Genomic DNA, 53,417 nt, shown 5'->3' on the forward strand with positions numbered 1-53,417 from the left:
CCGGCACCTTCCTCGCGCTCGGCCTGGCGGTCGGCATCCTGTCCATGACGGGACTGGTCTTCGCCTCCGCCCAACCTCAAGTTCCCGCCCGGTACGCAGGGGCCGCCGTCCTGGTCAAGACACCCTCCACCGGCGGAGAGGCCAACGGCTTGTTCTACCCGGACAAGCCCTGGCCACCGGAGCAGGCCCGGTCCCTGGCCGAGCGACTAGGCCGGATCCCGAGGGTGGCGGCGGCCGTACCCGACCGGACCTTCTACGCTCAGGCGGTCATCGGCGGCAAACCCGTCGCGGGTGACACCCAGGGATACCTGTGGCCCAGCGCCGCGCTGGCGCCGTACCGGCTGGCCGCCGGCAAGCCCCCGGCCGGCCCCGATGAGGTCGTCGTGAGCCGCGCGCTCGGGCTGGCACCCGGCCGGCAGGTGACGGTGCTCACCGCCGCCGGACCGGCGTCCTACTCGGTGTCCGGCACGGTCGCGGGCCCCGGCTACTACTTCGCCCAGGCGCGGACCGGCGGGGTGCGGGTCATCGGGCTGGTGGCCGAAGCCGGTGCAGACGTCGCGGCGATCGAGCGTGCGGCCCGAGCCGTCGTCGGCGCCAAGGGGCTGGTCCTGAGCGGTGAGGCCAGATCGGCGACCGAACCTGTGGCAGACGTTCAGACACGGTGGTTCGGCTACCAGATCCTCAGCGGCATGGCGATCCTGGTGGCGTTCACGGCTGTGTTCATCGTGGCCTCCACCTTCGCGTTCGGCGTCGCGCAGCGGCGCAGGGAGTTGGGGCTGCTGCGGACGGTGGGTGCGACGCCGCGCCAGATGCGCGCCCTGATGCACGGCGAGGCGCTGGTGATCGGCGTGGCAGCCGCCGCGGTCGGAGTCGCTGTCGGTACGGTGTGCGCTCCCGGCTTGGGCCAGACCCTCGTCAATCTGGGATTCCAACCGCCGAGCTTCGCCGTGGAGATCCAGCTGTGGCCGATGCTGGCATGCTTCGCCGCCGGGCTGGTGGTGGCCCAGCTCGGGGTATGGGCGGCTTCGCGCCGGGCTGCGAAGGTGGCGCCGCTGGAGGCGTTGCGCGAGGCCGTGGTGGACGAACGCCCGATGACGGCCGGCCGGTGGGTGTTCGGAGCGCTGTTCACCCTCGTGGGGGTGGTGGTCGGTGTCTTCATCGCCGGTGAGTCCGACAGCGTGATCCAGTACTCCTTCTACGCGGCGGGGACGCTGATCGTCGGGCTCTCGCTGCTCGCGCCCGCGGTCATCCCGCCGCTCGTGCACGCCGTGTCGTGGCCGGTTCGCAGCGGAGCGATCGGCATGCTGGTGCGCCAGGGCGCACTGACCGCTGTGCGGCGCACCGCATCCACCGCGGCGCCGGTGCTGGTCACGGTCGGTTTCGCGGTGCTGGTCACCGGGATGGTGGAAACCAACGTCGGGGCCAACGGGCTGCGCCGTGCCGCCGCCGTCCAGGCGCAGTGGGTGCTCGCGCCGCAGGACACACCGGGCCTCACCGACGCCGCGGTCTCGGCCGCGGGAGGCTCCTCCACGCTGCCGACCACCGTCTACACAGGCGACAGACCCTTCAGTGCCGCAGGCGTGGCGGGCAGGACCAAGGCGGACGTGATCGCCGGAGACCTGCAGGACCTACGAGGCGGCCAGACGATGGCCGTGGCCGAGTGGGCCGCCCGCGAGCGCGGCTGGCGCGTCGGCACCGCCGCGCCGGTGGCGTTCGAGGACGGACAGAGCCTGCGGCTCACTGTGGTCGCGGTCCTCAAGAAGGCCCCGGCCGACATCCTGCTGACCCGCCAGACTGTACGCGACCACGATCCATCAGCACTGACCGAGCCCGTCTACCTCCCGACCCCCACTGCTGTCCCGGCGGACACCGGAGCCGTCATCGAGAAGGTCACCGACCGGATGGCCAGCATCGAGGACCATGAAGACGAATTGGTCTGGGTCTTCGTGCTCATCCTGGTCGGGCTGTCGGTGGGCTACAGCGCCATCTCCATCGCCAACACGCTGCTGATGGCCACCACCAACCGGACAACCGATCTGCGCGTGCTGCGACTGTCGGGCGCGACCACCGGCCAGGTGCTGCGGACCGTCGCCCTGGAGTCGACCCTGGTGGTCGCGATCGGCGCGCTGCTCGGCATCGCGGTGGCCGTGACGGCGCTGGTCGGAATCACCACAGGACTGACCAATATGATCGGCATGACCGTCGGCATGATCCTTCCCTGGCCGATCATCGGCGCGGTCATCGGCATCTGCCTCCTGCTCGCCGTCGCCGCCTCGGTCATCCCAGCCAGAACCGCGCTACAGCCGCCCCGCCCTTAGCGACGGTAACGCGCGTCATGTACCACAAAGTTCACTGCTGCTCGGGTCGGCCCCACCAGTAGGCCGACCCGAGTAAGTGAGCAGGCCGTCAAAGACCACAGCGCTTGAGCACGAGGCGACACCACCTCAATGATCTTGTGCTTGGGCGACGGCGTACTCTCTGGACACGACTCCTGGCCTCCGTCGATACCGCCGGCTTCACCGCTTGCGCGCGGCGGGGTCGCGCTCGACCTGCCAGCGCGCGAGTGCTTCGCCCGAGACCCGGGCATAGCGAGCCAGCAAGGCGACCGAGGTATGGCCGGAGTAGGCGAGCAGGGTGGAGGTGTTCGCGCCGTCCTCGGCCGCGTGGGTCAGGGCCGAGTGCCGCAGCTGATGCAGCGTCCAGCCGCCGGTGGCGGCCTCGAACAGCTCGGCCGCCCGTCGATACGACAGCCGCGCCTTCCCGCTGCTATCGCAGATAGTGAGACCTTGTCTGCGATAACGGCGGTGCTGTCCTGCGGGAACGCCTCGCCATGACGCTGGCGGCTCCCCTGCTTATCTGCGATGGCTCCTTGGGCTCGGCCCGGTGATTGCGGCCGGACCCAGACAACCGCCGAGTACAGCAGGTTCGGGGGAACCTCAGGTCATGATCGGTCGGTTATCCCAGTAATGCGGAACGTGTCTGTGGCGATAGCCGGACACGTGCAAAGGGGCGGGTCGGAGGACCGGGGATGTTGAGTGAGGCGTTAGCGCGCTGGCGGCGGCGGGCGGCACGGCGCTGGTGGAGGCGATGACCATCGATGCGTGGGCGTCGGCCAAGCAGGGCTTCGCCGGGTTGCTGGGCCAGGGCAAGCCCGAGCGACACGAGATCGCTGTGCAGCGGCTGGAGCGCTCGCGACAGGAACTGGCCGGCAGGACCGGCGCCGAGCTGGAGCGGGCCAGGGTGGAACAGGAGGCGGCCTGGCGGCTGCGGCTGAGCGATCTGTTGGAGGACGATCCCACCGCCGAAGCCGAGTGAATCCGTCGGTGAGGAGGCCACGCTGAAGGCCTGCGGCGTAGGCGTGGCGAAGCTGCCGGGGTAGAGCTGGCCGCCGACCTGATCGATCGATGTCGTGTGAACGTGGGAACCACCCGCGGTGGCCCTCCCGCTGTCCAGCCGGGACAGCGAAGGGGCAGGCCCGTTGCCGGCTGAGCGCCGGCGGGTGGGACGGAGGCCTCGTAGTAGTCCGAGCGCGCGAGAGGCGCGCACATGGCGAAGGGGGCCAGCAAGTCAGCAGGAAGGATGCTGGAATGCCGGGAGGGCGTTGGTGAATACCGACGAACTGGAGTACGCCCTACTGAAGGCGGAACGCCGGGTACTGGAGATCCAGACCAAACTGCACCGTTGGGCCTGTGATGATCCTCATCGCAGGTTCTGTGATCTGTTCAATCTCGTCGCCGATCCCGCATTTCTTCTGGTCGCGTGGGATCGAGTGCGGGGCAACAAGGGTGCTCGCACGCCTGGGGTGGACGGCAGAACAGCGCCGTCCATCGAGCACGGGCGAGGAGTCGAAGACTTCCTCGGTGAGCTGCGCACTTCGCTGAAGGAGCACAGCTTTGCCCCGTTGCCGGTCCGGGAGCGGATGATCCCCAAGGCGAACGGCAAGCTGCGTCGCCTGGGGATCGCCACAATCCGTGATCGGGTCGTGCAGGCATCCGTGAAGCTGGTGCTAAAGCCGATCTTCGAGGCGAATTTTCACCCGTGCAGCTACGGGTTCCGCCCCGGACGCCGGGCTCATGACGCGATCGCTGAGACGGTCATGTTCGCCACCAACCGGTATGAGTGGGTGGTCGAAGGAGACATCACAGCGTGCTTCGATGAGATTTCACACTCCGCTCTTTTGGAGCGGGTGCGTCAGCGTATCGGAGACAAACGCGTTCTGGCCCTGGTGAAGGCATTTCTTAAAGCGGGTATCCTCAGCGAGGAAGGCACGCTGCGAGATAGCCGCACCGGAGCACCGCAAGGGGGAATCTTGTCCCCGTTGCTGTCGAATGTGGCCCTGTCGGTGCTGGACGAGCATTTCGCCCGGCTTCCCGGCGGGCCGTTATCCAACACGGTCGAGAGAGCCAAACGCAAACGCCACGGGCTGCCCAATCATCGTCTCATCAGGTACGCAGATGATTGGCTGTTGCTGCTGGCAGGCACTCGGGAGCATGCCCTGGGCATGCGCGACCAGGCGGCAGCGGTACTCGCCCCGATGGGGTTACGCCTGTCGGAGGAGAAGACCAGGATCACCCATATCGACGAGGGTGTCGACTTCTTAGGATGGCGCATCCAGCGGCATCGGAAGAAAGGCGCCAACCGGCGCTACATCTATTGGTATCCGTCCCGCAAGGCCGTCAAGGCCATCACGGGAAAGATTAAGATGTTGTGCCGACGAATGGACACCAACCAGCCACTCGATGCCCTGCTACGTCAGCTCAATTCGGCGTTGCGGGGCTGGTGCGCCTACTTCCGGCCCGGCATATCCGCACGCACCTTCTGCTATCTCAGTGCCTATCTTTGGGGCAGGGTGATGGCATGGCTGCGGCGTAAACACCGCCGGATCACCTGGAAGGAACTCCGCCGCCGCTATTGCGATGGGCGGTGGTGGCCGTCAGGGCAAGAACTTGGGATGTTCAACCCCGCCAAGGTGCGAACTACGCGCTACTACTACCGGGGTGTGGTTGGTATCCCCTCGCCTTGGCCCATCACGGGATGAGGAGATCATCACCACGCCCGTGAACGGGACTTGTGGAGAGCCCGCTGCGTCGACGAGGCGCACGGCGGGTTCGGGAGGCGGCTCGGGGAAACGGGCAGGTCGTAAGGCCAGCACCGCGCCCCGAGTCGACCTCACCGGCCCGGCCGGGGCTGCCATGACGCGACTGGGGCGATCTTCCAGACGCTGTGTCTCAGGACTACGAGACGGCTCTGGATCCTCGACGCGGACCTGGCTGCAGCGTTCGACCGGATCGACCACGACTACCTGTTGTCCATGATTGGGTCGTTCCCCGCTCGGGGGATGATCCGTGAGTGGCTGAAGGCGGGAGTGTTCGAGAAGGGCAAGGGGGTTCGCTCCGACACCAGAGGGCACACCCCAGGGCGGCGTAATCTCGCCGCTCTTGCTGAACGTCGCACTTCACGGGCTAGAGGAAGCCGCAGGAGTCCGCTACTCGAAAGAGACGACGCGACTCGGACAGGCCAGCCCGGCAGTGATCAGATATGCCGACGACCTGGTCGCCTGCTGCTTCTCGAAGCAGCAGGCCGAACAGGTCAAGGCACGGCTCGCCGCATGGCTGAAACCCCGGGGACTGACCTTCAATGAGGACAAGACGCGCATCGTCCATGCCTCGGAAGGGTTCGATTTTCTGGGGATGAACGTCCGCCGCTACGCGGGCGGCAAGCTACTGATCAAACCGAGCAAGGCTGCCATCAAGAGGATCCGGGAACGGCTCGCCAAGGAACTGCGCTCTCTGCGCGGGGCCAACTCGACGAGGGTGATCGCTCGGCTCAACCCCATCATCAGGGGCTGGGCCGCCTACTACCGGACGGTGGTCTCGGCCAAGGTGTTCAAATCCTTGGACCACTACCTGTGGACGCTCACCTACCGGTGGGCGCTTCGAACCCACCGCAACAGGCCACCCCGCTGGATCGTTGATCGGCACTACGGAAGATTCAACAAGTTCCGCAACGACCGCTGGGTGTTCGGCAACCCGGAAACGGGTGCCTACCTGCTGAAATTCTCTTGGACAAAGATCGAACGACACACCATGGTCAGAGGGCGGGCGTCCCCAGACGACCCCACCCTGGACGACTACTGGACTGCGCGGCGCCGACGGGTGAAACCCCCGCTCGACGCCTACACCATCAGGGTGCTCGACCGGCAAGATGCGCGCTGCGTGCTCTGCGCAGAACACCTCTTGTCTCCCGAACAACCCCCGCAAGGACCGGATGAATGGGAGAGATGGTGGCTTCAGGTAGCACGAAAGGCGATCTCACAAGACCACCTCGTCTACCACGGAAGCCGCGGCCCAAAGGGTGACGTCCGATCACACCTTGTGCACACCTCATGCCACCGGAGCCTCATGTCCCGGGAACGCATGAGGGCGGCCAAGCCCTCCCGAGCGTCCGCGGGGCTTGCTTGAGCCGTGTGCTGCGACGAGCAGCAAGCACGGTTCTGAGGGGGCCGGGGCGCAGCAATGCGCCCCGGCTACCCGACCCCCTGACAGACCTTCAAGCGGCTGACCAGCTACTTCGCTCAAGAACACTAGATAACGATCGCAGCCACGCCAGCGACTCGCTCTCGCCGAGCGCGCCGGCGTCGTTCGCCCCGGACGCCGAAGTCGGTAGTAACCGCCTCCAAAGAAATGTCAATGACCACAACGTTTCGTTGACTAATGCAACATTCTGTGAGAGTGTACAACTCCTTGTTGTGACGCACATCATGTAACCCCTCTCGGCGAAGTGAGGCATCGATGAGAACGCAAGCGAACCCCACCCGGCCCGATGCGAAGAGCGGCACGCCCTTTCAGCGTCGGCTGAAGGGGCGCCACATCCAGATGATCGCTCTGGGGGCGGCGATCGGGACGGGCCTGTTTTACGGTTCAGCGGAGGCCATCACCACCGCGGGGCCCTCGGTGCTGCTGGTCTTCGCGATCGGAGGCGTCGCCATCTTTTGGATCGTGCGTGCGCTCGGCGAGATGTCGGTCGAGGACCCAGCTAGTGGCGCGTTCAGCCATCACGCTCACCGCAACTGGAGCTCTCGTGCCGGATTCGTCTCCGGCTGGAACTACTGGTTCACCTGCGTGGCTGTGGCGATGGTCGAGCTGTCCGTCGTCGGAAAGTTCGTGAACTACTGGTTCCCCGACATTCCCGGATATCTGTCGGCGGCGTTCTTCCTGGTCACCATCACCGCCGTGAACATGGTCGGCGTGCGCGTGTACGGCGAGTTCGAGTTCTGGTTCGCCATCATCAAGGTGGCCGCCGTCGCCGCAATGATAGTGCTCGGCACGATGATCGTCGTGCTCGGCATCAACAACAATTCGAACCTCATCGACCCCAGTTTCGCCCACTTGGTCGACGATGGCGGCTTCTTCCCGCACGGCATCTCCGGAGGGCTCCAGGCACTGGTCATCGTGATGTTCGCGTTCAGTGGCACCGAGCTGGTCGCGGTCACGGCGGGTGAGGCGGAGGACCCGAGGCGGACGCTTCCCCGTGCCATCAACCAGGTGGTGGTGCGGATACTGCTGTTCTACATCCTCGCCCTCGCCATCATCATGGCGGTCGTACCGTGGAGTCGGATCGACGGCCGGACGAGCCCGTTCGTGCAGATCTTTGAAATGGTGGGTGTGCGAGGCGCCGCCCACATCCTGAACTTCGTCGTGCTCACGGCGGTGTTGTCCGTCTACAACTCCACTCTGTACGGCAGCGGCCGCATGTTGCACTCGCTCACTCGCCAGGGCAATGCACCCGCACTCTTCGGCAAGGTCACCTCGCGAGGCGTTCCGCTGGCCGGAGTGCTGGCCTCCTCGGCGGTGACCGCCGTCGCGGTTGCGGTGGTCTTCCTCTGGCCGGACTTCGCGTTCACCTATCTATTGGCGATCGCGACCATCGCCGCGGTCATCAACTGGACGATGATCATCGTCACCCACCAGAAGTTCCGCCGCCGCATCGGCCCCGAGGCAGTGGCGAACCTGACGTTCCGAATGCCGGGCGCCCCGGTCACGGGTTGGATCGCACTCGCGTTTCTCGCGCTCATCGTTGCCCTGATGGCCGCCTCGTCCGGCTTCCACGTAGCGGTCATCGCCGGGCCGCTCTGGATCGCCGGTCTGCTGATCGCCTACGAGATCAAGGTGCGCTTCTGCAATCCTTCGGTTGAGAGCCGTGCTCCGGTCTAGGGCGTCCTCGGGTCGTAGGTGAGTGCGGTGTTTTTGCGGAGGTTCCAGTGACTCGCCCGGGTCGCCAAACTCGAAGCCGGAGGGCTGATCGTCGGAGCATGGGAACCGGTGGTCTCTTCCGATCATGGCGCACAGAACGACTTCGTGGAAGCGCGGTTTACCGGCGGCCGGTGGAGTGGAATTTTGAGCCAGCGCCTGACCTGGCTATTGTCGAGGGTTCGGTGCAGGTATGTCTGCCCTATTTGGGGAGCGGCCAGGCGCGGTGGAGATTGTGGAGACGCGCGGGGCACAGCGGTGATCCGCCGTGCCGTCGCCCCGGTATCGGTCGAGTTCGCGCTGGTAACCGCCACGGACGACCGAGGATGGTCGAGTGTTGGCCGAGCCGGGCCCGCATCCACAAATTAGGCACCCCCCGGCATACTGGTGACTCGCTGAGCAGGTTTACGACCAGGCCCTGGGCCAGCACAGCTAGCGATCTGCAGCTGTAGTACGAGGAGACGACGTGCAACAGAAAGAGAGCCTTGCAGCCATGGAGCGGGCGACGATCTTGCGTACCCTGACGGCGCTCGTCGAGCCGCTGGCGACGGTCATCCCCGGAGACAGTGAGGTCGTGCTGCACGATCTCCGCCTGCTGCCCAATTCGATCGTCGCCGTCGCCGGTACATTGACCGGGCGCGAAGTCGGCGGCCCCGCGACAAACCTATTGTTGCAGGCCGCCGCGTCCGGCAACTTCGTCAGCAGGCACGGCTATCTCAGCAAGCACTCCGACGGACGCGATCTTCGAAGCTCCACCACAATATTCCGCGACTCGCTCGACGTTCCGGTCGCCGCCTTGTGCATCAACGGAGACATCACCAGCTGGCGGATGATCGCAAATCTCGCCCTCTCGATGATCCCCGCACCGACCGCGACCGTCGCCTCCACCAAGTCGCCTGCCGACGACGGCGAGCAATTCGTACGCAACGTCGACGAACTCGCGCAGCACCTGCTCACTCGCGCGATCCGCGCCCAGGGAATCCCCACGGACCTCATGCACAAACGGCACAAACTCGCGGTCGTGCACGATCTCAAGAAACGGGGGTTCTTCACCCTCCGAGAGGCCGCGGAGCTGGCCGCCGAAGCGCTCGGCGTCTCACGATTCACGATCTACAACTACCTTAACGAGATCGGGACCGAGCCCGACAACGCGGCGTCAAACACCGAGATCGAAGCACGCTGATGTCGATCGAACAGTTCATGCGGAATTACCGCGAAGCGTGGGAGAACCAGGACGACGCGCACTTCGCGGCACTCTTCACAGCGGAGGGCGAGTACCACAACACGCCGTTCGCGGTGCAGCGCGGACACGGCGAGCTCGTCGAGTACTGGCAGCGGGTGAAGCTCCAGCAGGACATCCACGTCACCTACGAGATCATCGCCCCAGAGTACGGGATCGCACGATGGCACGTCGAGTACCAAGTGGCGTCCGAGGAACTCTTCCGGGTGTGGGCACGGTCCACCGGCACGAACCTCGTCGAGCGCACACCGGGTGGACCCCTGCCGCGCATCGCACTCGACGGTGTGCTCCAGGCCGAGTTCGAGGGTGAGCTATGCCGAGTATGTCGAATCTGGTGGCACAGCATTCCTCAGGACACGACGACTCCGAAAGACTAAGGGAAATGAACGAGAAAACCGACGTCATCGGGCTTCTAGGCGGGATGAGCTGGGAATCGACAGCCACCTACTACCGCGCCCTGAACACCCTCGCCGCGCAGCGCCTCGGCGGCCACCACAACGCGCGCAGCCTGCTCTACAGCTTCGACTACGACGAGCTGCTGACGTGGGGAAGCGCAGGAGAATGGGACAAGGTGACCTCGGCCCTGGTCGCGGCGGCCCGAATGCTCGAGGACTCGGGAGTCGCGTTTGTCCTTCTCACCGCGAACACCGCTCATGTCGCAGCCGACGCCGTGGAAGCGGCACTGCGCGTGCCGCTACTCCACATCGCCGATCCCACCGGCCAGGCGATCACGGAACTCGGGCTCACACGCGTGGGACTGATCGGAACACGGTTCGCCATGGAGCTCGAGTTCCTGACCGGACGGCTGAAGTATCGGCACGGTCTGGACGTGCGCGTACCTGCCGCCAACGACCGCGACCGACTGCACACGATCATCGTCGACGAGCTGACACTTGGCGAGATCAGCGCCGATTCGCGCACGGCCGTGCTCGACATCGCGCAGCGCCTCGTCGACGACGGCGCCGAAGGCATCATCATCGGATGCACCGAGCTTCCGCTGCTCCTCGAGGACAAGGACTACCCGGTCCCCGCATTCGACACGACGAAGCTGCACGTCGCGGCAGCTATAGACCTGTCTTTGGGCAGTCCCCCGGCCGCACACCAGCCTCGCACCGCACGCCGCCGCGTCATCAGCACCCCGGGTACCGATCCGGGCCAAGACTAAGAGGTCCTAACAGAAAGATCAGCGGACGAGGCGTCGCCAGCAGATAATCGCAGCGGCAAGGGTCATGAAGGCTTCATGGATGTCGTCGCAGATCTCCCAGCGGACGCGCAGGCGACGGAACCAGTGCAGGAGCGCGATCGCCCGCTCGACGACTCAGCGGTGAACGCCCAGACCAGAGCCGTGTGGAGTACCACGCCGGGCGATGATGGGCTTGCTGCCGGTGCGCCAGACCAGGCGACGGTACTTGTCGTGGTCGTAATCGCGGTCGGCGGACAGGATAACGATGGCGCTTGCGGGGCCGTCCGATGCGGCCCCGTACCGGTGGGATGGCCTTGATCAGCGGCAGGAGCTTGGTGACGTCGTTGCGGTGGCCTCCCGGTCAGGGACAGGGCCAAGGGGATGCCCGCCTCCGTCGGTGATGACGTGGTGTTTCGAGCCCGGCTTGGCGCGGTCGACCGGGCTCGCCGGTTTTGGGCCGCCCTTGAGCGCCCGGACGTGCGAGCTGTCGATCACCGCCTTGGACCAGTCGAGCTGGCCGGCGGCGTGCAACTCGGCGAGCAGCACCTCATGCAGCTTGTTCCAGACGCCGGCGGCGTGCCAGTCGCGCAGCCGGCGCCAGCAGGTCATACCCGAGCCGAAGCCCAGCTCCTGGGGCAGGAACTCCCAAGGGATCGCGGTGTAGAGCACGAACAAGATGCCCTGCAGAGCAAGCCGGTCATCCAGCCGCTTACAGCCTGGATGGCGCCTTCGTCGCTCCACCTTCGGCAGCAACGGCTCTATCCGCTCCCACAGGCTGTCCGGCACGATCCACGGCAGTTGCTCACCCTTCTTCACACAGAGATCAACGATCATCGAGACCGCCAGACACGGCCTTTGATCATTTGGTTAGGAGCCCAAGTTGTCCCTGTGTGGACGCCCGTTCCGGGCTGAAAATCGGGGGTGGTTGCTCGCCGACGCCGGTTTGATGGTGATCTTCGAGATCGTTTAGGAGCCGGGTGCTGGGAACCGCGCTGTGGGCCCTTCAGTGTTCCTTCCAGGACGTGGATCAGCTTGCGCCTAGCGCGTCGCCCTGTGGTTCCCGCGAGCAGCCGCTTCATCCACACGATGGGTCAGGAGGACGGCGCGATGCTCGAACAGGCCCACGACCACGAAGAGATCATCCAACGCGTCGCCGCGCTGGACATCGGCAAAGCCAGCCTGACCTGCTGCATCCGGGTGCCCGACGGGAGCGTGCCGGGCAAGCGGCTGCAGGAGGTGGACGCCTACTCCACCATGACGCGCTCGTTGCTGGCGCTGGCCGATTGGCTGCGCTGCCAAAGCGTCACCCTGGTCGCGATGGAGGCTACCTCGGACTACGTGCGGCGTAAGGGGTGCATGAATTCAGAGCTGGGGCACCAGCATGAAGCGGGGCGTGTGGTACTTGGGAGCGACCTTGCCTCCTCGGGTCCGGCAGGCGCTCCCCGCGGGCGCCTCACACATGGGACAGTCGAACTGTTCGGCAGCGGCAGCGGCAGCAACGAACTCGGCCATGTCGCAAAACCTATCGCAAGGACCATTCTGAGAGACGAGTTTTGCGAGAGGTTTTGAGAACGATGATCGGGGACAAACCGGACATCGAACGGGCGGCACTATGCTCTCGCAGAACTGAGTATTTCTGCGAATCACACACCGCCGCAACGACTACCGAACGTTACAGCGCCATCCGTCGTACGGGCTCCCGATGATGTCCCATCGGGTGAAGAGAGCCAGCACCGGCGCGAGCAACAGGTAGAAGAAACGATCACAGTTGGCCGTCAGGAAAGCTGACGACTGAGTGGAGCTCCTGCGGGCCCTCGCCAGGATCACGCTGCGGTGGGGGTCGATGAGGGTGCGGTCGGCGAACGTCCCCAGAGGGGTGTCGTCCAGGGCCCGTATCGGAGGTTGCCCTCCTTGTCGCGTACGACGCCGGGGACGAGCGGGTACACGCCGTTGCTGGAGTAGTGCGAGCCGTTCGCCTTGGCCCTGGTCAGATGGTGCAGGCCGGCGGCCACCGCCGACGATGTCGTGGACGCCCTCGTCCGGACCACCTTCGAGGTGGCAGGCGTGGCACCGTCTCGGGGCCGACGGCCGCGCGCTGATGGTCGAACAGGGCCACGGACCGGCGCCGGCCCTCATCGAGGTGTGCTCAGGTCACCAGGCCCCTGCGGTAGGCGTAGACCACCGCCTGCACCCGGTCACGCAGGTCGAGCTTGGTCAGGATGCGCGACACGTACGTCTTGACGGTCTCCTGGCTGATCACCAGCGTGGCGGCGATCTCGCTGTTGGACCGGCCGTCGGCGATCAGGCGCAGCACCTCCAGCTCGCGCGGGGTCAGTGCGGTCTCGCCGGGCGTGGCCTGGGCGGGGCGGATCCGGGAGGCGTACCTTCCGACGAGCTGCCGCGTCACCTCGGGGGCCAGCAGCGCGGCGCCGGCCGCGACGGTGCGGATGCCGTGCAGGAGCTGCGCCGGTGGGGCGTCCTTGAGGAGGAACCCGCTGGCGCCGGCCCGCAGCGCCTGGTAGACGTACTCGTCCAGGTTGAAGGTGGTGACGACGAGCACTTTGACAGGGTCCGCCACTCCGGCGCCGGCCAGCAGGCGGGTCGCCTCGATGCCGTCGAGGACCGGCATGCGCACGTCCATGACGACCATGTCGGGGTCGAGCCGGCGGGCGAGGTCGACCGCGGCGCGGCCGTCGCCGCACTCGCCCACCACCTCCAGGTCGGGCTGGGCGTCGATGATGGTGGCGAAGCCGGTGCGAATCAGCGCCTGGTCGTCGGAGATCAGGACCCGGATCGGTGTCGTCACGACGGGTTCTCGGCGGGGATGCGGGCTCGGACGAGGAAGCCGCCGCCCGCCTGCCGGTCGGCGCTGAACTCGCCACCGAGGGCTTCGACCCGATCGCGGAGCCCGGCCAGGCCGCGTCCGCTCCCGCCGGGAGAGGCGGCCCGGGAGCCGGGGCCGTCGGTGCTGACCTCCACGCTGATCTCCTTCTCGCCGTAGCGCACGTGGACCACGGTGGGGCTGCCGTGGGCGTATTTGAGGGCGTTCGTCAGGGATTCCTGCACGACCCTATAGGTCACGAACTCGGCGCTGCCCGCCGATTCCGCCGGGCTGCCCTCCTCGGTGAGCTTCACCGGCTGCCCGGCCCGGCGGGTCTGCTCCACGAGCGTGTGGAGCTCACCGGCGGAGGGCATGCTGACGTCGGTGTCGTGATCGGCTTTGAGCAGGTCGAGCATGTGCCGCAGGTCGGCGATGGCCCGTCGGCCGGTATCGGTGATGGCGCTCAGCGTGGCGTCGAGGCGGTCGGGGGCGGCGATCAGATAGCGTGCCGCCTCGGCCTGCACGACCATCGCCGTCACATGGTGGGTCACGACATCGTGGAGCTCGCGGGCGATGCGGGTGCGTTCGGCGGCGCGAGTGGCCTCGGCGACGTGGTGGCGGCGTTCGGCCTCGGCGGCGCGGGTGGAGCGCAGCCAGGCGCCGATGCCCCACGCGAGAGCCAGTGCCAGGTAGAACACCACGTACCCTTCCGGCCTCTCGGTCGCGCCGAGCCGGCCGAGCGCGAGCGTCAGCGGCACGTACGCCAGGGAAAGGAGGACCACGGTGACGCGCCGGCCGCGCTCCAGGTGGGCACCCGCGCTGATGAGCGCAATGGGCATCGCGTTGCTCGCGAACACGTGGTAGGCGCGGATCTGGTCGAGGGCGAAGCCGAGCGACACCAGGACGAGGCAGACGGCCGGCCACCGCCGCCGCACGGCGAGCGGAAGGCATTCCAGGGAGATCACCACGATGGCCAGCGCGTCGAAGGGGCGGGCCGGCAGGTCGCCGACCTGCGTCCCCTTGCCGTGGAGCGCCGGCAGGAGCGATACGACGGCCATCAGCAGCCCGAACGGTAGATCCCGGACCACGACATCGCACCGCCGCCACAGGCCCGTGACCCGCCGTAGATCGATCACTGGGCGAGCGTAGCGGTCGCGCCGCTTCGGAGCGGGACCACGTTGCCGCGCCGGCGGGCCAGCCACATGAACCCGACCGTCAGCAGTAGGCCGAACACCACCGCGTACGGACTCGCCTCCGGTCCGAACTCGCCGCCGGTGAGCAGGGCGGGGCCCGACGTCACACCGTGCAGCAGACCCTGCGACGCGCCGTTGCCCGAGACCTCGGTGCCGAAGATGCCGGCCGCGGCGAAGTTCCAGCCGAAGTGCACACCGATCGGCACCCACAGGGTGCGGGTGGCGGCGTAGGAGGCGGCGAGCATGCCGCCCGCCTCGATCGCAATGGCGATCGCACCCCACAGGTCGGCGTGCGGGTTGAACAGGTGCGACAGGCCGAACAGCAGGCCGGTCAGCGCCAGCGCGATCCACGTCCCGGTGCGTTCCTCGACGATCCTGAACAGGATGCCGCGAAACAGCAGTTCCTCCGTCACCGCGGCTGCGGCCATGAACCCGACCATCGCCACCGCGCCCGGCACCGAGCCCATACCGTCGATCCGGTAGCCGCCCAGGAAGGCGATGTTCATGATGACGGCCGCGAACATCCCGACACCGATCAGCATCCCGCGGACGGTGGCGGCGACGGCGCCCTTCGCGACCACCTCGACCGGTGCGCGGCGCTCGGACCAGCGCACCATCCGGGCGTACACGAGTACGGCGAGTACGGCCGTCGCGACGCCGAGGAGCAGGGTGAGGAACGGGCTTCCCTGCACCGCGCCCACGATCATGCCGCCGGCGAAGGCGACTACCGCGACGGGGACGAGCTGTTTCAACAACCGCATGACGACTCTCTTACGTGGGGGACTCCGCGGCGGGTCGCCGCTACGCCGGGAAACATTAGGGATTCGGCGGCCTGGAATCGTCCCCGTGCGGTGGACATTCGCGGGTAGCTCGCACGGGGGACAGACGTGCATGCGATTCGCCGTACGACGCCCGGACGTTCACCGAGCAGGACCTCGACGAGGCCCGCAGCAGACCCACCCGGCTCGCGCGGATCTGGACCGCCGGGCTGGAGGCGCTGACTCCGGACCAGGCCGACCACTCGCCTGGCAAGGGCCGGACACTCCGCCAGGTCGCCTTCCACCTCGGCGGGTCGGTCTGCTGCGCCGACGCGGCGGACGACCTGTCCGGCCGATAGCCGTTACCGCGCCAAGTGCCGTTGCTCTCCTGACCTAGCCAAGCGCACATGATGCGGGTTATGCATCGGCTTGGCTACGGCGGCCACCATCCTGCCGTTCATCTCAGCCATGCCCGCCGCCGAGGAGGTCCCCGAGCCGGAGAGCGGTGTTCAACAGATCGGCCCGGGCCAGTATTTCCCGGACACCAGCACCTTCGAGGTAGGCGAGACGGACGTGTCGGTCGGCGCCATCGGCCGCCGGCACCGCGTGGTGGCTGCCACGGACGGCGGCCTGGCCCGTCCGCAAGCCGTCAGTCGCCCTGACCTGGCGGTGTACGGCCTCGGCTGGGAGGCCGAGTTCCTCGGTGGGGCCACCGGCCGCTCGCTGACCGCCCAGGGCGACACGATCACGACCGGCGAGATCGGTCAGCCGGGCTCCATCCGGTACGACCTCAAGAGCAGCGTCACGTTCCCGGGCGGTGGCGGCGTCCGCAAGCTCGAGGCGGCCGATGGTTCCAAGCTCAGCGAGACCACCCGCTGGGACTCGGCGGCCGGTGTGATGCGTACGACGATCACTGAAACGCCCGCCGTGAACTTCGGTCCGGCCGATGACGGCATCGTCTACAACATGGACGAGTTCCTCCTCACCTACACCTGGGTCCGGGTGGACCCCGCCGACCCGGCATCCTGGCGGGTGACGCCGACGAGATCCTCGACGAGGTCGTCGAGCCGTTCCTGGCCGGTGGAGGAAGGCTCGCGCTATCTGCACAATGGTCGCCATGGACGAGAACATCGCGAACGAAGCGTGGTGGAGGCGGCAAGCCGCCGCACAAGGAGAATGGTGGCGGAAACGGGCGGCAGCACAGCAGGAGGAGTCCCTCCGGCAGAACAACCTGATGTACGGCGGCTTGATCGGTATCGGAGTCGTCTTTGTGCAGCCGTTCCTGACCGCGGGAGTCGCTTCCCTTGATCTGTCCGCCCAGATCTGCGTGATCGCCTTCTCCTTGGCCATCCCGCTCTTGTCGGCCCTCATCGTGTTGAACCGGCAGGAAGCCTATCGTCGGCGCATGACGAGTTCCGTTGTCGTGCTGGTGGCGCAGCAGGTTTCGCTCGGGCTCGGGTTCGTCGGGGTGGTCGCCGGTTTCTGGCACATCCTGACGATCGCCGGGATCGCGATCCTGGTTGGCGCGATCTTGGGTGTGGCCGTTCTTTCCGCGGGTTATGTGCGGCTGGAGGAAGAAGACGCCCAAGCCACACCAGGTGCTGAGCAACCACCCCAATGGTAATCCGCTGACGTCCATGGCCCGACTGAGATCGACCGCCGACGATGGCCGTGCAGGATGTTCGACGGTATCGAGGAGGCTTGGCGTCAGGGGGAAGGCTCGTTGCAGCGCAACAGAAGCATGGCGGCATCGTCGTGCAACGGCCCATCGACATACGCCATCAGATCGAGGCGTAGCTTCTCCAGCGCCGCCTCCGGATCGTCGCCCTCCAACAGGAACGAGCGCTCCAGGAGCGGATAGAAGGCGTTATCACGGTCGCGTGCCTCGATCACTCCGTCGGTGTAGAGCAGGATCTGGTCGCCGGGCCGGAAGGGCACCTGGTAAGGCTGTGGCCCCTCCACCTCCAGCCCGGGCAGGCCGAGCGGTGGGGCGTTGTCCTCCGGCTCGGCGAAAATCGCGTCCCCGTCGAAGGGCACGAGCAGCGGTGGCGGATGGCCGTAGTTGAGCAGCGTCAGCCTGCCGTCGGCAGCGGTTTCAGCCAAGATCGCGGTGACGAACTCCTCGCCCGACAGGCGGCGATTCAGCGAACGTTCCAGCCGTTCGCTGACGCCGAGCAGGTCCGCTTCGTCCTGGGCTGCCTCGCGGAAGGCGCCGAGCACCGTGGCCGCCGTCTCTACGGCTTCAAGTCCCTTGCCCTGCACGTCACCAACGATCACACGCACCCCGCCTGGGCCGATGACCACCTCGTACAGGTCGCCGCCGATCCGGGCCTCGGCGTTGGCCGAGGTGTAGGAAACGGCAGCACGCATGTTGCCTGCGCGGCGCGGCACCGGCCGCAGCAGCACCCGCTGAGCCACCTCGGCGACCGAACGTACGCTGGCCAGTTCCCGCTCCCGCCGCTGCCTTCCGAGTGTGACCAACACTCCCGCCACCGTCACACCGGCGATGGAGATGAGATTGAGGTCGCTTTGCCGTGACCCGAGCAGCTCGTCATACAGTCCCAGGAGCAGCGAGAGAACCAGCGCCATGCCTCCGATGAGCACGGTCCGGAGAGCGCCGCCGACCAGGCACGCGAACGCGGGCCCGAGCGCCAAGAGGGAGAGGTAGCCGTATTGCGGCCCGGCCAGAAGATCCACGGCCGTTACGGTGGCCATCATGACGAACGGCCAGGCGGTCGTCAGGGAGTGCACCAGCCGGATTCCTCTCGCGTACTCCCGGCTCCGCACAGGCGCCTCCAGACAGGTCGGCAAAAAGATCTGCCGACCAGACTTCCCGGCGCACCGCGGTCACTGTAACAACCCCGTGCCTCCCGCGGCAGCCCGTTGCCAAGCCACAGGACGGCTACGAGGTCCTCCTTCCTTGATAGGGTGCCTATCCTCGGGTGCCGGGCGGCACTCGCCTTGGTGTGCCGGGAAGTCTGGTCGGCGTGACAGCAGCAGCCCGACTGGAGACGGCACTCATGACTTCCACCCGCTCTCACTCTCATCGGCGTGTTGCCGCATGAATCAACCGGTTCTCACCACGCTGCTGCTATGCGCTGGACTCGCGCTCGCCGCCGCCGCACACCGCTACCGCTGGCGTCCCTCGCTGAGGACGACTCTCCTGGTGGCCATCGGATTCCGGGCAGCGGTGCTGGTCATCGCAGCGCAGGGCACCTGGCAGCCTGTCGACTTCGTGCAGAGCTTCCAGCCCGCGGGAGAAGCGATCCTGCGGCATGAGGACCCGGTGCTGTCCACCGATGGCTCATGGCGCTTCCTGCCGATGATCCCCTACGCCTACGCCGCCACACTGGCGGCCGGGATTCCGTGGGAAATAGGCGGCCGGCTGGTCACCGTGCTGTCCGACCTCGTCCTCGTGCTCCTCGTCGGCAAACTTGCCAGCCCCGAGCAGGAGGCCACGCGGCGCTTTCAATACGCCTGCTCCCCGCTGGCGGTGATGGTCGCAGCCATACATGGCCAGGTCGAACCCGTGTCCCTGATGTTCCTGGTCGGGGCCTACCTTATGGCTCGTGCCGATCGTGGTCTGGCCGCCGGGATCCTGTTCGGATTGGCTCTGTCGGCCAAGAGCTGGCCGATCATCCTGTTGCCGGTGATCCTGCTGATGCTCTCAACCTGGCGTCAGCGTGTAGTCGCAGTACTGGCCGGTGGCGCGGTGCCCCTGCTCTTCTTCGTGACACTGCCCTTGGGCGCCGGAACTCCCCTCTCGCGCCTCCCCGAGGTGGTGGCCATGCTGCGCTGGGTACGCCCCATCGTCGGCGAGTGGGGCTGGACCGCGTGGCTGACCGGCGGCAACTGGTCCTTGGAGCCTGCCTACTCGACGCTCGGCCAGGTCCTCATCTACATCGTCCTGGCCGTGGTGTTCTGGTTTTGGCGCCGCGCCGACCCGATCGATCTCACCACCGCGATGCTGCTGGGCTTCATGGTGGTCACACCCCGGCTGGGGGCGCAGTACCTGCTGTGGTTCGTGCCCCTCCTCATCGCCCGCCCTACCCGCTGGGGGCAGTACGCACTCGCCGCCTGCGCCGCCTGGGCCGGGCTCGGCTACGTCTACCTCACCCAGTTCGATTACACCGGTTGGGCACGTCACCACTCGTGGTGGGCGATGAGCTCGATCTTGGTCATTCCACTGCTCGTCTTGGCGATGCCCTGGAAGCGCAGGATCTCCTTGCCGAGCCGGGCGCAGAACCCGGTACCACTAGAACGAGACCTCGCCAAGTCTGGAACCTGAGCCACGTGTGGGACAGTCGCCCCGCAAGCCGGCTCAGCGACTTAGCCGCTGCCGACAGGGAGTTCACATTTGGTACGACAGCCGACGCTTTGGGACGTTCGGCTAAAGAGCGGCGATACGGGTAGGGCGGTGATCGGTGTGCCGGGAAGCCTGGTCGGCTGGACTTGCCCCGACCCTTCCTGGAGTTGCTGTGACGCACGCACCATCTCGTGGCTTTCGCCTGTTCAGCCCCAGCTCGTGGGCCGAGGCGCGGCGCATCGTCGACGTCCTGCGCGCCGAGACGGTCGGCGGCATGCTGCTCCTCGCCGGAGCGCTGTTCGGCATGCTGTGGGCGAACTCACCCTGGTCATCAACCTACGGGTCTCTGCGTGGCCTGGAGATCGGGCCCGCCGCCCTGCACCTGGATCTGAACCTGGCCACTTGGGCGGCGGACGGGTTGCTGGCCATCTTCTTCTTCGTGGCCGGTCTCGAGCTCAAGCGCGAGTTCGTCGCCGGAGATCTGCGCGATCCCCGCCGTGCGGCCATCCCGATCGCGGCCGCAGTCGCCGGAGTGCTCGTGCCCGCCGCGCTCTACCTGCTTATCACCAGCGCCGCCGAGACGGATGCAGCCCGCGGATGGGCGGTGCCCACCGCCACCGATATCGCGTTCGCCCTGGCCATGCTCGCGGTCATCGGCCGCCACCTGCCCGCGGCGCTGCGCACGTTCCTGCTCACTCTGGCCGTCGTCGACGACCTGCGCAATAACGCCCATCGCCGCATGGAACAGGCCGAGCCCGCCTTCGTGGAAGACGAGCGGAATGCCTAGTGGACGATCACGAAAGTCTGGCCCGATCATGCGGCCTTGTGGCGGAGACGGCTCCAGCGGTATCGGCGTTACGCCAGCGTAGGAAGGCCCGCACCTCACGGGCGCACGACGTGGTTAGCATGGGTCAAGCCTGCCGTCACGAGGGTGCGCAGCCGAACGAACTGCGGCTCGATGGGGTTGCCCCCCGAGACGTCGGTCGGCGTGGCGCACATCTACACCTTCGATGTGATCTATTGAGGAGTACGCCGACACGTGGCAGCCTCGGCCCCATGGATGAATCCGTGGAACAGGGGCGGGGCGAGTTCTTCGACGAGCCGCCGCACAGATATGAGTTCGACGTGGTGCTTCGCGGCTATCATCGCCGACAGGTCCGCGATGCACTACTCGACTGCATCCGGCGGTTGCAGTCGCCAGCCTGAGGTTGCAATGCGTTCAGGTTACGGCGGCATAGTCGGCTCGAAGGCACCCGTCGCGGTCATTCAACCCCGGACGTGATGCCGCGTCCCGTTCTTGAAGAGGCGACGCACTGAACAGCCCGGATGCTCCGCGGAGTCAACCTCGGTCTGCGTCGCGGTCGACTGGTGGGCCGCCCTCCGGGCAATCCCGCAGAACGCTGCAGCCGAGCCCTACTGCGACTCACCTCTGCTGGATGTGCGCACAGGAAGGGCAGTCAACGCCCGTTTGATGCCGGGCTGCCAGCCGACCTCGGCGGCAGGTATGGCCAGCGCAAGGTTCGGGAACCTGTTGAGGAGGCTGGTGAGGGCGACCTGGGTCTCGGCTCGGGCCAGCGCGGCGCCCAGGCAGTAGTGGATGCCGTGGCCGAAGCCGAGGTGGGCGTTGTCAGGGCGGTGGAGATCGAGCAGGTCGCCTTGGTGGAAGCGGCGCGGGTCACGGTTGGCCGCCGCGTACACCACCTGCACCGCCTCGCCTGCCGGGATCGTCAGGCCGCCGATCTCTACGGGTTCCAGGGTGTAGCGCATGACGGCGATCTCGGCGGGTCCGCTGTAGCGCAGGAACTCCTCCACCGCGTCGCCGACGTCGCCGAGGTCGACAGAGCCAGTGAGCAGCAGCCAGACGCTCTGGCTAATGAGGCTGACAGTGGTCTCATGTCCCGCGAGCAGGATGCTGATGGACATCGAGATCAGCTCCTCGTCGCTGAGCCGGTCACCGTCGGCCTCCTGCACTCCGATCAGACCCGATAGCAGGTCGTCACTCGATGCGGTGCGCTTGGCGGCGATCAGCTCCGCCATGTAGCCGACCAATCCCCTCGCTCCGGACGCGACCCGATCCAGGTCGCCGGCACCCAGATCGGCGGCCCAGATGCGCCAGGTGTCCCGGTCCTCGGTGGGCACTCCGAGCAACTCGCAGATGACCTGGATCGGCAGCGGATAGGCGAACCGCTCGATCAGATCGAACTCTTCCGGCAGGCCGACCAGCAGCTCGTCGGCGATCTGCTGGATGCGCGGGCGCAACCGCTCCACCCTGCGGGCGGTGAACTCGCGCGACACCAGCCTGCGCAGCCGCGTGTGGTCCGGCGGGTCGTACGCGCCCAGCGTGCGCATCAGGTACGGCGCCACGTCCTCGGGGAGCCCGGCGACCGCCGCCAGGTCGATCTTGGCCTGTTTGGTGACGTCGCTGCTGAAACGAGGATCCGTCAGGACCGTGACACTTTCGGGATAGCCGGTGATCAGCCAGATGGGCGTGCCATCCATGTAGGTGGCACGGCTGACCGGCCCGTCCTTGGCCAGGCCGGTCAGGAACGCGTCCCGGTCGGAAGCGGTAAGCAAGCCGATGATGTTGCTCATAGTCACTCCAAGATGGGGAGCACGACGGCTGAGGGCCGTACAGGGTCGTGGTGGAGCAGACGCGTGCCGGCGGCGGGGTTGCGGTCCCAACGCGGGAACGCGCCTGCGGTGATCTGCACGCGAATGCGGTGCCCGCGTCTGATCCGGTACGCGGTCGGCCAGAGCTCGACCTCGGCGCATGCGGGTACGGGGGCGAACCGCTGGAGCCCGTCGGTCACGTACGTGGCCTTGCCGGACGGTGCCACATCGCAGATTCGCACGTAGAAGTCGGCGCTCGCGGCGTCGGACGAGACGTGCAGTATCGCCCGAGGGACGCCGATGGCATCGAGATCGGCGGCCAGCGGCTCGCTGGTGTAGGTGAGCACGTCGGTGCGGTCGCGTAAAACCCGGTCGCCGTGTGCCCGTTTGATGCCCATGAGCCGCGGGGGCAGTTCGGGATCGGGGGTAGGGTTCGCCGGGTCGTAGGCGAGGCGATCAGGCTGGGACTCTGGCGGGCCGGCGGTGGCGAGCCCGCCGCCGGGCTGCAGATGCCATGGCCGCGGCTGGACTTCGGGCGGTGGATAGCTGTCGAGGTCGAGCCACTCGCCGGCGCCGTCGAGGTGGATGCGGACAGGTTTGTCGCGCAGCCCGGTCCGGTCGCCGAGCAGCTGCGCACGAAGCCACAGGAGTCCTTCGCGGACGCTCGTGAGTGATGCCTGAGTGTCCCAGTGATGCCACGGACCGATCGTCAGGTACGGCTTCCGCCCCGCGCGATGCAGTTCCTGGTAGTCGCGGATGAGGGCGGGCAGCATGAAGTCGCGCCAGCCGCCGACCAGGTGGTTCGGCGCGGTCACGGCCGCTACTCTGCCGCTGTGGTCGCTGCGCGTCCACCAGGGGTCGTCGGCCTGCCCATGGTCGAGCCATTCTCGCCAGTGCGGCGCCACCGCGCCCAGCGCGATCTCGTCGGCCTCGGCGAGCGGGAGGTGCCGTGCCGCCGCCGTGCGCCGGCGGGTGCCGCTCACCAGTGCGTACAGGTATGACAGCAGCGGGCGTTCCTGGTGGTGAACCACATATGCCCAGCCCAGGAAGATCTCCAGCGAGAGTGCGTCGCCTGGATAGATCATGCTCCGGAAGTCAGAGCTGGTCAGCTGGGTGGACATGGCCTGGAGCGTCGGCCCGGCCGCGTCGGCGATGGCCCACTGGGTGAAGCCGAGGTAGCTGGCGCCGGTGGTGCCGAGTACGCCGTTGAACCACGGCTGCTGCTTCAGCCATGCCAGCACGGCCAGCCCGTCGTCGCGTTCGCTGGCGAACGGGTCGAGGGTGCCGCCCGATCCACAGGTTCCCCGGCCGCTGACGATCAGCACGTGGAAGCCCCGCTCGGCGATCAGCTTGGCAACGAAGGAGCCTTTCGTGCGGTCGGTGTAGACCGAGCGGATCATGACCGTGGGCCGCTCGCCGAGCCCCTGCGGAGCGTAGTGATCGGCCAACAGGATCACGCCGTCGGGCATGGTGATCGGCAGGTCTCTGTCGACCGTGACGGTGCGGGTCTCGGCGGGCGGGAGTTTGGCCTGGCGGGCCAGGATGCGGCCGGCGATGCTCATAGCACGGACTCCAGGATCTTGATGGCGCGGCCGACACCGTTCTCGGCGCGGATGCGGTGGCCCAGGTCTTCGGCGGCACGCGCCATGGCCGGGCCGTTGGCCTGGCGGATGGCGGCGGCGAGCCCGTCCGGGGTGAGGCGGCGCTGCGGCTGCGGCGGCGGGGCGACGCCGGTCGCGTGCATGCGCGCCGCCCAGAAGGGCTGATCGGCGACGAACGGGCAAACCACCTGTGGCCGTCCGGCGGCCAGCGCGGCGCCCGTGGTACCGCTGCCGCCGTGGTGGATGATCGCGGCCATGCGCGGGAACAGCCAGTCGTGTGGCGCCTGGTCGAGCTGAAAGACGGTGTCAGGCAGGTCGCTCACCTGCAGGCCGCCCCATCCGGAGGCGAGCACCGCCCGCACGCCGGCCCGCCGTACGGCCTCGGCCACGATGCGGCCGACCCGCGCGGGGTCGGTGCCCGCCATGCTGCCGAACCCGATGTACACCGGTGCGTCCCCGGCCTCCAGGAAGGCGGCCAAGTCAGCGGAGGGACGCCAGTCGGACGGGGCGGGCAGGTACCAGAAGCCGGTGGTGTGCACCCAGTCCGGGTAGTCCAGGTGGTTCGGGAGCACGTGCCGGCTGAAGCCCTGCAGCACGGTGGCCGGACCGCCGTCCGGGCGACGGAGGATGTCGTGGCGCCCGCGCCGCCGTGGCAGGCCCAGCCGCCGCTTGCGCAGATCGTCGGCGATGCCGCCGAAGGAGCGCAGCATCAGCTTGATCGGCAGGTAGGAGGCGCGGTTGAGCGCCTTGGGCAGCGGCAGCGGCAGCATCGGGTTGCGGAAGGCGGCGGTCGGCACCCACACCGGCTGCAGCGCGGCGGGGACCGCGGGCACGCCCAGCCGCTCGGCGAAGTGCTGGGCCGGGATGCCTGGCGCGTGCACCACCAGGTCGGCCCCCGCCTCGGCCACGGTCGCCATGTCCTCGAATACTTTCGCCATGAGCGGTTTGCTGCGGCGCATCACCTGCAGGGCGACTCGCTTGCCGCGCAGGCCGCGGTAGTTGGTCTCGATGGCCTGGCGGATGTCGGGGTCGTCGATGAGCGTGTTCGGCCCGTCGTGCAGCGGCGCGAAGTCGATCCCGTACGGGTGCGCGAGAGAGGCCATCGCCGCCGGTGCGCCCAGCACCACCTGATGCCCGGCCCGCCGCAGCGCCAGGGCCAGCCCCGCGTACGGCTGGACGTCGCCGCGGGTCCCGTGTGTGAGGATGAGCACCCTCATCGCGACCGCCGTTCCTTCTTCACCGCGTCCCAGGCCGTCAGTGCACGGTCGTCGGCGAACACGCCATGCGTGAAGATCTCGATCGCCGCCCTGGAGTACTGCAACGTGGCGTCCGTCTCGTGCAGGTCGCCCACACCCAGCACCCTGGATAGGTGCTCGCCGAAGGCCAGCGGCGCGAGCAGCCACGTCACGTAGATCGCCGCGCGGGCCCGCGGATCCTCGCTGGCACGCACCCGCCCTTCACCGACGCCCTGCTCCAGCCACCGCTCGCTGGCCTCGACGATCTCGTCGAACAGGGCGGCCGCGTCCGGGGTGCCGTCGAGGAAGGCGCGGGCCAGGTAGCGGCGCACCGGCGTGCCGGCCTCCAGCACCGCGCCCAGCCCTGCCGTGTCCTCCAGATCCACCTCGGGGCCACCGCGCACCAGCGACATCACGTAGTCGTCGCACTCCTTGCGCAGCCCCTCCTTGGTGCCGAAATGGTGCAGCACCAGGGCATGCGACACCCCGGCGCGGGCGGCGACCGCCCGCAACGTCACGCGGTTGACGCCCTCGGCGCCGAACAGCTCCAACGCGGCGTTCCTGATCCTGGCGCGCGCCGTTAGGTCGTCATTGTCTGACCGCATGGTCAGCACTTTAACCAAATGGTCAATCGCTTGGCAAGGACCGGGATCGTCAGGAATTCGCCAAGAGACCTCTGGCCGAGCCGAGCCCGCGCTGTTACCGTCGATCGTGGAGCGCCGGGAAGCCTGGTCGGCAAACGTCATATCGGACCGGCATCAGAGAGGCGCCCCCATGGCGAGCAGCCCTGCCGTCTTCATCAGTGGCCTGACCAAGCGCTACGGCAAAGTCCGCGCCCTTGACGCGCTCGACCTCACCGTCCACGTCGGCGAGGTGCACGGCTTCCTCGGCCCGAACGGCTCGGGCAAGACCACCACGCTGCGCATCCTGCTCGGCCTGCTGCGGGCCGACTCCGGCCACGCCGAGCTGCTCGGCGGGAACCCCTGGCGGGACGCGGTCGAGCTGCACCGGCGGCTGGCGTACGTGCCCGGCGACGTCGTGCTGTGGCCGACGCTGTCCGGCGGGGAGGCCATCGACCTGCTCGGACGGCTGCGTGGCGGCCTCGATCGGCGGCGCAAGGCGGCCCTGCTCGAACGCTTCGACCTCGACCCCACCCGCAAGGGCCGTGCCTACTCCAAGGGAAATCGCCAGAAGGTGGCCCTGATCGCCGCTCTGTCCTCGAACGTCGAACTGTTGCTCCTCGACGAGCCGACCTCGGGCCTGGACCCGCTGATGGAGGCGGCCTTCCGCGAGACCATCCGGGAAGAGCGGAACAACGGCCGCACGGTGCTGCTGTCCAGCCACATCCTGTCCGAGGTCGAGGCCCTGTGCGACCAGGTCACCATCATCCGCGACGGGCAGGCGGTCGAGACCGGCACGCTGGCCCAGCTTCGCCACCTCACCCGCACCTCGATCACCGCCGAGCTCGACCACATCCCCGACGAGCTGACCGTGCTGGCGGGCGTGCACGACCTGGCCGTCAACGACTCCCGGGTCCGTTTCCAGGTGGACGCCGAGCATCTCCCGAGCGCACTGCGCCTGCTCACCGACTCTGGCGTCCGCGAGCTGACGTGCCAGCCCGCCACCCTGGAGGAGCTGTTCCTGCGGCACTACCAGGTCGCGGCGTGACCGGCACGCTGACGCTGGTGCGGCTCGCGCTGCGCCGCGACCGCGTCCTGCTGCCCGTCTGGATCGTCGTCATCACCGGCGTCATGGCCGCCAGCGCCTCGGCCATCGCCGAGCTCTACCCGCAGGCCGCCCAGCGCATCGCCCTCGGCGTCACCATCGGCTCCGCCCCCGCGCTGCAAGCGCTCACCGGGCCTGTCTTCGACGCGACGTCGATCGGCGGGCTCACCGCCTGGCGCACCACCACCATGGCCTCGGTGCTGGCAGCTTTGATGAGCATCTTCGTGGTGATCCGGCACACCCGCGCAGAAGAGGAGACCGGCCGGGCGGAGCTGGTCGGCGCCTGCGCGGTCGGCCGCCACGCGACCCTGACCTCGGCGGTGCTCGTCGCCGGCGGCGCGAACCTGCTCATCGTGCTCCTCCTCACGCTCGCCCTGGCCGGGCAGGGCCTGCCGGCAACGGGCGCACTGGCGTTCGGCCTGGCCGTGGGCGGCGTCGGCTGGACGTTCACCGGCGTCGCCGTGCTGGCCGCGCAGCTCACCGAGCACGCCCGCACCGCCAACGGCATCGCCGCCGCGACCCTCGGCCTGGCCTTCCTCCTGCGCGCGCTCGGCGACGCCGCGAAGGTGGAAACGCTCGCCTGGCTGTCGCCGCTGGGCTGGGCGCAGCGCATGCGGGCGTTCGCCGGCGAGCGCTGGTGGGTGGCCGCCCTGTTCGCCGTCACCGGCTTGGTGCTGGTGGCAGGGGCGGCGCTGCTGACCAGGCGGCGCGACCTCGGCGCCGGACTGGTGCCGGCCCGCCTGGGCCCGCCGGACGCCGCCGCCTCTCTCAGGAGCCCGCTGGCGCTGGCCTGGCGGCTGCAGCGCGGCGGCCTGCTCAGCTGGACGATCGGCTTCGCCGTGGTGGGCGCGATGTTCGGCGCGCTCGCGCACAGCGTCGGCGACATCGTGCGCGACAACCCGCAACTGGCCGAACTGTTGGCACAGTTGGGCGGCGGCGCCACTGCGCTGATCGACACGTTCCTGGCCGCCCAGATGGGCCTGCTGAGCATGGTCGCCGGCGGTTACGCCGTCCAGGCCACACTGCGGCTGCAGGGCGAGGAATCTGCGATCCGGGCCGAACCCGTCCTCGCCACCTCCGTGGCCCGCCGACGCTGGACGGCAAGCCACCTGACCGTCGCGTTGGGCGGCAGCGCACTGATTCTCGCCGCAGGCGGACTGACAGCCGGGCTCGCCCACGGACTCCGGGTCGGCGAGCCGGCCCGCCAGGCCGTCCGGCTGCTGGGCGCGGCGCTGGTCCAGGTACCCGCCACGTGGACGCTGGCCGGGATCGCGATGCTGCTGTTCGGGCTGCTGCCCCGGCTGACCGCGCTCGCCTGGGCCGCGCTGGTGACCTTCGCCCTGCTCGGACAGCTCGGCGAACTGCTCCAACTCGACGACTGGATCATCGGCCTGTCCCCCTTCGCGCACACCCCGCAGTCCCTGGGCCAGCCGGTAGATGTGAGCCCGCTGCTGTGGCTGGGCGCGGTCACCGCGGCGCTCTCGCTGGCCGGCATCGCCGCCTTTCAGCGGCGTGATCTGCGAGGAGACTGACCGTGCCGCTCCTGATCACCCTCAGCGCGCTGGGGCTGGCCGTACTGGCCTTCGCCGCGGACCACCTGATCCTCGGCTCCGGCCGACTGGCCGAACGGCTCGGGCTGGAGCCGATCGTGGTGGGCGTGATCGTCATCGGGTTTGGCACCAGCGCACCCGAGCTGGTCGTGGCCGCCACGGCGGGGCTCCAGGGGGCAGGCTGAGCTGGCCGCGGGCAGCCTGGTCGGCTCGAACATCATCAACCTGACTCTGATGCTTGCTCATGGCGCTGCTGCTGGTGTAGCACTCCGACGACAACTCCGTGGTCCGCCAGAAGTTGCGGCCCTGCCTCGGCGAGGGCGTCGCGTCTGCTGTCCGAGCCCAGTTCCGCACAGCAGACACGGCCTTGGTAGTAGCCGACGGCACCGCCAGCCGCCAGGAACGCGTCAATGCTTCTAGACACTGGGTCGCCCCCGAGTTAATTTGTTTACGGTACCACTCCGTAAACAAATTGAGAGGACACCGATGGAGATCGATGTGCTGGTGGTCGGCGCTGGACCAGTGGGTCTGGCGCTAGCGTGCGCGCTCCTGCAGCATGGCGCCTCGGTACGGGTGGTGGACAAGGCCGGCGGCCCGGCCACCACGTCGCGGGCGAACTTCGTGCACGCGCGCGGCTCCGAGGCGCTCGACCGGCTGGACGCCCTCAGCGGCCTGCCGGAGGAGTCGGAACGTGCCATGCTGGTCACCACGTATGCCGGGGATCGCCCGATGACGCGCATCCGCTTCGGCGACCCCGGCCTGCGCACCGCCGGTCCGCCGATGGTGATCTCCCAGGCGCGGGTCGAGGCACGCCTTCGCGACCGCTTGGCCGAGCTGGGCGGGGAGCCCGAGTGGAACGCCGGGCTGGTGGCGGCCGAGCAGGATGCCACCGGGGTGTCCGCGACGCTGGCCGACGGCCGCACGATGCGCGCGGGCTGGCTCGTCGGCTGTGACGGGACCGGCAGCACGGTACGGAAGCTGGCTGGCATCGGCTTCCCCGGCGTCAAGGTCAGCGAGCGCTTCCTGCTGGTCGACGGCCGCCTCGACACGACGCTCGACCGCTCGGGCGTCAGCGGCTGGGTGCATCCGGACGGCCTGCTGGGCGCCATGCCCATGCCGGGCGACCAGTGGCGGCTGCTCGCCTACGACCCCTCCTTCCGCGACGACAAGCCAAGCGAGGAGCAGATTGTCGAGCGCATGCGGCGCATCCTGCCCAAACGCACTGGCCTGCCGGACATACGGCTGCTCGAGGCCACCTGGGCGTCGCTGTTCAGCGTGCACCGCCGCCTGGCCGACACCTACCGGCGGGGGCGCATCCTGCTGGCCGGGGACGCGGCGCATGTGCACGCCCCGTTCGGCGGGCAGGGCATGCTCACCGGGCTCGGCGACGCCGAGAACCTCGCCTGGAAGCTGGCCCTGGTAGTCCAGGGCCGGGCCGGCGACCAGCTGCTGGACACGTACGAGGCCGAGCGCCGCCCGCTGGCCACCCAGGTCCTGCGCGGCAGCACCGCACAGACCAAGGTCAACATCGCCGCCGGGCCGGTCGGCCGCTTCCTACGCGACCGGGTGCTGCTGCCGGTGTCCAACATCGCATGGCTGCAGCGCTGGGCCACGTACACGACCTCGCAGTTGTGGGTGAGCTACCGGCGCGGCCCGCTGGGCGGTCGCGGCGGAAAGCCGCGGCCCGGCGACCGGATCCCGGACTTGGCCTGTGAGCGCCCCGACGGCACCCGGACCAGGCTGCATGCCGAGCTTCGCGGCTGCTGGGCGGTCGTTGGCGACCGTGACGCCTTCGATGCCGCTCGCCACCGGCTCGGCGACCACGTGGTCCTCCTGCACCCGGTGGAGGGGGCGCTGCCCGCTATGCTCGTACGCCCGGACGCCCACCTGGCCTGCAAGGGCGGTCCGGCCGAGCTAGCCCGCTGGCTGGACGGAGCCCTGGCATGACCGCTGCCCGAGGACGCGGGCGCCCCCGCGACCCCAAGACCGACGCCGCGATCCTGCGCGCGGCGCTGGAGCTGTTCCTCGATCGCGGCGTCGAGGGCACCAGCATGGAGCAGGTCGCCAAGCGGGCAGGGGTGGGCAAGCTCACGGTCTACCGCCGCTGGAGCACCAAGGAAGACTTGATCGCCCAGGCCATCGAGGAGGCGGTCGCCGCCGAGCTGACCCCCTCCCCCGCCCAAGTCGAGGCCCTGTCCCCGCAGGAGATCATCGAAGGCGCCCTCCCCGCAGCGGCGGAGATGGTCGCCAGCCCGGCCTTCCGCGCGCTGGTCGCCCGCGTCATGGGCTCGGCGGTCAGCCATCCGAAGCTGATGGCCGTTTACTGGAAGCACTACATCCTGCCGCGCCGCGAGCTGGCCGCCACAATGTTGCGGCGCGCGCAAAAGGACGGCACGGTGGCAGCGGACGCCGATCTGGACGTACTGATCGACATGATGGCCGCGGCCGTGACCTACCGCGTGCTCCAGCCGGACCCGCCGGACGCGGCCGGGATGCTGCGCTATCTCAAGTCCGTCTACCGCCAGGTCGGGCTGTACCAACCGTCTCAAGAACCTTGACCGCGGCGGCCATGTCGGCGAACACTTTGGCTATCAGCGGCTTGGTGCTCTTGTTCACGGTGAGCGCGGTCTTCTTGCCGCGTAGCCCCCGGTAGTTGGTCTCCATCGTCTTGGGGATCGCGGAGTCGTCCATGAGCTTGTTCGGGCCGTCGTCCAGCGGGAAGAACGTCAACTCGTACGGCTCGGCCAGGGAGGCCGCGGCGCCCAGGCCCAGGTGTCGATGACGGCGTCCCACTCCTCCCAGCTGGCCAGCGCGGCACGGACCGTCTCGGAGTCGGCGCGGTCCGCGATTAACGCCTGGGGGCCGGCACGCCGCTCAGGCCGCGGCCGACGTGGTGGGTGCCACAAGGAACGAGCAGTTTCATGACGCTCCTGAGAAGACGGAAAGCCAGATCGCCAAGAGTCGGTCGGGGTCGGGGTAGACCTCGTGGTCGGACGGGCGGAGCGCGCGTACCTCCCGCCAAGGGTTCGCCGATCCCGGGGTTGCGGCCGAAGCGGGAACGGGGACTACTGGAGACATGCAGCCGGATCCGGTGACCGCGTGGGAGAGCTCCTAGACCACGGAGCAGATCTACGCCCTGGCCGGCATCGACGATGGGACCGACTCGGCAGGCGAGGGGACGGCTGTCGGCCGTGCGCTCGATCGAGCTGCCGCCAGGGTTGTTCGCCTACGTGGCGCCCAAGGTGCTGGCGGCCTGGCGATCTCGCACATGCGCACCCCCTGCGCGAGCTTTCCGGGGCCTGCACCCCGGCATCAAGGCGCACCGTCAGGTGACCGCGGTCGGTCCCGGCGGTGTGGGCAAGACCCGGCTGGCGTTGGCGGTGGCCGCGGAGGTAGCCGGCGAGTACTCCGACGGGGTGTGGTTCGTCGATCTGGTCCCGGTCACCGATCCGGACCTGATCGCGACTGCGGTCGCCGGGGCGCTCGGCCTCGGTGAGCAGCCAGGCCGCGACATGACCGAGTCCGTGCTCGCTGTGCTGGCCGACCGTCATGCGCTGCTGGTGCTGGACAACTGCGAGCACGTGGTGGACGGGTTGGCGCTGTTCCTCGAGCGGCTGCTGGCGACGTGCCCTCGGGTGACGGTGCTGGCGACCAGCCGGGCACGGCTGATGGTGCCGTTCGAACGGGTGCATCCGGTCCCGCCGCTGTCGCTGGCCGTCGATGGTGACTCGGACGCGGTCGCGTTGTTCATGGAGCGGGCGGCGGCGGTCGGCTGGCCGCTGGATCCTCCGCTGCGCGACCAGATCGCCTCGATTTGTGAGCGGCTGGATGGGATGGCGCTGGCGATCGAGCTGGCCGCCGCCCGCTATCCCACGCTCGGGCTGGATGGCATCACCGCCGCCCCTGCCGCCGCCGACGCCGGAACGGGTGAGCGGCTTCTTCGACTTCCTCAAGGACCGCATCGCCACCGCCCGCACATACGGGCCGGCGGCACGGGATTACGCGCTGTTTCGCAGTTAGCGGGCCGCCCGCCGTCCCGACCCCTCCGCGCGGCCGAACCCGGCGTCGTTCGAGCAGGTCCGGGGGTATATCGCGATCAACGCACATTTCTCGGTACGAGGACGGTCAGGGCAGGGCGCGGGAAGCGCAGGGGATGGCCAGGGAGTCACGGCCGGCTTCGTTGACGAGGCGGGCAAGCTCGACGCGCGAGTTGACACCCACCTTCCGGAACATCTTGCGCAGGTGATAGTTGACCGTGTGCGCCGACAACGAGACCCGGCTGGCGACCTGATGATTGGTCAGCCCTTGGCTCACCAGCAGCGCGATGAGGCACTCGGTCTCGCTGAACCCGCGCCACAAGGACTGCCCCTGCCGGATCGGCACCGGCTCCTGCCCCAGCCTCCGCAGCCGGCCGCGCACGCGCTCGCTGTCGCGTACCGCGCCGATCCGCTCGAACAGGCACAGGGCCGACTGGTAGCGGCGGGCGGCCTCGATGAGGTCGGCGGCGGGCGGGGCGGCGAGCCGGGCCCCGAGGTCTTCCAGAGCTCCGGCCTGGTCCCAGGGGTCGGGATGCTCGGCGGCTGCCCAGCGCAGCACCGTCACGTCCTTCTCGCGCAGCCCCCTGGCGTGGCACGCGGCGACGGAGAGGCGGTGGGACTGCGGGTTGCGCTGGGCCAGCCTTTCCACCGCGGTGAGGGTCTGACCGGTGAGCCCGTCGTCGCCCGCCGCGATGCCGAGCCGGGTGAGCCAGACGGCCGCGCCGGGCTCGTCGAGCAGCAGCGGCCCGTACGTGACGAGATCGGTGTGCTCGGCGGCGAAAAGCCGGGCCGCGTGTTGCGGGCCGTGTAACTCGGCGGCGATGCGCACCCGGATCCATTCGGGGTGCACCGGCCACAGGCGGGGCCGGCCGGCCGCGCGGGGCTTGTCCGGGAGCTGCGCGTGCCAGCGGCTTCTGTCGAGGTCGCCGATCCGCAGGCTCGCCTCGGCCAGGACCGCATGGCCGAGTGGGAGGAGCAGGCCGGCGTCCATCTCGCGGGCGGTGCGCAGGGCCGCTTCGGCCAGCTCCAGCGCCTGTTCCAGGTTGCCGGTGCGCATCAGCAGCTCGGCCCGGCTGATGGCGGGGGCCGGGGCGTAGACGCTGGGCGCGCCGGGGCAGGACAGCTCGCCGGTGGCCTGCTCGATGTGGCCGTCGGCCTCGGTGTACCGGCCGCCGCTCATGAGCTTGCGGGCGTAGGCGAGCCGGACGAGCATCCGCCACACCGGCGGGGCGCTGTCGTCGGCGATCGTGACGGCCTGCCGGGCGAGCCGCATGGCCCGCGCCGCGTCACCGCGCCGCCACGCGCTTCCGGCCAGCGTGGACGTGGTCACCGCCGCCGCCGCCCCCGAAAGCGTCGGCTCCGCCGCTTGCAGTGCGGCTCGTTCCGGATCGCGCAGGGAGAGGGCGAACGCCAGCGCGGCCCGCGCGTCGTCGCGACCGCCGTCATGCTGGCCCTGCTCGGGCGGCGCGGCCTGCGCGACGGTGATCGCCTCGGCGATCCAGCCGCCCGCGACCAGCACGTGGACCAGCCGGGTACGCAGCTCCGCCGCGACTTCGTCGGGCAGCGGCCGCAGCAGGCTCTCGCGCAGCAGCACCCCGGCTCCGGCCAGCCGGCCGTCGGCGAGGTGGGCGTCCGCCACGGTCACCAGGTGGGGCGCGAGGGCGGGATCCAGCGAGTCCAGCTTGTCCAGGAGCCGATCCGCCAGCTTGACGGCGGCCGGGGCGGACACCGGCAGGATCTCGCGTACGGCGTGGGCGAGGGTGTCGGCGGCGGTGGCCTCGCGGTCCGCCTTGTTCTCCACCAGGCCGGGCGGCGTGACCAGGAGCACCCAGGCCTTGCGCTGGGCCACGGCGGCGACCGCCGGGCCCGTCTCCGTGTCGGAGGGCTGCGAGCGGTGCAGGATGTGCATGCCCCGCCGGCGGGCCGTGGCCACCACCGAGCGCAGCGTCTCGGCGGGCTCACCCTCCTGCGCCAGGAGCATCAGCGTCCAGCCGGGCCCGGCCTGCCGCAGGACCTTGAATAACGGACGCCATCTTTGTTTTTCGATATTGTCGAAACCGACCGACATCGTGTGCCGCCCCCTATCGGTTTTCTGCCGTCCTGACACTAATTCGTGCGACCGCCTGTCACGGATGAAGTGGATTGGCCGGACATTTTCTTTCTTAGTGGCTCTTGCGCCGCTCATTGTGCGGGCCGGGAAGGCAGCGGCGCCGCCTGCTCCGCCAGCCACGCCTGCCAGGACGGCGCCATCTTGACCGGACCGGGGCGGAAGAGCTCGGGCACCGCCCAGCGCTGCACGGGGCGGATGCCGTGCAGCGCGTTGACCAGCCATGTCTCACGGCCCGCGAGGTCCTGCGGGCGTCGGCGCCGGTGGGTCACCGGGATGCCGAGCTCGGCGGCCCGGCGCTGGAGCCGCGCGGTCGTCACTCCGGGTAACGCGGGCAGCTCGCTCGAAGGCACGCAGAGGGTGTCGTCCTCCCACCACAGCAGGCTCGTGGTGGCGCCTTCGACCACCCACCCGTCGGAAGCGACGATCAGCGCCTCATGAGCGCCGTGCCGCTGGGCCTCGGCCCGCAGGCGGGCGAGGGTGGCCAGGTCCGGCCCCTTGACGTGGGGGACGCGCCGCGGGTCGCCGGGCGGCCGGGCCCAGACGGCCAGCGGCCCGCCCCTGGCCGGTGCCGTACGCACGCGAAACCGCAGCTCGCCGGAGGCGGACAGCTCGACGCGGGGGAACCAGTCCCCCTCCCGCGGCAACGCGTCGACGGCCGCCCGCCACATCGCAGCGACCAGGTCTCCGGCCAGGGCCGCCGCTTCGCAGGCCGCGCGGAAGCGGCGGCCGTGGTCGGCGAGAAAACGCACCGCACCGTCCACGACCAGCCAGGAGTCGGCCACCAGCAGGTCGTCCTCGATCGGCTCACCCGCGATGAACTCGCCTCCGGCGAAGACGCTGATCGTGTCCAAACGGCACCTCCTCCCTGATCGGCCGGTCGCCAGTGAGCCTCAGTAGACCCCTTCGACGATCTCTTCGGTCGTGACGGGGAGGACGGAGGCGATCCCGTCGACCACGTCGCCCGCCCCGGGCGCGATCCGCAGCGCGGTGTCGCGTTCGAGGATGTTGGGCAGGAACATGTCGCGGAAGAGCAGGTGCATGAGCACCTGGCCGCGTTCGCCGTAGGCCACGGGGACCCGGGTGTCCGGGTCGACGATCTCCACGACCGAGGCCGGGTGGTAGGGCCTGAAGACACAGGGCTGCTCGTCCCCGCGCTCGCGGGGGCGCTGTGGCGCGATGCCCATCAGCGTGTTGCCGTAGATGCCGCACACCTTGGCCTTGGGGAACAGCGTCTCCTCGATGAGCCGCAGCGTCTCCGGCCCCGCCGAGGTGCCCGCCCAGAGCAGCCCTTCCAGGCGCTCGGACAGGACCTCGTAGATGGCGGGCCGCGCGCAGGCCGCCTCCAGCATCGGCGGGGTGATGAACAGCACCCGGATGTCCTGGGTGGCGACGATCGCCTCCATCTGGTCCAGCACGTGCTCGACGTACTCGTCGGCGAGGTCGCCGCGGCCGTCGGCGAGGACCTTCTTCACCCAGCGCGGGTCCATGTCGACGGTGAAGAACAGCCCGTTCCGCCGGGCCGCGATCCGCCGGACGGTACGGCCGACCACGTGCGGCCCGCACGGCGCGATGTGCAGCCAGTTCCCCCTGGCGGGGAAATCGTGGGAGTCGAGCACGTCGGCGCACCAGTCGGCGTTGGCGACCCGCGAAGTGGCGTCCACGACGCGTTTGGGCGCCCCGGTCGTCCCGCCGGAGTCGAACACCTCGTACGTGCCCGTGCCGCCCCGGGGGATCAGATCCTCGGCCGGCACGGTCCGCAGCAGCTCCCCGACGTCGGGGAAGCGCCGCAGGTCCGCGACGGACCGGATGTCGGCGCGCGGATCGAAGCCGAGCCCGCCGGCGAGTTCCAGCCAGAATCTCGACCCCGTCGCCGGATCGAAGTGCCAGTCGAGGGTCTCCTGGAGGTGCCGGCTCAGCTCTGTCGCCGGCGCGTGCGCGTCTACCGCGGACATGCTCTACTCCCTGCGTGTGGCTTGCGGACCTGCGTGTGGCGAGGAGGCGCGGATTCCGTTCAGGAACGGCCCTTGTACGCGCCGGGCACCAGCCGGGCCGAGATGGCCAGCCGGTTCCAGGCGTTCATGACGGTCGCCACGAAGATGAGGTGGGCGGTCTGTTCCTCGGTGAAGTGCTTGCGGGCCCGCTGGTAGACGTCGTCGTCCACCGCGTCGGTCCCGAGCAGCGTGATCGCCTCCGCCAGGCCGAGTGCGGCCTGCTCGGGTTCGGAGAAGAACCGCGGTGAGTGCCGCCAGGCGTCCAGCAGGTAGACCCGCTGGGCGGTGACCCCCGCGGCCTGCGCGTCGATGATGTGCATGTCGATGCAGTACGCGCAGCCGTTCACCTGGGAGACCCGGATCTTCACGAGGTGGACGACCTCCGCCTCGATCCCCGACCGGAGCGCACTCTGCGTCACGGTCTGGGCGAACTTCCCCATGGCCCCATAGCTTTCGCGGGCGATTTGGAACAGCGGCAGCCGCGCGGATTGACTCGTCATGGAATTCCTTCAAAAGGTCGGCAGAATTTACACGGGCGCCGCACCCGAAAAGTCATTTGACTTGACACGGCTGCTCTCGTGAACTCACGGCATCACCATAAAAGGCGGTCTCCCGCGCGTCCACTACTCAATCAGGTAGTGGACTTGCCGGCCTCTCGCCTGTTGAACTGCGTGAGCGACGGCTCCATCCCCGCTGCCGCGCCCCGAGTACGGGGTGAGCGGCTTTCGCCCCCTTGGCCGATCAGCGATCCGGGCTGTCCGTGCGAGCGGCGGGGGATCACCGACTAGGAAGGTCCGATCGATGAGCCATGAGCAGGAGTTGCTGGTCGTGGGCGCCGGCCCGGCCGGTCTGAGCGCCACTCTGGCCGCCCGGTCGCTCGGCGTCGAGGTGACCTTGATCGAGGCGGACGCCCGGGACCAGGAGCGGCCGGGCAGCCGGGCGCTGTTCGTGCACCAGGAGACGCTGGAGCGGCTGGAGCGGCTGAGCCCGGGACTGGGGGAGAAGATCGCGGGATTCGGGGTCCTGTGGCAGGTCGCGCGCACTTTCTACCGTGGCAGGGAGGTCTACGCCCGCCGCTACGACACCGAGCAGGGCAGTGGGCTGCCGCCGTACGCGAGCCTGCGGCAGCTCGACACCGAGCGGTTCCTGCTCGGCGCGTGCCGCGCCGCCGGCGTGGAGCCCGTCTGGGGAGCCCGGGTGGTTTCGGTCCGGTCCGACCCGGACGGGGTGACCGTCCGCGCCGAGAACGGCGGCGAGTGGCGGGCGCGCTACGTCATCGCCGCCGACGGGGCGCGGTCGGCCGTCCGCGCGTCGATCCCGATCGAGATGGACGGTGGCCGCTCCAGCGACTACCGGGTCGCAGTGGACCTGTCCGGCGAGGACGCGGGCGGCGCGCCGGCGGAGCGGCACCTGCACTACCGGCATCCGGCGCTCGACGGCCGGAACCTGCTGATCGTGCCGTTCACCGGCGGCGTCCAGGTGGACGTGCAGTGCCGGGACCCGGCAGACGGCGAGGCGCTGAGCGACCCCGACGCCGTCCGCCTGTGGCTGCCGAAGGTGGTCTCGCGGGAGCAGGCGGAGCGGGTGCTCTGGGTGTCGCGTTATCCCTGCCTGCAGCGCGTCGCCACCGGCTTCGCCGACGAGCACCGGCGCGTCCTGCTGGCCGGGGAGGCCGCGCACCTGTTCGCCCCGCTGGGCGCGCGGGGGATGAACAGCTCGATTGCGGACGCCGAGGCGGCGGCGACCGCGGTGTGCCTCGCGCTCCGCTCGACCGGCGTGGAGCGGGCGAGAGGCGTCGTCGAGGACTACGACACGGTGCGGCGGCAGGCGGCGCGGCACAACCGGGCCCGCGTCGAAGGCGCGCTGCGGCATCTGCGCGCCGAGTCCGCCTGGTCCCGGCTGGCCCAGGCCGGTGCCGCCCGGCTGGCTCCACGTCTGCCGCGCTTCGGCGCGTGGCTGGACAAGGCCCCCTACGGCCCGCGCGGGCCCATCACGCTGCGCGGCGGCTTGTACTGACGACCCCCGGACAAAGCGCTACTTCGAGAGAGAAGACGCAAAGATGACGAGCAAATCTGCGGCCGACCACGGCTTAACTTGGTCGGAGAAGATCGATCTGCTGGCCGGCACCATGCCGGGCGCCGAGGCGCGCGCGCTGTCCAGCCTGCTGCCCGGCCCCGAGGCCAACGGCGCGGGCGCGTTCCGCTCCCGCGTCCCCGATCGGGAACGCGCCGCGCTCTCCCACGAGGCGCCCCGCCCCGATCCCGACGACCCGCATGCCGTGCGCCGCATCGGCGTGATCGGCGGCGGCACCGCCGGCTATCTGGTGGCGCTGGCTCTGCGGGCCAAACGGCCCTGGCTGGACGTCACGCTGGTCGAGTCGAGCGCCATCCCCGTCATCGGCGTCGGCGAGGCCACGACGCCGCCGCTGCTGGCGTTCCTGCACCACTATCTCGGCATCGACGCCCTGGACTTCCTCAAGCGGGTCAAGCCGACCTGGAAGCTGGGGATCAAGTTCGACTGGGGCCCCTATCCCGACGGGATCATGGCCCCCTTCGACTGGGGCGCCAACTCGATCGGTGTGCTGGGCTCGATGGCGACCAGGAACGACCCGAACGCGTACACCCTGCAATCGCTGTTCATGCTGCACAACCGGGTGCCGGTGTTCCGCACGGACGACGGTGAGTACGTCTCGCTGATGGACGACCTACCGTTCGCCTACCACCTGGAGAACCGCGCCCTGGTCACCTTCCTCTCCGAGATCGCCGGGGAGCGCGGCATCCACCACGTGGACGCCCAGATCAGCGACGTCCGCCTGTCCGGCGAGGACTGGATCGAGTCGCTGCGGACGACCGACGGCCGGAGCCTCGACTTCGACCTGTACATCGACTGCACCGGATTCCGCTCCCTGCTGCTGGGCGACGCACTGAAGACCAATTTCACCAGCTACGCCGACAGCCTCTTCACCGACACGGCGGTCACCGGCTACACCACCCAGAGCGAGGCGATCGAGCCGTACACCACGGCCGCGACCATGGACGCGGGCTGGTGCTGGAGCATCCCGGTCCCCGAAGAGGACCACGTGGGCTATGTCTACTCCTCGACCTTCATGTCCGGCGACCAGGCCGCCGACGAGGTGATCCGCCAGCACGGCATGGTCGGCGACCTCAAGACGGTGCGCTTCCGGGTCGGGCGGCACGAGAAGACCTGGCGCGGGAACGTGATCGCGGTGGGCAACTCCTACGCGTTCGTGGAGCCGCTGGAGTCCAGCAGCCTGCTCATGCTGGTGTTCACGATCATGTCGATGATGCCGCTGCTGCCGGCGTCCTGGAAGCACCCGGTGCCCAGCGAGACGCTCAACCGGGTGACCGCGAACCGCTGGGACGGGCTGCGCTGGTTCCTGGCCCTCCACTACCGCTACAACCGGCGCCGCGACACACCGTTCTGGCGGGAGGTCTGGACCTCCACCGACGTCTCCGGCATCCAGCCGCTGCTGGACGTCTACGCCGCCGGCGCGCCGCTGCACCTGCGCGACCCGATCACCCGCAGGCTCGCCCGCGCCGCCGCTCCCACCTTCTACGAGTTGGACGGCGTCGACTGCCTGCTGCTCGGCCAGAACTATCCGGCCGAGCTCGTCACCGGCACCGAGCCGCTGGAGGCGTGGCAGGCCCGCAAGTCGGCCGCCGACGCCCTCGTGGCCCGGGCCCTCACCCAGCGCCAGGCCCTCGCGGCCTTCCACGCCCTGCCCGAGCTCACCCAGAGCCTGGTCCACGGGCCGCACAGCTGGGTGACCGGATACGGCGAAGAGCGCTGGCTCTGGCAGAGCGGTGCGTGACGGGCGCCCGATGGAGATCGCAGTCGACGGAGCGAGGACCATGGCCGTGTCATCGGAGCTCGGTGAGCAGACGTGCGCGGAGGACGACTACCGCGCGCTGATGGGATCCTTCCCCACCGGCGTCGCGGTGGTGACCAGCACCGGCGCCGACGGCTTTCCGCGCGGGCTGACGTGCTCGTCGCTGACGAGCGTGGCCGTGAGCCCGCCGACGTTGCTGATCTGCCTGCACACCCGCAGCTCCACGCTGGAGGCGCTGTGCAGGAGCGGCAGGTTCGCGGTGAACCTGCTGCGGGCCGAGGGACGCCGCGTCGCCGAGCTGTTCTCCCGGCCGGTGGACGACCGGTTCGCCCACGTCACCTGGGCCTTCTCGGAGGCCAACGGCCAGCCGGTGCTCGTGGAGGACGCCGTCGCCTTCGCCGGCTGCCGGGTGACCAGGAGCCTGCTCGTCGGCGATCACGCGGTGGTGCTCGGCGAGGTCACCGACGTGACGCGGGCGGCGGGTGTCCCGCTGCTCTACGGCCTGCGGCGCTTCGCCGCGTGGCGCCCCGATCAGGACGGATGACGACCATGAGCGACGAAGAGGGAAGACCATGATGGGAGCGGGCGCGCTGGCGCCGATCCTGCGGACGGCGCTGCGGCGGACGTTCCGCATCGGGCGGATGTTCGAGGAGGCGGCACGGCGGAACCCGGCCGCCACGGTCAAGCTGGACCGGCCGCTGAGCGTGCTCGATTCCGACCAGACCACCTACGACTACGACGAACTGGCCGACATCGTCGACGACCTCGCCGCCCGCCTGCGGGCGGCCGGCGTGGGACGGGGGGAGTACGTCCCCGTCTACAAGGGCCTGAACTTCGATCTGCCCCTGCTGGCCTGCGCCGCGGCCAGGGCGGGCGCGGTGCCCGTCATGCTCTCCCCGGCGCTGGACCCCTCCGTGGTCCTGATCCTGCTGGCCAGGCTGTCGTCGCCGTGGATCGTCACGGACACGGCCCAGCTCGCCAGGCTCGCCGGCGAGGGCACGTTCTCCGGCACGAAGGTCCTCGTCACCGACGGGCCGGCGCGGTCCGCCCCGCCATCCGGCCTGGACGGCACCCGGTCCGACGTGCCGTCCGGCCTGGACGGCACCCGGCTCACCGACCTCGCGGCGCTGGCGGGCGCGCCCCGGCGCCCGCCGATCGACCTGCCGCCCGACCACGCGACGCTCATCACCCACTCCTCGGGAACGACCGGCGTGCCCAAGCTGATGGTGCACACGACGCGTACGCTCTCCCACCGCCTGCTTCCCCAGCAGTTGCTGGCCTGGCCGGTCCGGCACCGCTCGCGGGTGCTCCTGGCGATGTCGTTCGTGCACTCGCGGTTCTTCAACTCCCTCGGCGTGTTCCTGTCCTACGGCAACCCGCTCGCGGTGATCAGCGAGACGGGCCTCGCCACGGTCCGCAGGATGCTCTCGACGACCAGGCCGGCCCTCGTGGAGACCCACCCGAACAACTTCGTGTTGTGGGAGGACTTCGCGGACGAGATCGACGGCCCGCTGGACGGCGTGCGCTACTACAGCAGCACCTTCGACGCCATCCATCCGGGCACGGTCAAGAAGCTCCTGTCGGCCTCCCGGCACCGCCGTCCGGCCCTGCTGCAACTGTTCGGCCAGAGCGAGACCGGCCCGCTCACCGGCTGGCTCAACACCAGGCGCAACGTGGAGCGGGTGGACGGCCGCTGCATCGGCTACCCGCTGCCCGGCTTCGTGCGGCTGCGGGTCGTCGACTCCTCGGGCCGGCCAGTGCCCCGCGGCACGATCGGTCGCCTGGAGGTGCGCACCCGCGGCCGGGTCCGCACCTATCTGGGCGAGGACGAGCGCTTCCAGTCCCAGCTCACCGACGGCTGGTGGTACGTCGGCGACATGGGCTGGCGGGACCGCGCGGGCCGGGTCCACCTGGCCGACCGCGAAGTGGACAAGATCAGCGACATCGACAGCAACCTCGGGCTTGAGGACGTTCTCATGGAGCGCCTGCCCGAGATCTCCGAGCTGGTGGTCGTGCCGGGCCGGGCGGGGCGGCCCACGCCCATCCTGGCCACCCGGCACGACCGGCCGCTGGACCGCGGGCGCTGGGCGGCGGCCGTGGCCGGGCTGCCCGGCCTGGAGAGCCCGGTCCAGTGGCACTTCGCCGACTTCCCGCGCACCTCCACCTGGAAGATCAAGCGGCTGGAGATCCGCGGGCTGCTGGGCACCGAGGAGGAGCCGCCGCAGGTGCCACCCGAGTCCCTCCCGATGACATCTCAGATTCCGACCACACAATCTGGAGCACCAAATGTCGACAAATCGCTATAAGTGGGGCATCTCGCACCCAGGGCTGGACGGGCTCCAGCAGGCCATCGAGCCGATCAGGGACAAGATCCTCGCCCACCCCATGTACACCTCGCTCAACGACCTCGGCGACGTGGTCACCTTCATGGAGCACCACGTCTTCGCCGTCTGGGACTTCATGTCCCTGCTCAAAAGCCTCCAGCGGCAGCTCACCTGCGTGCGCGTGCCCTGGGTCCCGGAGGGCCCGGAGACCAGCCGCCGGCTGGTCAACGAGATCGTGCTGGTGGAGGAGAGCGACACCCTCGCCGGCGGCTACATCAGCCACTTCGAGCTGTACGTCGACGGCATGCGGCAGGCCGGCGCCGACACCACGGCCATCGAGGCGTTCATCGCCCACCTGCGCTCCGGCGGGACCGTCCCCGACGGGCTGGCCGGCGCGGACGTCCCCCGGCCGGCCGCCGCGTTCGTCGGCACCACCTGGCGGATCATCGCCGAGGCGCCGCTGCACTGCCAGGCCGCCGCGTTCGCGTTCGGCCGGGAGGACCTCATCCCCGAGATGTTCGACCAGGTCATGCGGATGGACCGGCACGCCGACGTCCTGGGGACGTTCCGCGACTACCTGGAGCGGCACATCGAGGTCGACGGTGAGCAGCACACGCCGATGGCGATGCAGATGCTCGTCGACCTCTGCGGCGACGACCAGGTCAAGTGGGACGAGTGCGCGCTCACGCTGATCACCGCGCTGGAGGCCCGGCACGACCTGTGGGACGCCATCGCGGAGCGCATCGCCGCCCAGCCGTAAAGCCCGTTTCCATCCCATGAGAAGGGTGAACTCGATGCTGCTTTCCCGGTCGGTCGCGGCCTCGGCCGTGCCGCTGCCCGACTGGTCCGCCGGCGGCGACCTCGCCGCGGTGGTCGCGGAGCTCGGGCGGCGGCCCGCCCTCGTGTCCTTCGAGCCCACCCGCGCCCTGCGCGAGCGGCTCGCCGAGGTCGCGACGGCCGGCGGGTTCGTCCTGCACGCCGGTGACTGCGCGGAGATGTTCGCCGAGGTGTCGCCCGGCCTCGTCGCCCGCAAGGTCGCGCAGCTCACCGAGCTGGCGGCGATCCTGGCTGACGTACGCGACCCCGTCGGAACCGTGGTGGTCGGCCGGATCGCCGGCCAGTTCGCCAAGCCGAGGTCGTACCCCACCGAGGCCGTCGCCGACGGCTCGCACGTGCCGATCTACATGGGCGACGCGGTGAACGGCCTGGCCGCGACACCGCTCGCCCGCACCCCCCAGGCGGGACGGTTGCTGCTCGCCTACGACAAGTCCGCCGAGGTGCTCGGCCACCTGGCCGCCGCCCGCACCCCCCACCCCGTCTTCACCAGCCACGAGGCCCTGCTGCACCCCTATGAGGAGCCGCTGGTCCGGCCCGCCGGGATCGCCGGCGCGGTCTACGCCTCCTCCGCCCACCTGCTGTGGGTGGGCGACCGCACCCGCCAGGCCGACGGCCCGCACGTGGCGCTGGCCGCGCGGGTCGCCAACCCGGTGGCGGTGAAGCTCGGCCCGTCCGCCCGCCCGGAGGACGTCGCCGCGCTCGTCGAGGCGCTGGACCCCGGACGGGAGCCCGGCCGGCTGACCTTCGTCGCCCGGCTGGGGACCGGCCGCGTGGCCGAGTCGCTGCCCGGCCTGCTGGCCGCCGCCCGCGACAGCGGCGCCCGGCCACTCTGGCTGTGCGATCCGATGCACGGCAACACGGGCCGCCATGACGGATACAAGATCCGCGTCGTCGATCACGTCATCGCCGAGGCACGATCGTTCGTCCGCGTCGCCCGCTACCACGGCGTACGCCCGGCGGGCCTGCACCTGGAGATCACCCCGGACGACGTGGTCGAGTGCCTGGACCACGCCGAGCGGCCGCTGCCCAGCATCGATCCCACCCGTTACCGGACCGGTTGCGACCCGCGCCTCAATCCGGAGCAGGCGCGGCGGGTGGTCACCGCCTTCGCGGAGGAGCTCGCCCGATGACGCGCGGCCCCCGTGCCCGCCACCCACTTGACCGACCGAACGCGCAGGAGACCTGCCGATGCCAACCGCAATCCCCACGATCCGGCCGCTGGTCGCCGGCGAGCCCATGGACAGTCACGACCACTCCGACCTCGTCGGCGTGCACGGCGCCCGCGTGGCGGAGGTGCGCCTGGCCGCGCCGCTGACCGCGGTACCGGCGGTGAAACGGGTCCGCGACGCCGCCGACGGCGTACCGCCCGACCAGGCGACGCTCTCGCGTGCCGCCGAGATCCTGCTCACCAAAGAGGTGGACGGCGAGTCGCCCGACGACTACCTGATCCGCTGCGCGCTCGCCACCGGCGTGCCGAAGCCCGTCGTCCGCGACGGCCTGCACTACCTGGCCCGGGTGCTCACCGACGTCCGGCGGCACAACGCGCTCGATCTGCCGCCGATCCCGGACGTGGACGGCGTCGCCGCCCGCTGGATCCCCCGGGGCCGGCTCTTCGCGATGCTCACCAACATCGGCACCCACTCCGGGGGCAACTCGTTGTGGGTGCGGGCACTGTCGATCGGCTACAGCGTCATGATCCGCCCGGGACGCGCCGATCCGTTCACGCCGCACCGGCTCATGGGCGCGCTGCGCGCGGCCGGGGTCGCGCCGGAGAAGCTCACGCTGCTGCCGGGACCGGACCGGATCGGCCACCTGCTGGTCGAGCACGCGGACGCCGGAGCCGTGCAGGGCCCGCCCAAACTCACCCGGCAGTGGGAGCGGCGGCGCGACGTCCGGGTGAACGGCCCCGGCCGCAGCAAGCTCGTCATCGACCATGAGCCCTCCGCCGCCGAGCTCGACTACCTGCTGGACACCGTGCTCGGCGACGGCGGTGTCCGCTGCGACAACGTCTCGGCCATCCTCACCACCGAGGATCCCGGCGCGCTCGCCGACGTCCTGGCCGAGCGGCTCGCGGCGACCCCGGCCCACCTCGTCACCGACGACCGGGCGCGGCTGCCCGCCGTATCGGCCGAGCGCGCCACCGTCCTGCGCAAGCACCTGGACGAGCTGGCCGCCGGCCTGGCCGACCACACCGCCCCGCACTACGGCGGAGACCCGCTGGCCGCGCTGGACGACGGCTCGTACGCGGTGCGCCCGGTGGTGCTGTCGGCGCCGAGCTCCGGCCATCCGGCCGTGCACACCGAGCTGACGTCGCCGTTCGTCGTCGTCGCCCCCTGGCGCCCGGACGAGGGCGTGGCGCCCTTACGCGACTCCCTGGTCGTGACCGTGCTGGGCGACGATCACCTGGCCCGCCTGGCGGAGGACGAGCCCCGCATCGGCCGGGTGGTCACCGCCCCCGTGCTGCCCTGGGCCACGATGCCCCCCTCCCTGTACGGCGACGGCCTCATGCACATGCTCGCCGTCCGCAAGACGACCGTGATCGGCGGTGGCCGGAGTTGATCCGCTGCCTGCTCATCGACAACTACGACTCCTACACCTACAACCTGTTCCAGTTGCTGGCGCAGATCAACGGAGTCGATCCCGTGGTGGTCGCCAACGACGACCCGCGCTGCGTGGAGCTGGCCGCCGAGCTGGACTGCGTGGTCATCTCCCCAGGTCCTGGCGACCCCGGCAACCCGGAGGACTTCGGCCGGTGCGCCGACGTCCTGCGGGAGGCGACCGTACCCGTGCTCGGAGTGTGCCTCGGGCACCAGGGGATCGCGGCGGTCGGCGGTGGCGCGGTCGAGCGGGCCCCGGCCGCCCGGCACGGGCACGTCAGCCGCGTCCGTCACACCGGCGACGAGCTGTTCCACGGCATCCCGCAGGACTTCAGGGGAGTGCGGTACCACTCGTTGCGGGTGCCCGAGCCGCTGCCCGGCCGCCTTGAGGCGACCGCGTGGGCGGAGGACGGCGTGCTCATGGGGCTGCGCCACCGGCACCGTCCGATCTGGGGGGTGCAGTTCCACCCTGAGTCGGTCCTGACCGAGTACGGGGCGCGGCTGCTGGCGAACTTCCGGCGCATCGTCGAACGGCACCACGGCCGGCCGGCGGGGCGGGCCACCGACCTGCTGGAGTACACCGCGCACACCCGGTCGGTCCCGCTGCGCGCCGGGAGCGAGCCGGTCTACCACGCGCTCTTCGGCGGCTCCCGGCACACCATGTGGCTGGACAGCGCCCGGCACGGCCCCGACCTGGCCAGATTCTCCTACCTGGCCGAGGCGTCCCCCACGCACGGTGAGGTGCTGACCTACCAGGTCGGCGAGGGGGAGGTCGCCATCGAGACGGTCGGCGCCGGCACGCGGCGGGTCGCCGGGTCCATCCTGGAGATCCTGGACCGGGAGCTCCGGCGGCGGTCGGTGCGCACGCCCGAGCTGCCGTTCGACTTCACCGGCGGGTTCATCGGCTACCTCGGGTACGAGGTCAAGGCCGACTGCGGGTCCTCGGCCAAGCACTCCTCCGAGGTGCCGGACGCCGTGTGGATGTTCCCCGACCGGTTCGCGGTCATCGACCACGCCGACGACACCCTGCACCTGGTGGCCCTGAGCGTCGCCACGCGGGAGTCGGAGCGGGCAGCGGCCGGCTGGCTGGAGTGGGCGGCCACGACCGCGGGCGGGATCACGCATACGCCGGAGCCGCCCCGGGGTGGCCTGGCGGGCGGTCCCGGCCTGCGCGCCGTGGCGGAGGCCGGCCTGGTACGTGGCCGCGCGCGCTACCTGGCCGACGTGCGGCGCTGCCAGGATGAGCTGCTCGCGGGCGAGTCGTACGAGATCTGCCTGACCAACGCGGTGCGCCTGCCGGCCGTCGTGAGCCCGCTGCGCTTCTACGGCCGGATGCGCGCCCGCAACCCCGCGCCATACGCGGCGTACCTGTCGGCCGGCGGCGTCCAGGTCGCCTGCTCCTCGCCCGAACGCTTCCTGAAGATAGACAAGGGCCGCGTCGTGGAGAGCAAACCGATCAAGGGCACCGCTCCCCGGGGCGTCACCGAGGCCGAGGATGAGCGCCTGCGCACCACGCTGGCCACCGACCCGAAGAGCCGCGCGGAGAACCTCATGATCGTCGACCTGCTCCGCAACGACCTCGGCCGGGTGTGCGAGCCCGGCAGCGTGCACGTGCCCGCCCTGATGCAGGTCGAGTCGTACCAGACCGTGCACCAGCTCGTCTCGACGATCCGCGGGCTGCTGCGCTCTGAGGCGTCGGCCGTGGACTGCCTGCGCGCGTGCTTCCCCGGCGGCTCCATGACCGGCGCGCCCAAGCTGCGCACCATGGAGATCATCGACGAGCTGGAGACGGAGGCGCGCGGCCCGTACTCGGGCACGATCGGGTTCCTGGGCTGCGACGGGACCGCCGACCTGAACATCACGATCAGGACGGCGGTCTTCACCCCCGACGGCATCAGGATCGGCGCGGGCGGCGCCATCGTGCTCGACTCCGACCCCGCCGACGAGTACGAGGAGATGCTGCTCAAGGCGTGCGCCCCGCTGCTCGGCCTGGACGAGGAGCCCGCCCCGGGTGACCTGGTGGCCGGCGGGCTGTCGGAGGCGGCCCGATGAACGTCACCCGGCAGATCGAGCAGCTCGCCGAAGGCGGAGGATGGCTGGGGCGCACGGCGTTCTGGGACAACGGCGTCCCGCACACGCACGCGGCCCTGCACCGGATGGCCGCCTCCGCCGCGGCCGGCCTGGCCGCTCGGGGGGTGCGCCGGGGCGATCGCGTCCTGCTCGCGCTCCCCGACGGCATGGGCGTGGTCGCCGCCTTCCTCGGCGCGGCGCGGATCGGCGCGCCGGCCGTCATCGTGAACCCGGACGTCACCGCCTCCGACCACGTCAGGATCGTCGCCGACTGCGCGCCGCACACGATCGTCGCCGGCGCCGCGCTGAGCGGCCGCTACGCCGCCGCCCGCCACGTCACCGCCGACGAACTGCTCGCCCTGGGGCACACCCGTCCGGTCCCCTGGCCCATCGACGTCGGCCCCGACGAGCCCCTGTACATCCAGTACACCTCCGGCACCACCGGCACACCCAAGGGCGCGGTGCACACCCACGGGCAGCTCGCGGCCTACCAGCGATGTGTCGGCGAGGGCGTGCTCGACGTCCGCGCCGAGGACGTGCTGCTGTCGGTGTCGAAGGTGTACTTCGCCTACGGCTTCGGCAACGCGCTGGTCTTCCCGCTGTTCACCGGGGCGGGCGCGGTGCTGTTCGGACACCGGCCGAATGCTGCGGAGGTCGCGGCGGCGATCGGGCGGTACGGGGTCACGCTGCTGTTCTCCGTGCCCGGGTTCTACGCCAAGCTGCTCGACCACTGCCCGCCGGAGGGGTTCGGCTCGCTGCGCGCCGCGGTCTCGGCGGGCGAACGGCTGCTCCCAGCGCTCGGAGCGAAGGTGACCCGGTCGCTGGGGGCGCCGGTGCTGGAGCAGATCGGCGCCACGGAGGCCGGTCACGCCTACTGCGCCAACACCGTCTGGGACAACACCCTCGGCACCATCGGGCGGCCGGTGCCGGAATGCGAGCTCCAGATCCGCGGCGAGGGCGGCGGGCCGGTCGCCGACGGCGAGATCGGGGAGCTGTGGGTACGCGGCCCCATGATCATGCCGGGCTATCTCGGCGCGCCGGAGCTGACCGCGAACGTGCTGGTCGACGGCTGGCTCAACACTCGCGACCGGGTGAGCCGCAACCCCGACGGCACGTACGTGCACCACGGCCGTACCGACGACATCGAGGTCGTCGGCGGCATCAACGTGGCGCCGACGGAGATCGAGGCGGTGCTCGCCCGGCATCCTGGCGTCCGCGAGGTGGCCGTGGTGTCCGTGCGCGACGACGCCGGCGTCACCGCGCTGCGCGCGTTCGTGGTGCCGGGCACGCCCGGGGTGGACGCCGCGCGACTGGAGCCGGAGCTGATCGCGCTGGCCCGCGAACATCTGGCCGCCTTCAAGGTGCCCAAGTCGGTCCGCGTGGCCGCGGAGCTTCCGCGCACGCACACCGGCAAACTCCGCCGCTTCGTTCTGCGCGAAGGCGCCGAGGCGGCGGGCGGACCGCTCAGAAAGGACGTCTCCTCATGAGACCTGCCATCGTTCTCGCGGCGACCATGCTCGCCTGCGCGGCCCTGCCACTCCCGGCGGAGGCCACGACCACCCCCACCGCGGCGTCGCCGGTTCTGTCCGCGCCCCGGGTCGTCGCGGAGGGGCTGGCCCATCCGCGCGGCATCCGCGCCCTGGCCGACGGCGTGGTGCTGGTCGCCGAGTCCGGGCGGGAGGGCACCGAGCCGTGCCTGCCCAGAAGCCCGGGCAGCGCGGGAGCCGAGCAGTGCCTCAGCCGGACGGGCGCCGTCTCCCTGTTCACGCACGGCCGCAAGACCACGCTCGTCGGCGGCACCGCCTCGCTCGGCACCAAGGACGGCACCTTCGCGCACGGGCCGAGCGACATGCTCCTCACACCGAAGGGGCTGGTCGTCGTCATGGGCCTGGCCAACAACCCCACGGGGCGCGAGGCGCTCGGCGAAGCCGGTCGTGAGCTCGGCACGCTCGCGTACGCGACCCGCAAGGGGCTGCGGCCGTTCGCCGACCTGGCCGCCCACGAAATCGCCGATAACCCGGACGGCGGCGCGGGCTTCGCCGGGCTGTGGTGCCATCCGTACGCCGCGATGGCGGACGGTGACGGGTTCCTGGTCGCCGACGCCGGGGCCAACGCGCTGCTGCGGGTGGCCCGGAACGGCGCCATCTCGGTCGTCGCGGTGTTCCCGGCGCAGACGGTGACCACGCCGAACGGTCCTGCGCAGGTCCAGGCGGTGCCCACCTCGGTGGTACGCGGTCCGCGTGGCTCGTACTATGTCAGCGAGTACACCGGATACCCGTACACCGGCAAGGTCGCGCGCATCTGGCACGTGGTCCCCGGGCAGCAGCCGCGCGTCTTCGCCCAGGGCTTCTCCCCCATCCTCGACATGGACGTCGACGCCAGGGGACGGCTGCACGTCCTTGAGGTCGAGTACACCGGCAGCCCCTACACCGTCCCCCCGCCGGCCGGCCGGGTCACCCGCGTCGAGCGCGACGGGACGGCCGTGCCCGTCGTCACCGAGGGCCTGACCATGCCCAGCTCGTTGTCCTTCACCCGCGACACCCTGTACGTCGCCGACAACTCGGTGTCGGCCAACGGCCGACTGCTGGCCTACCGGCTGTCGTGACGGACATCGAGAACCCCGCCGACGTGGACAGGACTGCCGTCGGCGCCGAGGTGGCCCGCGTTCAGGCGCGGACCGTACGGGTGCTGGCCGTCACGCAGGTCGTCGGCGGCGTGGGCGCGCTGGCGGGCACGACGGCCGGCGGGCTGCTCGCCGCGTCCGTCGCCGGCGATCCGGCCGCCGCCGGATACGCGCAGGGCTCCCAGGTGGCTGGGGCGGCGCTGCTCGCCCTGCCCATCGTGCTCATCATGCAGCGGTTCGGACGGCGCCGGGGCATGGTCGCGGGCTTCACCACCGGGCTCGTCGGCGCGTGCGTCGCCGTCCTGGGCGGCTGGACGGACTCGCTGCCCGTCCTGATGGCCGGGCTCATCCTGTACGGCGCCGCGACCGCCACCAGCCTGCAGTCCCGGTACGCCGCCACCGACCTGGCCACGCCCGCGCAGCGCGCCCGTGCCCTGTCCACCGTCGTCTGGGCCGCGACCGCCGGCGTGGCGATCGGCCCGAACCTGGTCGGGCCCACCGCCGCGGTGGCCGAGCGGGCCGGCCTGCCCCCGCTGACCGGCGCGTACGTCTTCGCGGCGGCGGCCTTCCTGGTGGCGGCCACCGTGGCCGGGACGATGCTCCGCCCCGACCCCCTGCTCCTGTCCCGGCGGGTCGCCGGCGAGCCGACCCGGCCCGCCCCCGGCGGGACCTGGGTGCCGCGCCTGACCACCCCACCGGCGCGGCTGGCGCTGATGACGATGGTGGTGAGCCACTCCGTCATGCTGCCGCTGATGGTGATCACCCCCGTGCACATGGCGGCGGCGGGCACCGGCCTGACCGTCATCGGCGCCGCGGCCAGCACCCACGTGCTGGGCATGTACGTCCTGTCGCCGCTGGCCGGCCGGCTCTGCGACCGGTTCGGGCGACGGGCGGGCCTGGTGAGCGGCTCGACGTTGCTGCTGACGGCCACCGTGGTGGCCGGCACGGCGGGCCACGACTCCTGGCGCCTCACCGCCGGGCTGGTGCTGCTCGGCGTGGGCTGGTCGGCCTGCCTGGTCTCCGGCTCGCTGTTGCTCAGCGAGTCGGTCCCGGCCGAACGGCGCCTCCGGGTCCAGGGCACGGCCGACATGACGGTGGGCCTGTGCGCGGCGACGGGCGGGCTGATCGCCGGCCCGGTGGTCGGCACGTTCGGCTTCGCGGGACTCACCCTGGGCGCGGGCGTCATGGTGCTCTGCCTGATCGCCGTACAGGTGCACGCCCTCCTCGGAGGCCGGGCCGGATGAGCGGGAGGGCGTGCGATGGACGGACCCCGTCTCACCGGCCCCGGCGGGCCCGTGGTCCGGGCGCCTCGGGGAGCCGTCGTGGACAGCGGGCGTGAGATGCGGTTGCGGCTCATCGGCGAGTTCGCGGTCTTCGTCGGGGCGCGCCGCCTGACCGGCACCGAGGTGGGCAGCCGCAAGGCTCGTACGCTGCTCGCGCTGCTCGCCGTGGCCGACGGGCGGCTGGTGCACATGGACGCCGCCGCCGAGGCGTTGTGGGGCGAGAGGTGGCCGTCGCGGCCGGGGGACAACGTGGCCACGCTGGTCAGCAGGCTACGCGCCACGCTCGACCCCGGCGTCGTGCTCGGCGGGCGCAGCGGATACCGCCTGGGCCGGCACGTCCGCGTCGACCTGTGGGCGGCGCGTGAGCTGACCGGCGTCGCCGAAGGCGCCCTGGCCAGCGACGCGCGCCGGGCCATGCGGCTCGCGGGCGACGCCGTCCGCCTCGTCGCCGACGCCGAGGTGTTCCCCGACGCCACGGACGCGGCGTGGGCCGAGCCCGCCAGGGCGGCGCGGGCCGACGTCCTGCGGCGGGCGCTGCACGTGACCGCCGCCGCCGCGCTGCGCCGCCGGCGTCTGCCGGAGGCGCGACTGGCCGCCCAGTCCGCCGTGGCGCAGGATCCGTTCGACGAGATCGCCTGCCGCCTGCTGATGCGGGCGTACGAGCTGGCCGGCGAGCCCGCCAGGGCGCTGGCCGCCTACGAGCGGCTCCGGGCCACGCTCGCCGAGGAGCTGGGCATCGATCCCACGCCGGCCACCAGCGCCCTGCACGTGGCGATCCTCCGCAGCGCCACGCTCACCCCCTAGCCCCTTGGGAGAGCCCGGCCGCCGATGGCTGAGCGTGCGCCGTCAGGTCGCCGGCTCCCGGGTCGGGGAGCAGGACGGAGGGCAGCGGGCAGCCGGGGTGCATCCGCAGCAACTGGTACGCGACACCGCCGAGCCCGGGCAGCAGCCCCGGCACCAGCGCGTTCCCGGCGAACCCGCTGGAGGGGCCGAACTCCTCGATCCCGCTGAGCACGCGGGCGTCCAGCCGTTCCCTGTCAACGTCGAGCGCGCCGGTGGCGGCGGCGAGCGTGAGCACCTCCCAGACGCCGAGGTCCCCGTGGGTCAGGGTATGGCTCCGGCCGAAACCGTCCGCCCGGCACACCGCCGCCGCCCGCCCCAGCACGGCGCGCCACCGCGCCGCGCTCACCAGGTCACCCGGGGCCACCCGCCGCACTTCTTTCT

48 protein-coding genes and 2 pseudogenes (1 of these 50 running past the window's edge) are annotated in these 53,417 nt (G+C 70.1%); 32 read left to right on the forward strand and 18 right to left on the reverse strand.

Annotation, left to right across the window (positions count from 1 at the left end; all coding sequences use genetic code 11):
* Positions 1-2,318, forward strand: partial view of an FtsX-like permease family protein gene (locus EJK15_RS09145; RefSeq protein ID WP_171074194.1) — the 3' portion only. It extends 127 nt beyond the left edge of the window; only the last 2,318 of its 2,445 coding nucleotides appear in the window; the start codon falls outside the window, past its left edge; it ends in the stop codon at positions 2,316-2,318.
* 198 nt (positions 2,319-2,516) lie between these two features.
* Here the strand turns inward: EJK15_RS09145 and EJK15_RS09150 are convergent, their stop codons facing one another.
* Positions 2,517-2,777: a tyrosine-type recombinase/integrase gene (locus EJK15_RS09150; protein WP_138709979.1), complete on the reverse strand. Its 261-nt coding sequence runs from the start codon at positions 2,775-2,777 to the stop codon at positions 2,517-2,519.
* A 310-nt stretch (positions 2,778-3,087) separates the two neighbouring features.
* On the opposite strand from EJK15_RS09150, the gene EJK15_RS70345 reads away from it, so the two are divergent.
* The 8 genes and pseudogenes from EJK15_RS70345 (at position 3,088) to EJK15_RS09185 (ending at position 10,654) form a co-directional block, all read left to right on the forward strand.
* Complete coding sequence (locus EJK15_RS70345) at positions 3,088-3,315, forward strand: hypothetical protein (protein ID WP_171074195.1); 228 nt, start codon at positions 3,088-3,090, stop codon at positions 3,313-3,315.
* Between the two features lie 289 nt (positions 3,316-3,604).
* Positions 3,605-5,038: a group II intron reverse transcriptase/maturase gene (gene ltrA / locus EJK15_RS09160; RefSeq protein ID WP_138709943.1), complete on the forward strand. Its 1,434-nt coding sequence runs from the start codon at positions 3,605-3,607 to the stop codon at positions 5,036-5,038.
* Positions 5,039-5,399: 361 nt separating this feature from the next.
* A pseudogene (locus tag EJK15_RS77115) lies at positions 5,400-5,687 on the forward strand (reverse transcriptase/maturase family protein); the annotation flags it as partial.
* A gap of 3 nt (positions 5,688-5,690) precedes the next feature.
* Positions 5,691-6,461, forward strand: a complete 771-nt coding sequence (locus EJK15_RS09165; RefSeq protein ID WP_240776861.1) for a group II intron maturase-specific domain-containing protein — start codon at positions 5,691-5,693, stop codon at positions 6,459-6,461.
* A gap of 330 nt (positions 6,462-6,791) precedes the next feature.
* Positions 6,792-8,213: an amino acid permease gene (locus EJK15_RS09170; protein ID WP_206060738.1), complete on the forward strand. Its 1,422-nt coding sequence runs from the start codon at positions 6,792-6,794 to the stop codon at positions 8,211-8,213.
* 502 nt (positions 8,214-8,715) lie between these two features.
* Positions 8,716-9,432, forward strand: a complete 717-nt coding sequence (locus EJK15_RS09175; protein ID WP_206060739.1) for a helix-turn-helix transcriptional regulator — start codon at positions 8,716-8,718, stop codon at positions 9,430-9,432.
* Positions 9,432-9,866 (forward strand): YybH family protein, encoded by a 435-nt coding sequence (locus tag EJK15_RS09180; RefSeq protein ID WP_138709944.1) that lies wholly within the window; start codon positions 9,432-9,434, stop codon positions 9,864-9,866. The genes EJK15_RS09175 and EJK15_RS09180 overlap by 1 nt, the downstream gene beginning before the upstream one ends.
* Positions 9,812-10,654: an aspartate/glutamate racemase family protein gene (locus EJK15_RS09185; protein ID WP_206060740.1), complete on the forward strand. Its 843-nt coding sequence runs from the start codon at positions 9,812-9,814 to the stop codon at positions 10,652-10,654. Before EJK15_RS09180 ends, EJK15_RS09185 begins: the two co-directional genes overlap by 55 nt.
* Positions 10,655-10,672: 18 nt before the next feature.
* Here the strand turns inward: EJK15_RS09185 and EJK15_RS09190 are convergent.
* From EJK15_RS09190 to EJK15_RS09215, 6 genes and pseudogenes are all read right to left on the reverse strand, one after another.
* Positions 10,673-11,506: pseudogene (locus tag EJK15_RS09190) on the reverse strand (IS5 family transposase).
* Positions 11,507-12,034: 528 nt separating this feature from the next.
* The gene (locus EJK15_RS77465) at positions 12,035-12,184 is read right to left on the reverse strand and encodes a zinc finger domain-containing protein (RefSeq protein ID WP_420847032.1); all 150 of its coding nucleotides are present in this window, start codon (positions 12,182-12,184) and stop codon (positions 12,035-12,037) included.
* 311 nt (positions 12,185-12,495) lie between these two features.
* The gene (locus EJK15_RS09200) at positions 12,496-12,720 is read right to left on the reverse strand and encodes a hypothetical protein (RefSeq protein WP_206060741.1); all 225 of its coding nucleotides are present in this window, start codon (positions 12,718-12,720) and stop codon (positions 12,496-12,498) included.
* Between the two features lie 98 nt (positions 12,721-12,818).
* Positions 12,819-13,478 (reverse strand): response regulator, encoded by a 660-nt coding sequence (locus EJK15_RS09205; RefSeq protein ID WP_138709945.1) that lies wholly within the window; start codon positions 13,476-13,478, stop codon positions 12,819-12,821.
* Positions 13,475-14,629, reverse strand: a complete 1,155-nt coding sequence (locus EJK15_RS09210) for a sensor histidine kinase (protein ID WP_138709946.1) — start codon at positions 14,627-14,629, stop codon at positions 13,475-13,477. The genes EJK15_RS09205 and EJK15_RS09210 overlap by 4 nt, the downstream gene beginning before the upstream one ends.
* Positions 14,626-15,447, reverse strand: coding sequence for a CPBP family intramembrane glutamic endopeptidase (locus tag EJK15_RS09215; protein WP_138709947.1), 822 nt, complete (start codon positions 15,445-15,447; stop codon positions 14,626-14,628). Before EJK15_RS09215 ends, EJK15_RS09210 begins: the two co-directional genes overlap by 4 nt.
* Positions 15,448-15,873: 426 nt before the next feature.
* On the opposite strand from EJK15_RS09215, the gene EJK15_RS09225 reads away from it, so the two are divergent.
* Complete coding sequence (locus EJK15_RS09225) at positions 15,874-16,752, forward strand: hypothetical protein (protein WP_138709948.1); 879 nt, start codon at positions 15,874-15,876, stop codon at positions 16,750-16,752.
* On the forward strand, positions 16,715-17,068 hold the full coding sequence (locus EJK15_RS09230) for a hypothetical protein (RefSeq protein ID WP_138709949.1): 354 nt from the start codon (positions 16,715-16,717) through the stop codon (positions 17,066-17,068). Before EJK15_RS09225 ends, EJK15_RS09230 begins: the two co-directional genes overlap by 38 nt.
* 83 nt (positions 17,069-17,151) lie before the next feature.
* Here the strand turns inward: EJK15_RS09230 and EJK15_RS09235 are convergent, their stop codons facing one another.
* On the reverse strand, positions 17,152-18,195 hold the full coding sequence (locus EJK15_RS09235; RefSeq protein WP_240776856.1) for a PP2C family protein-serine/threonine phosphatase: 1,044 nt from the start codon (positions 18,193-18,195) through the stop codon (positions 17,152-17,154).
* 310 nt (positions 18,196-18,505) lie between these two features.
* On the opposite strand from EJK15_RS09235, the gene EJK15_RS09240 reads away from it, so the two are divergent.
* The 3 genes from EJK15_RS09240 to EJK15_RS09250 all read left to right on the forward strand — a co-directional run bounded on the left by EJK15_RS09240 (position 18,506) and on the right by EJK15_RS09250 (position 20,956).
* The gene (locus EJK15_RS09240; protein ID WP_138709950.1) at positions 18,506-19,732 is read left to right on the forward strand and encodes a glycosyltransferase family 87 protein; all 1,227 of its coding nucleotides are present in this window, start codon (positions 18,506-18,508) and stop codon (positions 19,730-19,732) included.
* Between the two features lie 190 nt (positions 19,733-19,922).
* Positions 19,923-20,537: a Na+/H+ antiporter NhaA gene (locus tag EJK15_RS09245; RefSeq protein WP_171074197.1), complete on the forward strand. Its 615-nt coding sequence runs from the start codon at positions 19,923-19,925 to the stop codon at positions 20,535-20,537.
* A 269-nt stretch (positions 20,538-20,806) separates the two neighbouring features.
* Positions 20,807-20,956 (forward strand): DivIVA domain-containing protein, encoded by a 150-nt coding sequence (locus EJK15_RS09250; protein WP_138709951.1) that lies wholly within the window; start codon positions 20,807-20,809, stop codon positions 20,954-20,956.
* A 207-nt stretch (positions 20,957-21,163) separates the two neighbouring features.
* Here EJK15_RS09250 and EJK15_RS09255 read toward each other — a convergent pair whose 3' ends face one another.
* Genes EJK15_RS09255 through EJK15_RS09270 form a run of 4 tightly spaced genes read right to left on the reverse strand, consistent with a single transcriptional unit; the run spans position 21,164 to position 25,801 of the window.
* Positions 21,164-22,342 carry a cytochrome P450 family protein gene (locus EJK15_RS09255; RefSeq protein ID WP_206060742.1) on the reverse strand — a complete coding sequence of 393 codons (1,179 nt, stop codon included), beginning with the start codon at positions 22,340-22,342 and terminating at the stop codon, positions 21,164-21,166.
* 2 nt (positions 22,343-22,344) lie between these two features.
* On the reverse strand, positions 22,345-23,922 hold the full coding sequence (locus EJK15_RS09260) for a CocE/NonD family hydrolase (protein WP_138709952.1): 1,578 nt from the start codon (positions 23,920-23,922) through the stop codon (positions 22,345-22,347).
* Positions 23,919-25,178 (reverse strand): glycosyltransferase, encoded by a 1,260-nt coding sequence (locus EJK15_RS09265; RefSeq protein ID WP_138709953.1) that lies wholly within the window; start codon positions 25,176-25,178, stop codon positions 23,919-23,921. The genes EJK15_RS09260 and EJK15_RS09265 overlap by 4 nt, the downstream gene beginning before the upstream one ends.
* Positions 25,175-25,801, reverse strand: coding sequence for a TetR/AcrR family transcriptional regulator (locus EJK15_RS09270; protein ID WP_138709954.1), 627 nt, complete (start codon positions 25,799-25,801; stop codon positions 25,175-25,177). The genes EJK15_RS09265 and EJK15_RS09270 overlap by 4 nt, the downstream gene beginning before the upstream one ends.
* A gap of 169 nt (positions 25,802-25,970) precedes the next feature.
* Here EJK15_RS09270 and EJK15_RS09275 point away from each other — a divergent pair, with 169 nt between their 5' ends.
* The 5 genes from EJK15_RS09275 (at position 25,971) to EJK15_RS09295 (ending at position 31,029) form a co-directional block, all read left to right on the forward strand.
* Positions 25,971-26,864 (forward strand): ABC transporter ATP-binding protein, encoded by an 894-nt coding sequence (locus EJK15_RS09275; protein ID WP_138709955.1) that lies wholly within the window; start codon positions 25,971-25,973, stop codon positions 26,862-26,864.
* Positions 26,861-28,453: an ABC transporter permease gene (locus EJK15_RS09280; protein ID WP_206060743.1), complete on the forward strand. Its 1,593-nt coding sequence runs from the start codon at positions 26,861-26,863 to the stop codon at positions 28,451-28,453. The genes EJK15_RS09275 and EJK15_RS09280 overlap by 4 nt, the downstream gene beginning before the upstream one ends.
* Positions 28,454-28,455: 2 nt before the next feature.
* Positions 28,456-28,656 carry a hypothetical protein gene (locus EJK15_RS09285; RefSeq protein WP_171074198.1) on the forward strand — a complete coding sequence of 67 codons (201 nt, stop codon included), beginning with the start codon at positions 28,456-28,458 and terminating at the stop codon, positions 28,654-28,656.
* Between the two features lie 301 nt (positions 28,657-28,957).
* Positions 28,958-30,418 (forward strand): FAD-dependent oxidoreductase, encoded by a 1,461-nt coding sequence (locus EJK15_RS09290; RefSeq protein WP_138709958.1) that lies wholly within the window; start codon positions 28,958-28,960, stop codon positions 30,416-30,418.
* Positions 30,415-31,029: a TetR/AcrR family transcriptional regulator gene (locus tag EJK15_RS09295; RefSeq protein WP_138709959.1), complete on the forward strand. Its 615-nt coding sequence runs from the start codon at positions 30,415-30,417 to the stop codon at positions 31,027-31,029. Before EJK15_RS09290 ends, EJK15_RS09295 begins: the two co-directional genes overlap by 4 nt.
* On the opposite strand, the gene EJK15_RS09300 is transcribed toward EJK15_RS09295, so the two are convergent.
* Positions 30,977-31,264 (reverse strand): hypothetical protein, encoded by a 288-nt coding sequence (locus tag EJK15_RS09300; protein ID WP_138709960.1) that lies wholly within the window; start codon positions 31,262-31,264, stop codon positions 30,977-30,979. The genes EJK15_RS09295 and EJK15_RS09300 overlap by 53 nt on opposite strands.
* 359 nt (positions 31,265-31,623) lie before the next feature.
* Between EJK15_RS09300 and EJK15_RS74295 the strand changes: the two genes are divergently transcribed.
* Entirely contained in the window at positions 31,624-32,655 is a 1,032-nt protein-coding gene (locus EJK15_RS74295; protein ID WP_240776857.1) for an ATP-binding protein, read from the forward strand.
* On the opposite strand, the gene EJK15_RS09320 is transcribed toward EJK15_RS74295, so the two are convergent.
* From EJK15_RS09320 to EJK15_RS09335, 4 genes are all read right to left on the reverse strand, one after another.
* Positions 32,597-34,489, reverse strand: a complete 1,893-nt coding sequence (locus EJK15_RS09320) for a helix-turn-helix transcriptional regulator (RefSeq protein ID WP_138709961.1) — start codon at positions 34,487-34,489, stop codon at positions 32,597-32,599. The genes EJK15_RS74295 and EJK15_RS09320 overlap by 59 nt on opposite strands.
* A 200-nt stretch (positions 34,490-34,689) precedes the next feature.
* The gene (locus tag EJK15_RS09325) at positions 34,690-35,469 is read right to left on the reverse strand and encodes an aminotransferase class IV (protein WP_206060744.1); all 780 of its coding nucleotides are present in this window, start codon (positions 35,467-35,469) and stop codon (positions 34,690-34,692) included.
* A gap of 39 nt (positions 35,470-35,508) precedes the next feature.
* Positions 35,509-36,570, reverse strand: a complete 1,062-nt coding sequence (locus EJK15_RS09330; RefSeq protein ID WP_138709962.1) for a phenylacetate--CoA ligase family protein — start codon at positions 36,568-36,570, stop codon at positions 35,509-35,511.
* A 59-nt stretch (positions 36,571-36,629) separates the two neighbouring features.
* Positions 36,630-37,109 (reverse strand): carboxymuconolactone decarboxylase family protein, encoded by a 480-nt coding sequence (locus EJK15_RS09335; protein WP_138709963.1) that lies wholly within the window; start codon positions 37,107-37,109, stop codon positions 36,630-36,632.
* Positions 37,110-37,410: 301 nt separating this feature from the next.
* Here EJK15_RS09335 and EJK15_RS09340 point away from each other — a divergent pair, with 301 nt between their 5' ends.
* The 12 genes from EJK15_RS09340 to EJK15_RS09395 are packed head-to-tail and all read left to right on the forward strand — an operon-like array spanning position 37,411 to position 52,997.
* The gene (locus tag EJK15_RS09340) at positions 37,411-38,625 is read left to right on the forward strand and encodes an FAD-dependent monooxygenase (RefSeq protein WP_138709964.1); all 1,215 of its coding nucleotides are present in this window, start codon (positions 37,411-37,413) and stop codon (positions 38,623-38,625) included.
* Positions 38,626-38,668: 43 nt separating this feature from the next.
* The gene (locus EJK15_RS09345) at positions 38,669-40,441 is read left to right on the forward strand and encodes a tryptophan halogenase family protein (protein ID WP_138709965.1); all 1,773 of its coding nucleotides are present in this window, start codon (positions 38,669-38,671) and stop codon (positions 40,439-40,441) included.
* Between the two features lie 40 nt (positions 40,442-40,481).
* Entirely contained in the window at positions 40,482-41,003 is a 522-nt protein-coding gene (locus tag EJK15_RS09350; RefSeq protein WP_138709966.1) for a flavin reductase family protein, read from the forward strand.
* Between the two features lie 28 nt (positions 41,004-41,031).
* Positions 41,032-42,765 (forward strand): AMP-binding protein, encoded by a 1,734-nt coding sequence (locus EJK15_RS09355; protein WP_240776858.1) that lies wholly within the window; start codon positions 41,032-41,034, stop codon positions 42,763-42,765.
* On the forward strand, positions 42,746-43,543 hold the full coding sequence (locus tag EJK15_RS09360; protein WP_138709967.1) for a DUF3050 domain-containing protein: 798 nt from the start codon (positions 42,746-42,748) through the stop codon (positions 43,541-43,543). Before EJK15_RS09355 ends, EJK15_RS09360 begins: the two co-directional genes overlap by 20 nt.
* A 34-nt stretch (positions 43,544-43,577) precedes the next feature.
* Entirely contained in the window at positions 43,578-44,750 is a 1,173-nt protein-coding gene (locus tag EJK15_RS09365) for a 3-deoxy-7-phosphoheptulonate synthase (RefSeq protein ID WP_138709968.1), read from the forward strand.
* 58 nt (positions 44,751-44,808) lie between these two features.
* Positions 44,809-46,179, forward strand: a complete 1,371-nt coding sequence (locus EJK15_RS09370) for an aldehyde dehydrogenase family protein (protein ID WP_138709969.1) — start codon at positions 44,809-44,811, stop codon at positions 46,177-46,179.
* Positions 46,179-48,269: an aminodeoxychorismate synthase component I gene (gene pabB / locus EJK15_RS09375; RefSeq protein ID WP_138709988.1), complete on the forward strand. Its 2,091-nt coding sequence runs from the start codon at positions 46,179-46,181 to the stop codon at positions 48,267-48,269. Before EJK15_RS09370 ends, pabB begins: the two co-directional genes overlap by 1 nt.
* On the forward strand, positions 48,266-49,774 hold the full coding sequence (locus EJK15_RS09380) for an AMP-binding protein (protein ID WP_138709970.1): 1,509 nt from the start codon (positions 48,266-48,268) through the stop codon (positions 49,772-49,774). Before pabB ends, EJK15_RS09380 begins: the two co-directional genes overlap by 4 nt.
* Positions 49,771-50,892 (forward strand): ScyD/ScyE family protein, encoded by a 1,122-nt coding sequence (locus tag EJK15_RS09385; RefSeq protein WP_138709971.1) that lies wholly within the window; start codon positions 49,771-49,773, stop codon positions 50,890-50,892. The genes EJK15_RS09380 and EJK15_RS09385 overlap by 4 nt, the downstream gene beginning before the upstream one ends.
* The gene (locus tag EJK15_RS09390) at positions 50,889-52,154 is read left to right on the forward strand and encodes an MFS transporter (RefSeq protein WP_138709972.1); all 1,266 of its coding nucleotides are present in this window, start codon (positions 50,889-50,891) and stop codon (positions 52,152-52,154) included. Before EJK15_RS09385 ends, EJK15_RS09390 begins: the two co-directional genes overlap by 4 nt.
* A gap of 15 nt (positions 52,155-52,169) precedes the next feature.
* Positions 52,170-52,997 carry an AfsR/SARP family transcriptional regulator gene (locus EJK15_RS09395; protein ID WP_138709973.1) on the forward strand — a complete coding sequence of 276 codons (828 nt, stop codon included), beginning with the start codon at positions 52,170-52,172 and terminating at the stop codon, positions 52,995-52,997.
* Here the strand turns inward: EJK15_RS09395 and EJK15_RS09400 are convergent.
* Positions 52,987-53,417: lanthionine synthetase LanC family protein (locus EJK15_RS09400; RefSeq protein ID WP_206060745.1), on the reverse strand; the 431-nt coding region annotated here is incomplete at its 5' end. The genes EJK15_RS09395 and EJK15_RS09400 overlap by 11 nt on opposite strands.

Origin of the sequence: Nonomuraea basaltis, assembly GCF_005893125.1 — a bacterium.
Classification (GTDB): Bacteria; Actinomycetota; Actinomycetes; order Streptosporangiales; family Streptosporangiaceae; genus Nonomuraea; species Nonomuraea basaltis.

Coding starts and splice junctions, on each gene's coding strand:
- EJK15_RS09265 (WP_138709953.1), bottom strand. CDS start 25,178: ATGAGGGTGCTCATCCTCACACACGGGACCCGCGGCGACGTCCAGCCG.
- EJK15_RS09335 (WP_138709963.1), bottom strand. CDS start 37,109: ATGACGAGTCAATCCGCGCGGCTGCCGCTGTTCCAAATCGCCCGCGAA.
- EJK15_RS09185 (WP_206060740.1), top strand. CDS start 9,812: ATGTCGAATCTGGTGGCACAGCATTCCTCAGGACACGACGACTCCGAA.
- EJK15_RS09365 (WP_138709968.1), top strand. CDS start 43,578: ATGCTGCTTTCCCGGTCGGTCGCGGCCTCGGCCGTGCCGCTGCCCGAC.
- EJK15_RS70345 (WP_171074195.1), top strand. CDS start 3,088: ATGACCATCGATGCGTGGGCGTCGGCCAAGCAGGGCTTCGCCGGGTTG.
- EJK15_RS09395 (WP_138709973.1), top strand. CDS start 52,170: ATGGACGGACCCCGTCTCACCGGCCCCGGCGGGCCCGTGGTCCGGGCG.
- EJK15_RS09255 (WP_206060742.1), bottom strand. CDS start 22,342: ATGAGCAACATCATCGGCTTGCTTACCGCTTCCGACCGGGACGCGTTC.
- EJK15_RS74295 (WP_240776857.1), top strand. CDS start 31,624: ATGGGACCGACTCGGCAGGCGAGGGGACGGCTGTCGGCCGTGCGCTCG.
- EJK15_RS09350 (WP_138709966.1), top strand. CDS start 40,482: ATGGCCGTGTCATCGGAGCTCGGTGAGCAGACGTGCGCGGAGGACGAC.
- EJK15_RS09270 (WP_138709954.1), bottom strand. CDS start 25,801: ATGCGGTCAGACAATGACGACCTAACGGCGCGCGCCAGGATCAGGAAC.
- EJK15_RS09260 (WP_138709952.1), bottom strand. CDS start 23,922: ATGAGCATCGCCGGCCGCATCCTGGCCCGCCAGGCCAAACTCCCGCCC.
- EJK15_RS09295 (WP_138709959.1), top strand. CDS start 30,415: ATGACCGCTGCCCGAGGACGCGGGCGCCCCCGCGACCCCAAGACCGAC.
- EJK15_RS09165 (WP_240776861.1), top strand. CDS start 5,691: ATGAACGTCCGCCGCTACGCGGGCGGCAAGCTACTGATCAAACCGAGC.
- EJK15_RS09170 (WP_206060738.1), top strand. CDS start 6,792: ATGAGAACGCAAGCGAACCCCACCCGGCCCGATGCGAAGAGCGGCACG.
- EJK15_RS09380 (WP_138709970.1), top strand. CDS start 48,266: ATGAACGTCACCCGGCAGATCGAGCAGCTCGCCGAAGGCGGAGGATGG.
- EJK15_RS09180 (WP_138709944.1), top strand. CDS start 9,432: ATGTCGATCGAACAGTTCATGCGGAATTACCGCGAAGCGTGGGAGAAC.
- EJK15_RS09215 (WP_138709947.1), bottom strand. CDS start 15,447: ATGCGGTTGTTGAAACAGCTCGTCCCCGTCGCGGTAGTCGCCTTCGCC.
- EJK15_RS09370 (WP_138709969.1), top strand. CDS start 44,809: ATGCCAACCGCAATCCCCACGATCCGGCCGCTGGTCGCCGGCGAGCCC.
- EJK15_RS09275 (WP_138709955.1), top strand. CDS start 25,971: ATGGCGAGCAGCCCTGCCGTCTTCATCAGTGGCCTGACCAAGCGCTAC.
- EJK15_RS09330 (WP_138709962.1), bottom strand. CDS start 36,570: ATGTCCGCGGTAGACGCGCACGCGCCGGCGACAGAGCTGAGCCGGCAC.
- EJK15_RS09340 (WP_138709964.1), top strand. CDS start 37,411: ATGAGCCATGAGCAGGAGTTGCTGGTCGTGGGCGCCGGCCCGGCCGGT.
- EJK15_RS09355 (WP_240776858.1), top strand. CDS start 41,032: ATGATGGGAGCGGGCGCGCTGGCGCCGATCCTGCGGACGGCGCTGCGG.
- EJK15_RS09385 (WP_138709971.1), top strand. CDS start 49,771: ATGAGACCTGCCATCGTTCTCGCGGCGACCATGCTCGCCTGCGCGGCC.
- EJK15_RS77465 (WP_420847032.1), bottom strand. CDS start 12,184: ATGGCCGAGTTCGTTGCTGCCGCTGCCGCTGCCGAACAGTTCGACTGT.
- EJK15_RS09320 (WP_138709961.1), bottom strand. CDS start 34,489: ATGCTCCTGGCGCAGGAGGGTGAGCCCGCCGAGACGCTGCGCTCGGTG.
- EJK15_RS09240 (WP_138709950.1), top strand. CDS start 18,506: ATGAATCAACCGGTTCTCACCACGCTGCTGCTATGCGCTGGACTCGCG.
- EJK15_RS09250 (WP_138709951.1), top strand. CDS start 20,807: ATGGATGAATCCGTGGAACAGGGGCGGGGCGAGTTCTTCGACGAGCCG.
- EJK15_RS09360 (WP_138709967.1), top strand. CDS start 42,746: ATGTCGACAAATCGCTATAAGTGGGGCATCTCGCACCCAGGGCTGGAC.
- EJK15_RS09290 (WP_138709958.1), top strand. CDS start 28,958: ATGGAGATCGATGTGCTGGTGGTCGGCGCTGGACCAGTGGGTCTGGCG.
- EJK15_RS09345 (WP_138709965.1), top strand. CDS start 38,669: ATGACGAGCAAATCTGCGGCCGACCACGGCTTAACTTGGTCGGAGAAG.